The sequence below is a fragment of the Streptomyces sp. NPDC018833 genome (assembly GCF_044390825.1).
Lineage (GTDB): Bacteria > Actinomycetota > Actinomycetes > Streptomycetales > Streptomycetaceae > Streptomyces.
Genome location: NZ_JBIRZM010000007.1, coordinates 249455 through 305727, shown reverse-complemented (window position 1 = coordinate 305727; position 56273 = coordinate 249455). Strand labels below are relative to the sequence as shown.

Here is a 56273-nt window from a genome sequence, read left to right as displayed (position 1 = left end):
GGGTAATCCCCACCGCCGGCCGCCACGGCGCGAGATGCGGTGAGTCCTTCAGCAGGTCGTCGGTCTTCACATAGAGTGCGGTGGCGAGGGAGTCCAACTCTGTCTTCACACACTGACGTTGGGCTCCCTCACCTCATGCGCGCAGCCGATCCCTTGGAATCGATCATCTAGGCCGGAGGAGGCTCCGGATGCGCGGCGCGGACCGGAGCGTTGAGGGCGTTGGCCAAGGCCTGGGCCTGGTCCGGAGTGATACCGAGGGCAAGCGGTACCTGGCGGGGACTGTACTGGGACGAGCACACGGCCACCGGGTTGTCGCCCTTCACAGTCCACCGCGGTCCGTCGAACGGGTCCTGCACACCCAGCAGGGACGCGGCCAAGTCGCTGGCCTCATCTGGGCGTATCCCACAGCAGGACAGCGCACGCGCGACGGTGTCACGGGCCTCGCCCGGCATGTCGGCATCGCCGAGCATCGGCAGCAGGAGCAGGAGGCGTTCGGATTCTTCGGACAAACCTTCGCTGCCGTCCCGCGCGCCGGCGGCGAGAGTGATGAGTTCCGTCCAGGACAGCCCGGGGCCGGCCTCGTCCACGCCGCACTGGCCGAGGTAGCCGAGTCGCCCCCACTCGGGGTGTCGGACGAAGAAGTCGACGTTGCTTGCGTCTTCGAAGTTGGCATACACGACATAGGCCGTGTGTCCGCCGTCGAAGCAGACCCGCAAGACAGGCCAAGGTCGGTCGGGATCACTGAGGCGATCCACCATGGCCTCGTAAGCCGAGGGGTCAATCCCGTATCGGTCCACCTGCTCGCTCGGATCACCCATCGTCAGCAGGACATGGGCAAGCCAGAAGGCGGGTTCTCGCGCGAGATCCTCGCCCGCAACCAGCTCGCAGTCCTCCAGGTACTCCGGGATGCGTACGGCGGCGCTCATGAGCCGAGATTATGGAACACCACCGGGAGGAGCCTTCGGACGGGTCGTGTTCCTGAAGGAGCAAGCAGCTGCCGACCTGCGCACGCACGGGGCCGCACGGTGAACGAGGTTAGAACTCAAGTCAGAGATTGAGCTTGAACCCGACGTGGGAAGGCTCGAAACCGAGGCGCTGGTAGAAGCGATGGGTATCGGTCCGGGTGGCGTCCGACGTGAGCTGCACCAGCCGGCAGCCCAGGCTGCGGGACTCCTCCACGGCCCACTCGATGAGCTGCGTGCCCAGCCCGCTGCCGCGCTCGTCGGCGTGGATCCGGACTGCCTCGATGATCGAGCGGGTGGTGCCGCGCCGGGAGAGGCCGGGGATGATCGTCAGCTGCAGTGTGCCGACGATCCGACCGTCGCGTACGGCGACGGTCGGGTACTGGTTGGGGTCGGCGGCCAGCCGCTCGAACGCCGCCGTGTACGGCGAGAGGTCGTCAGGTGATTCACGCTGGGCGCCGAGCGGGTCGTCGGCGAGCAGAGACACGATCGCCGGGATGTCGTCGGCGGCCGCGGGGCGTATGTGCAGATCGCTCATGATCCGCAGACTACTCGGGGACCCGCAGCTCTTCGACGGTCTTGACGAGAGGGACGAGCTGAGGGTTGCTGTGTCATTGGTGGGCCGGGCCTCGGTCAGCAGCGCCAGGCCGGCCTCCGTGACATCGGTGTAGATGCCTCGGCGATCGGTGTCGCACAGATAGCGGGTCAGCAGACCGCGGTCCTCAAGCCGCGTGACCAGCCGGGTCGTCGCGCTCTGGCTGAGGACGACCGCGTCGGCGACCTGCTTCATCTGCAGATGTCCGCCGGGACAAGCAGGCCGCCGCCGAGGCGACGGCCGACGACCGCGTGGCCCAGCTCGTCCACTGAGGACTGGTCCATCGAGGAGTCTCCCGGCCGCCTGCCGGTACCGCGGTGGACGGACGCGGAAAACCTCGCGGCCGGCTGGGGGATCGGGCCCTCAGCCCGCCGCGACTGTCAGCGGTGCGAATCGGCGGGTCCAGTCGCCCGGCAGCGCGGGGACGGCGTAGGTCATCACCGTGTTGAAGGCGATCGGTTCAAGGCCCTGTGACTTCACCCAGGCGAGCAGTTCCTCGTGGCGCACGTCGATGTCGGTGCGCAGCGGACGGTCCGTGTTCGACGCCAGGGAGGTGATCAGGGCCTTCGCCGTCTCGGTGTCCTTGGCGATGAGAGGGCCGACGACATGCGTGACCATGTTCGGCCAGGCGGCCGCGTACCCCGTCAGTACGCCGTCCTGTTCGGCCACCAGGAGCTGGTCGGCGAAGGCCGGCAGGCGAGTGATCATGTGGGTGCGGTCCACGCCGAAGACCTCGGCGTCCAGTCGCACCACCACGGCCATGTCCTCCGCCGTCGCCGGTCGGATCGCCACCCCGGTCGCCGGCTCCGTGGCGGTGAAGTGGCCCCGGACCATCTCCGCCCGGCCGGTGGCGGCGAAGCCCAGCTCTTCGTACAGCGGCTGCCCGTTGGGCGTGGCATGAAGGGTCAGGGGAGTGTCCCCGGCCTCTGCCAGGACATGCTTCATCAGCCGGCGCCCGACTCCCTGACGCGCGAACCGCTCAGCGACCAGCACCATGCCGATCGCCGCGAGCCTGGTGCCGTAAGACGTCAGGATGCAAGCGGCCACCAGTCCCTTGCCCGTCGGATCGTCGATCCCGTACCCCGTGCCGGCGGTCAGCAGCAGGCCCCATTTGTGATCCTCGCGTGGCCAGCCGCGGTCTTCCGAGAGATCGGCACAGGAGACGAGGTCGTCGATGGTCAGACGCCTGATGGGCAGCTCGGAGAGCGGAGTCGGCATGGGGTCAGGCTGTCTGACGAGCTGATCGCCCGTCCACCGATTTGGGTGAGGAGACCGCGACCCGCAGACGGCGGCCGCGCCGGGTGAGCCCCCATGGCTTGAGCACGGAGACCACGGTCATGAAGAGGTAGGCGGTCAGTGACACGGGGGGCCCATGACGAGATCCCGTAGGTCCACGACCACGGCGCCCGAAGCGACGCTGTCGGCGGCGCCGTTGACGCCCGGCCGCGGAGTGAAGACGGAAGCGGTGACGGTCGCCAGCGCCAGCCATAACTTGATGGCGATCCACCAGTGCCGTGTAAGGCCCCACTTCGTGCCGAGTGACAGAACGAGGCCGCTGAACAGCGTGAGGAAGGCGACGGGCAGAAGCAACCAGTCCGTAAAGACCTTCATGGAGCGGTAGGAGGCCTCGACCGCCGGGGCGGAGCCCGTGGTCCAGGCGGTGAGTGCAAGCGCGAGCAGACCGAGGGTGAGCCCGAGCCAGCCCGCGGATGCGGCGACATGGACGACGAGGATTCCCCGGCGGGCGGGGCGCTTGAGTGGTTTCACGTGAAACACGGTGCCGGGCAGAAGGGCGGCCGGTCGTCCGACAGTGGGAGTAAGTGTCGGTACTTGCGTCGGCGTACACGGGTGAACGGCAGGGATGCCGGACATTGCGACGGTGAAGATCACGGACCAGGTCTGTGCAGAGTTCGGGGTTGGCCTGGACGGGTGTCATGCATACGGTGGTTCCATGTCGGACGCGGAGGTCCTCAGCTGTGCCCACAGCGGTGATGGCGCATGCCGACCACCCTTTGCTCGAGCCGATCATGAGGCAGCTGTAGGCGCACCGTCTTCGCGAGGCCCGGGAAAGGCCCGAGCGCACGAGCAGTTCAGGAGCTCGGCACGATCCGGTGCGGGCACATGAAGCAAGGAAGCCTAATGCGAAAAGGGGTTGGGCTGCCCGGACTTTCGGCTCTTTGTGCCGATCCGGGGAATCGGCTGCCATGCTGCGACAGCGGGCGTTCGGGCAGAGTCTTCATCGGAGGTAAGTCGTCCTGATGCACAGCACGGCCGCGGCGGCGATGAGTCGGCGGCGATGCTGAGACAGCGCAGGTAAGTGCGGCACGTTCCGCGGGACGGACGTGCGTGAACCGACCGAGAGATGTTCGAGGCGAGGCACACCATGGAAGCTCGGGCCACCACGTCGTCCGACAACGGAGCGTCAGGCGAAGGCGGCGGAGGCGATTGGTTCACGCCTCGCCGGAAGCCGGCCCGGCCTGGCGGGACATCCGGGGCCGAAGGTTCGGACGATCGCTCGGAGACCGGCCAAGGTGGGCACGGGGGCCAGAGCGGCCGGACAGAGGGCAGCGAGCAAGGCCGCCCAGCGGCGATGCCGACGCGGTCCGTGTCGGCGATACGCCCGGTCGGTTCCGGCTCATCGCGCCGCAACCGACCGCAGCTGTCCGTCGTACGCGACATCCCGACGACATCCGGCCCCGACCCCGACCCCGAGGCGGCACAGGCGGAGCGGCCGACCGCTGCCGCAGAACGAGACGCCCCCGCCGAACCGGCCGCCCGGGAGGCGGTCGCGGACACGGCCGCCGGTCCCTCCGCCTCTGACCGCGACGCCCCGGCCGCTCCGAGCACTCCGGCCGCTCCGGGCGGCGCAGCTGAGGCCGCGTCGCCCGAGCACACCAAGCCTCTCCCGGGCCACGAGCCGACCGCACGGGCGCCCCACGCCCACGCCGAAACGGCTGGGCCCTCGGTGCCCCACCCGCGCGGCAGCAGCCCCCGGCCGAGGGAGACGGAGTTCCCCGGCCCGTCCCATGGCACCCCGGAACATGGTGAGAGCCCGTTCTCGGGCCGGCCGCAGAGCGCCCCCGAGGCATCGGGCCCGTCCCATGGCACTTCCGAACCCCGCGAGACCCCACCCTCCGAACCGAGCGGTGCCGCCGCGCCGTCCGCGTCTCCCGCATCCCCTGACGCGGTCCTGGTGCGGCGGACCATGGCCGAGATCGGACCCGTGGCCGACCGGGTCACCTCGTACTTCTACGCCCTGCTCTTCGTCCGTCACCCCGAGCTGCGATCCCTGTTCCCTGTCGCCATGGACTCCCAGCGCGACCGGCTGCTCAAGGCACTGCTGACCGCGGCCGAGCACATGGACAACGCGGCGGTGCTGACCGACTACCTGCGCCATCTCGGCCGGGGCCACCGCAAGTACGGCACGCAGCCCGCGCACTATCCGGCCGTCGGCGAGGCCCTGGTCGGGGCACTGACGAAGTACGCCACGACCACCTGGGACGCCGAGACCGAGGCCGCCTGGATCCGTACCTACACCACGATCTCGCAGATCATGATCGACGCGGCGGCCGAGGACGAGCAGCACGCGCCCGCGTGGTGGGACGCCGAAGTCGTCTCGCACGAACTGCGGACCCCGGACATCGCGATCGTCACGGTCCGCCCCGACCAGCCGTACAAGTTCCTCGCGGGGCAGTACGCGAGTCTGGAGACGCCCTGGTGGCCAAGGATCTGGCGGCACTACTCGTTCGCCGGTGCGCCCCGGGCCGACGGGCTGCTGTCCTTCCACATCAAGGCAGTGCCGGCAGGCTGGGTCTCCAACGCCCTGGTGCACCACGCCCGCCCCGGTGACGTCCTGCGGCTCGGTCCGCCCGCGGGGTCGATGACGGTCGACCACACCACCGACAACGGTCTCCTCTGCCTCGGCGGCGGCACCGGCATAGCGCCCATCAAGGCGCTCGTGGAGGATGTGGCCACCCACGGCGAGCGGCGCACGGTCGAGGTCTTCTACGGGGCGCGCTCCGACCACGACCTGTACGACATCGACACCATGCTCAGGCTGCAGCAGGCGCACCCCTGGCTGTCGGTCCGCCCGGTGGTCGACGACCAGGCGCAGTTCCCGTCGGCGGTGCGGGATCTCGGCCGGTACGGGCCGTGGCACGGGTTCGACGCCTACCTCTCGGGGCCGCCCGGCATGATCCGCAGCGGTGTGCACGCCCTGCGCGGGATCGGGATTCCGTTCGACCGGATCCGGCACGACGCCTTGGAGGAGCTCGTGGCGGCGGCCGACTAGGAGCCGCTCGGGTGCCCGCCGCCGGCGTCAGCCCAGGTCGGGGGCATGCATCGCGCGTACGCCTTCGATGTTGCCGTCCAGGTAGTGGCGCAGGGACAGCGGCACGAGATGGACGGCGGCGATCCCGACCCTGCTGAAGGGGACCCGCACGATCTCGTACTCCCCGCAGGGCTCGTCGATCTCCGGGCCGTGCCGCAGGGAGGGGTCCATGGATTCCAGGCGGCAGACGAAGAAGTGCTGCACCTTCACGCCGGTCACGCCACCGTCGGCGATGTGCTCGACCGTGTCGACGAAACAGGGCACCACATCGGTGATCTTGGCGCCGAGTTCCTCGTGGACCTCACGGTGGAGGGCGTCGACGACGGTGGCGTCCTCCGGCTCGACCCCGCCGCCGGGCGTGAGCCAGTAGGGGTCGACACCGGGCTTGGTGCGCTTGATCAGGACGAGGTCGTTCCCGTCGAGCAGAATGGCACGTGCGGTGCGCTTGACCACTGGTCGTTCGGTCATGGCAAGAGAGTGGCCCAAGTCGCGGCTTCTGAAACTCCCGGGGCCCTTCCTGTGTCCGCGTCTCACCAGCCTTCCGGGGCGCGCAGCAGCTCCTCGTGCGCCCGTGCCACATGGGGGAGGGCGAGGGTCCCGGTGCGGATGACGAGGAAGTACGCGCGCAGCGGCGGGACGGGCGGGTCGAGGAGAGCGACGACGCGGCCCTGTCGCAGCGCTTCCTCGCACAGGTAGCGCGGCAGCACGGCGAGTCCCGCGCCGGAGACCGTGGCTTCCAGGACGGCGCGCAGATCGGGTGTGAATAAGTCGATAGACCGCTGTCGCTACTGTGATTCGACACTGACTCAGAGTCAACTAGCCTTGCTCGCATGGCTCTTCGCGCGTAGGAGCCAGGACGGTCCGAGCCGCGAGGGGGAGGCTCGGACCGTTCGAAGGAGCTGCCCGGTCACCCGCGGCCCTTGTCGGTGCCCTCGTGCGGAGTGCCGTCAGCGCCGGCCCGCGGTCGGTGCCGGCTCGGCTGCCTCAGCGGCCTCGTCGAGGGCGCGCAGCACGTCGGCCACCAGGTCCTCCGCGTCCTCCGCGCCGGCGGAGAAGCGCACGAAGCCCTCGGGGACGGCGTCCCCGCCCCACCGCCCCCGCCGCTCGGCCGTGGAGCGCACGCCGCCGAAGCTGGTGGCATCGTCGACGAGCCGCAGCCCGTCCAGGAAGCGCTCCGCGTGCTCCCGGTCGGGCAGGACGAAGGAGACCACGCACCCGAAGCGCCGCATCTGCCGGGACGCGATCGGGTGCGAGGGGTCGGTGGGCAGTCCCGGGTAGCGCAGACCGGTCACCTCCGGCCGTTCGACCAGGGCCCGCGCGAGCGCCAGGGCGTTCGCGCACTGCCGGTCGGCCCGCAGCTGCAGGGTGGCGAGCGAGCGGTGCGCGAGCCACGCCTCCATCGGCCCGGGAATCGCGCCGACGATCTTCCGCCAGCGCCGCACGCCCGCCGCGAGTGCGGTGTCGCGGCAGGTCACATGACCGAGCAGGATGTCGCCGTGCCCCGTCATGCCCTTGGTGTCGCTGGCCACCGAGAAGTCGGCGCCGAGGTCCAGGGGCCGCTGTCCGAGCGGGGTGGCGAGCGTGTTGTCGACGGCGACGAGCGCGCCCGCCGCGTGCGCGGCCTCGGCCAGGCGTCGCACGTCGCACACGTCGAGACCCGGATTGGACGGCGTCTCGATCCACAGCAGCCGTGCCCCGTCGAGGACGGACAGCTGTGCGTCGCCGCCGGTCGGGGCGGTGCGCACCTCGATGCCGTAGGCCTCGAGCTGCTCGCGCACCAGAGGCAGTGCCTGGTAGCCGTCGTCGGGCAGGACAACCGCGTCACCGGACCGCAGCTGCGACATGAGCACGGCGGAGATCGCGGCCATCCCGGAGGAGAAGGAGACTGTCTCGACGGCCTCCCCCGGTGCCTCCAGCTCCCCGATCGCGCGCTCCAGATGCGTCCAGGTCGGGTTCTCGTCGCGGCCGTATGTGTAGGGGCCGGTGGGTTCACCGGGCAGATGGAAGTGGGCCGCGAAGACGGGACCGGGCAGGGTCGGTTCGTACTTCACCGGATCGGGCAGCCCCGCCCGTACCGCTCGCGTGCCGTCTCCTCGGGGAGTACCGGTCATACCGCTTGCTCCTCAACCATGTGTGCTGCGACATCGATCCTCACGCCGCGCTCAGTCCTTGTCGGGCAGGACGACGTTCAGCGCCCACGAGACGACGGAGATGATGAGACCGCCCAGCACGGCCGTCCAGAAGCCCTCGACGTGGAAGTTCAGATCCAGCGCGTCGGCGAGCCACGAGGTGAGCAGCAGCATCAGCGCGTTGACGACCAGGGTGATCAGGCCGAGCGTGAGGATGAACAACGGCAGCGTGAGCAGCTTCACCACCGGCTTGACCAGGAAGTTCACCAGGCCGAAGATCAGCGCCACCAGGATCAGTGTCCACGCCTTCTTGCCGGTGCTGTCACCGGTGAGGGTGATGTCCTGCAGGAGCCAGATGGCCACCAGTAGAGCTGCCGCATTGGCGATCGTCTTGACTAGGAAATTCATCATGTGTCTGATCGTGGCAGACGTGTCGGAACAAGGGCAGGGGCGGGCGGATGAAGGCATTCCGACTGGACGAGCTGGAAGCGGAACGCGCCGCGAACGACGGTGCGTATCTGCAGTTCCTGCGTGAGCGGAACATGTCGGTCGGCCTGTACGCGCTGGACGCCGGCCAGGTCGATCCGCAGCTGCCCCACAACCAGGACGAGGTGTACTTCGTGGTCAGCGGCCGGGCCTCGATCACGGTGGGCATGGAGACGACCCAGGTCGGGCGGGGCAGCGTCGTCTATGTGCCGGCGGAGGTGCCACACAAGTTCCACCACATCAGCGAGGATCTGCGGGTCATGGTGGTCTTCTCTCCCCCGGAGAGCTGAGCCGGCCACCGCGCGGTCCCTAGGGGTTCACTCAGGGGACTTCAAGGGCTCTCAGGTCCCCGCACACCATGGTCCGCCGCCTAGCATCGACAGCACGCAGTCGGAGAAACGAGGTAGGGACGATGGCCGTGCGGCAGATATTCGCGAGGATGCCGTGGTGGGTGAAGTGGATCGCGGTGCCTGTCATCGCCCTGGCCGTGTTCGGCGGTCTCATCACCAGCATCATCGGCTTCGTGATCGAAGTGCTCTTCAAGGTGCTGCTGTTCGTCGCGCTGGTCGGTGGACTGATCTTCCTCGTACGGAAGTTCATGACGTCCTCCAGCTCCTCGAGCAAGGACTGGTGAGCGGCGGCCGGAGGCCCGTTAGCCCGGCCGGGGGGACGGCCCGGACAGAGCCCGCCGCCGGCCGTGGCTGCCATGAGAGTGGCAGCCCTCTGCCGCCCCTCGGGAAATCCTGCGCACCGGTGCGTTGATCAGCGCTCCAAGATGTCCCGGGACTGATCGGCTGTTCAGGCCGGCTGTTCAGGCCCGGGGGTGCGGCGGCCGCGCGGGGGCGGCCCCCGCGGGCGGGCGCGCTGCCCGTCACCACGCCTGGGGGTGACCTTTGGCCGGGGCTACGAACGCCGCTGTCCCTACCCTGATCGGCTCGGTGCAGCGTGCGTTGAGGCTGCTGGAGGCGGCGGGTGCACACGAGGACGGAGCCCCCGCGAAGCAGCTCGCGCGTGAGACGGGCATTGCACTGCCCACCGTCTATCACCTGCTGCGCACACTGACGCACGAGGACTATCTCCGCCGCGACAAAGGCGTGTTCACGCTCGGGGACGCGGTCGGCCGTCTGGCCAGGCGTGGACGTGTGCACATTCGTCGCAGCACGATCGAGGACTCCCTGACGCACTGGCGGGACGCGATCGGCGCCGCCGTCTACTTCGCCGTCCACCGCGAGGGTGAAATCGAGCTCGTCGCCGTGGCGGGCACTCCGTACGCCCCGGCCGCTCAGGAATGGGCCGACTTCCGTGAGACGGGGCACGCCCACGCGATCGGGCAGTGCCTGCTCAGCCAGCTCGACGAGGAGGCCCGCCGCGACCACCTCGACCGCCACCCGGTGCAGCGGGTGACGCCCTACTCGGTCCGTGACCGGGACGCGCTGCTGGAGCGGCGGGGCTCCCTCGGGCGTGTGGAGCCGGTCGTCGAGCGTCAGGAGTACGCCGTCGGCACAGTCCGCGCGGCCATCCGATCACTGCGGGTGACATAGCTGCGACGATGGCCATTTCCCTCCCTGTGCACCAAGAGGTCAGGCTCGGCCCGGCAGTTGAACAACTGCGGGCCGGGGTAGGCAGCCTGTTGGCGGCGCTTGCGTTCTCCATCAGTATCTGAAATATCACTCCTTGTGATCTGCTGGCGCTTCCACCACGATGGCGTCCTGAAGGCCAAGAGAGCCGGCAGCGATCGTTCCTGGCCGTTTCCTTCATGTCGTCAGCACGGTTCATTCATTGCTTCATCTACTGCGAGGTACGTGATGCGCGAGTCGGTCCAGGCCGAGGTTCTGATGAGTTTCCTCGTCTCCCAAGAGCTCTCCTTCCGGATCCCGGTGGAGCTGCACTACGAGACTTCGGACCCTTATGCGGTGCGGATGACCTTCCACCTTCCCGGTGACGCGCCCGTGACCTGGGCTTTCGGCCGGGAACTGCTGCTCGACGGGATCAATGCGCCGAGTGGGGACGGTGATGTGCACATCGCGCCGACCCGGCCGGAGGCGCTGTCGGACGTTCACATCCGACTGCGCGTCGGGAGCGACTCCGCGCTGTTCCGTGTCGGTGCTCCGCCGCTCGTCGCCTTCCTGGACCGTACGGACAGGCTGGTTCCGCTCGGTCAGGAGCTCGCGCTCGGTGATTTCGAGGTCAGTCTGGAGGAGGCGCTCGGGCGTATCCTCGCCGAGGAGAACGCCGGTTGAGGGCACCGGTCCCCGCCGGCCCACACCTGGAGCTGTCGGGTTACTCCCGCGGCGTGTGCCCGGTGCCCGTCACTTCTTGCGGCGCCTGCCCCGGGTGCCGCGCGCGGAGGCGGCCGCCCCGGTGGCGGGACGGCCCGGCCGGTCCGCCGAGACGACCAGGGCGGCGAGCACGGTGGTCACCGGTACGGAGGCGACGAGGCCGATCGAGCCCACCAGGGTTCGTACGATCTCCTCCGCCACCAGCTCGCTGGTGGCCACGGTGCCCACGCTGGACTGGGCGATCGAGAAGAGCAGCAGCAGCGGCAGTGCCGCGCCCGCGTAGGCGAGCACGAGGGTGTTGACGACCGAGGCGATGTGGTCGCGGCCGATCCGGATGGCGGAGCGGTAGAGGGCGCGCGGCCCCATGTCCGGGTCGGCCTGGTGCAGTTCCCAGACCGCAGAGGTCTGCGTCACCGTGACGTCGTCGAGCACGCCGAGCGAGCCGATGATGACTCCGGCGAGCAGCAGGCCGCTCATGTCGATGTTCGGGTAGAGGCCCTTGATCAGGCCGGTGTTGTCGTCGGTGTTGCCGCTGAGGCTGGCCCAGCCGATGAACAGCGAGCCGAGCAGAGCGATGAGCAGCAGCGAGATCAGCGTGCCCAGCACGGCGACAGAGGTCCGCGCGGTGATGCCGTGGCACAAGTAGAGCGCGATGAGCATGATCGCGCTCGCCCCGACCACCGCGACGATCAGCGGATTCGAACCCTGCAGGATCGCGGGCAGGATGAACAGTGTCAGCACGGCGAACGAGACGGCGAGCGCGATCAGCGCCATCACGCCGCGCATCCGCCCCACCAGGACGACCACCAGGGCGAAGATGCCCGCCAGCAGGGCCATCGGGAACTCGCGGTCCACATCGGTCACCGAGTACTGCAGATCGCGAGGCGCGTCCGGGGCGTACGCCACCACGACGCCCTGACCCTCCCGCAGTTGCCGTGGCGCGTCGGGCTGGACGATCTCGACGAAGGTGCGGCCCTTGTCCTTGCCGGTGATGACCTCGATGGTGGCCTTTCCGCAGTCGCCCCGCTGCGCGTTGACCGCCTCACGTCCCTCGGGCGTTGAGGTGTCGCCGGTCGGCGGCACCTGGCCGGCGTTGACGTCCTTGCAGTCGACCTTCTCGACGCTCACCACCCTGCCCTGCTCGGTCTGGCGGTCGAAGCCCACGCCGGAGCGCTCATGACCGGGCGTCCCGCCCGGCCACATCACGGCAAGTCCGACGAGGACGGCCGTCGCGAAGGGGATCAGCACCGCCGCAATGACCTTGCGGAGGTGCTGTGAGACGGGCGCGGCGGGCCCATGACTGTGCACGTGAGCGGTGGCGGGGCCCTGCGGATCGGGACGTTGCGGTGATGAGGTCACCTCCAGATCATCGCAAGAACGAGAGGGGGCCTCTGTTCAGCACGCCAGACATGACGCTAGCGTGGTGGCACCTTTGCACACGCGGGAGCTCGGAGCACCGGGCTGAGAGGGCGCTGACCTCCGTACATCTGTATGGGACAGCTGCGCCGACCGCCGAACCTGTTACCGGGTAATGCCGGCGTAGGGAGTAGGTCTCATGACCGTATCGGACGCACGCACGCCTGCCTCGAACCAGAACGACGAGGCCGGGAAGTCCATCGGCTGGCACAAGGGATATGTCGAGGGCTCGCGCCCCGACCTCCGGGTGCCGGTGCGCAAGGTGCACCTCACCAACGGCAAGGACGTGACGTTGTACGACACGTCGGGGCCTTACACGGATCCCGGCGTCGAGACCGACGTACGGCGCGGCCTGCCACCGCTGCGGGAGAGCTGGATCATCGGGCGCGGCGACACCGAGGAGTATGCGGGCCGACCGGTCCGGCCCGAGGACGACGGGATCAAGCACACGTCGCCGCGCGGGGGACTGCGCAACCTCGACGCCGTCTTCCCCGGCCGCCCGCGCCAGCCGCGCCGGGGCCGGGACGGGCAGGCGGTGACGCAGCTGGCGTACGCCCGCCGGGGCGAGATCACGCCGGAGATGGAGTACGTCGCCATCCGCGAGAACGTCTCGCCCGAGGTGGTGCGGGAGGAGATCGCGGCGGGCCGGGCCGTCCTGCCGGCCAACGTCAACCACCCCGAGATCGAGCCGATGATCATCGGCAAGCGGTTCCTGGTGAAGGTCAACGCCAACATCGGCAACTCCGCGGTCACCTCCTCCATCGAGGAGGAGGTGGAGAAGATGACCTGGGCCACCCGCTGGGGCGCCGACACGGTCATGGACCTGTCGACGGGCCGCAACATCCACACCACCCGCGAGTGGGTCCTGCGCAACTCCCCCGTGCCGATCGGCACCGTGCCCCTCTACCAGGCGCTGGAGAAGGTCGACGGCAAGGCCGAGGAGCTGACCTGGGAGGTCTACAAGGACACGGTCATCGAGCAGGCCGAGCAGGGCGTCGACTACATGACGGTGCACGCCGGTGTGCTGCTGCGGTACGTCCCGCTGACCGCGCGCCGGAAGACGGGCATCGTCTCGCGCGGCGGCTCGATCATGGCGGCGTGGTGCCTGGCGCACCACAAGGAGTCGTTCCTGTACGAGAACTTCGAGGAGCTCTGCGAGATCCTCGCCGCGTACGACGTGACGTACTCGCTCGGGGACGGCCTGCGGCCCGGGTCGATCGCGGACGCCAACGACGAGGCGCAGTTCGCGGAGCTGCGCACGCTGGGTGAGCTCAACCGGATCGCCAAGCGGCACAACGTGCAGACCATGATCGAGGGCCCGGGCCATGTCCCGATGCACAAGATCAAGGAGAACATCGACCTCCAGCAGGAGATCTGCGAGGAGGCGCCGTTCTACACGCTCGGCCCGCTGACGACCGACGTGGCCCCGGCGTACGACCACATCACCTCGGGCATCGGCGCGGCGATGATCGCGTGGTGGGGCACGGCCATGCTCTGCTACGTGACGCCCAAGGAGCACCTGGGCCTGCCCAACCGCGACGATGTGAAGACCGGCGTGATCACCTACAAGATCGCGGCCCATGCGGCGGACCTGGCCAAGGGCCACCCGGGCGCCCAGGAGTGGGACGACGCGCTGTCCGACGCCCGCTTCGAGTTCCGGTGGGAGGACCAGTTCAACCTGGCGCTCGACCCGGACACGGCACGGGAGTTCCACGACGAGACGCTGCCGGCCGAGCCTGCGAAGACCGCCCACTTCTGCTCGATGTGCGGTCCGAAGTTCTGCTCGATGAAGATCTCCCAGGACATCCGCCGTCAGCACGGCGACAGTCAGGAGGACATCGAGGTGGGCATGGCGGAGAAGTCCAGGGAGTTCGCCGCGGCGGGCAACCGGGTCTATCTGCCGATCGCGGACTGATCGTCCGGCGTCTCAGTGTCCCCCGGCACACGCTCCGGGGGACGCCGGCGTTTCAGGGTGGTGTCGGTGAGCACGCGCGCCGCCGGTCAGTCCGGTTGGTGTTCGGGGCCGCCGAAGTCGGGGCTGGAGAAGTCCGGGCTGGTGAAGGTCGGACGCCGGCCCGAGACCCGTCCCTCGGCGGGGCTGGAGAAGTCCGGTCCGCTGTAGCCGATCTTCGGGATACGGCTCACGGGGTGCGGGGGATCGGCGGGTGACGCCGTGGTGGCCGGTTCAGTCAGAGCAGCGCGCAGGAAGGGGAGGATGCCCCGTTCCCGCAGGGCCTCGCACCAGGCATCCTTGGCGATCCGGACCTCGTCCGGGAGGTCGTCCGCCGGCCGGCCGTCCGCGACATGGCTGGCGCCGTTGCGCAGCGCGGTCAGCAGCAGGGCGACGGCCGCCATCAGGATGGCGGCGGCCGTGATCGCCCCGAAGACCCATCCGGTGCGGACCAGCGTGTCGGCGAAGGACGGGGTGGGGCTCACCATCTTGACGAGGTAGCCGACGATCAGGAAGATCGCCGCGGCCGTGCCCGCGAGGAGCGGCGCCAGGACGGTGACGACGGCCGCGAATCCGGCACCCGTCTCGGCCGCCTCGCCGACCGGGGGCGCGAGCACGGGGCCGCGCTCGGCAGCGGCGGGCGCGCGCATCTCCGCGCGGACCTTCACATAGTGCTCGTACTCGGCGGCGGCGGAAGTGGTGATCAGCGCCGTCGCGTTGAGGGCCATGGTGCGCAGCTGTTCCGTGCTCAGGCGACGCGCTTCCACGGCGGCCGGATCCAGACGGTCGCGGGCGTCGCGCAGTGCGTCGTCGAGGACTCGCTCGAACTCGGCGCGGTCCTCGTTCAGCAGGTGCGGAGCGCTGTTCATGTGCATCCCCCGATGCTCCGTAGGGCCGGATCGCCCGAGGATGCCGGGCAGTTGGGCGGAAACGGAGGAGAGCCTGCTACGGATAAGCCGATGGTAGAGCGGTTACGGCACGGCGTGACAGGGGATTTGAGTAAATCGCATGCCGCCGACCGGGTCAGCCCGGCAACGGGAGTCGCTGGACGAGAAGCTTTCCGGCCATGGTCACTCCACCGTCCATGGCGATGGCCAGGTTGTCCGCGTACACATGCGGGCCTTCGACGACCGGGCGTTCACCGTCCTCGCCGTCCTCGGTGCCGACCTCGCCGAGCAGGTACGGGATCGGGCTGTGGCCGTGCACCACGCGCTTGCCGCCGTATGCGGACAGCAGTTCCCGCACCGCCTGCGGGCCGCCCTCGTCGCGGAAGGCGAAGCGCTTGGTGAACTTGCGGAAGAGGTCCCAGCACTCGTCGGCGTCGTTACGGGTGAGGATCGCGTGTACGGCGTCGTTGACGTCCTCGATGGTCGAGCCGTATTCGAGGTAGGCGGTGGTGTCGGAGTGGAGCAGCAGATGGCTGTCCTCCTCCACGATCGCGTCCAGCCGGGCCATCCACTGCAGATGGACCTCCTGAAGGCGGTCCATGTCGTACTTCTGGCCGCCGTTGAGAAGCCATGCCGCCTGGAAGGTGGCGGTACCCGCCCCGGAGTTGACGGGGGTGTCCCCGAAGCGCTTGGCGCCGATCAGCAGCAGCTCGTGATTGCCCATGAGCGCCTTGCAGTAGCCGCCGGCGGCCGCGGCTTCGGCGGACAGCCGCATGACGAGGTCGATGACGCCGATGCCGTCGGGGCCGCGGTCGGTGAAGTCGCCGAGGAACCAGAGCCGGGCGTTGCCCGCGGACCAACGGCCCTCGGAGTCGATGAGGCCCTTCTCGGTGAGCGCGGCGAGGAGTTCGTCGAGGTAGCCGTGGACGTCGCCGACGACGTAGAGCGGACCGAGGCCGTCGGGTGCCGGGCGGTCGTCCACGGCGACCGTGACCTGCACGGTGTCGCCCGGTCCGCCGCGGGTGATCACGGGAAGGTCGCGTGCGGTGGGGGTGTAGCCCTCCGGCGGCTCGCCCTCGGGGAACGCGTTGCCGGGGTGGCCGGATCGGCCGGGGTCCACGGACTGCGACTGAACGGGAACCTGCGCGTACGGCGGAACGCGGAAATCGCGCAGCGTTGCCGTCCGCACCACGGGTCCTTGACCGGCCCCCTGAGTCATCGACCCCTCCACCACCGTCGCGCCGCCGTTCACCTCTCGGCCCAGCCTGGTCGGGGTGGTCCGCGGTGTCGTTCGCCCATCATAGGAATGAGCCCGGCGGTGTGTGACGCACCAGGGGTGGTGAATCCTTCCGCACCCCCGGTTCATCGGCCTTTTCGCCCCACAATGGGTTGGTCTAGTCCTTCGCCGGGGACCGTGGCGCGCTGACCGTGGTGCGCGGAGGGCGGCGCTGCGAGGACGTCCTGACGATCAGTTCGGTCGGTATCACCTGCTCGACCGGCCGGTCCTCGTCGATTCCCTCGATGGCGTCGATCAGGAGCTGGACCACGGCCGTGCCGATCCGGCGGGGTTTGAGCGAGAGGGTGGTGATCGGCGGTTCCGTGGTGGCGTACACGGTGGACTCGCTGCAGCACACGAGCAGCAGGTCGTCGGGGACACGCAGACCGTAGCGCCGTGCCGCGGCCAGCAGATCGGTGCCGTTGGGGTCGAAGAGGCCGTAGACGGCGTCGGGCCGGTCGGGCCGGGCAAGCAGGCGGTCGGCGGCGACGGCGCCCGCGCACGGGTCGTGTGCGGGGTAGGACTCGTAGACCGGATCCTGGCGGACGCGTTCGCACCAGTTGAGGTACGCGGTGGTCGACAGCCGGGTGTAGGTGTCGGTGGTGGTGCCCGTGAGCAGGCCGATCCGGCGGGCGCCGGCGGCGGCGAGATGGTCGAGCAGGTCCAGTACGGCGGCTTCGTGGTCGTTGTCGACCCAGGCGGTGACCGGGAGTGTGCCGGCGGGGCGTCCGTCGGACACGACGGGCAGGCCCTGGCGCACCAGCTCGGTCACGACGGGGTCGTGGTCGGAGGGGTCGATGACGACGGTGCCGTCGAGTGCGACGTTCGACCAGACGTCATGGCGGGAGGTGGAGGGGAGGATGACGAGGGCGTAGCCGCGGGCGAGCGCGGCGGAGGTCGCGGCTCTCGCCATCTCCGCGAAGTACGCGAATTCCGTGAAGGTGAAGGGTTCGTCCCCGTACGTCGTCACGGTCAGGCCGATTAAGCCCGATTTCCCGGTTCTCAGCGTGCGGGCCGCGGCGGAAGGGCGGTAGCCCAGCCGGTCGGCGACCTCGCGGACGTGCCGGCGGGTGGCGTCCGGAAGCCGGCCCTTCCCGTTGAGCGCGTCGGAGACAGTCGTGATGGAGACTCCGGCTGCGGCGGCGACGTCCCGGATGCCCGCTCTGCCTTGCCGACTGCCTCGGCGGGATGTGTCCGTCCGGCTCACCTGGTGCTTCCCTGCTGCTGTCATGGCGAGCCGATAGTAGGGCTCGCGCGGTGGGTCTGGCCGGTCGCATATGCAGGCGTTGACAGGCACGTTTCTGCATGATCATTAATGCTCAAACCTCATAGAAATCCAGGGAGTTGGGACTACTTGGCTCGATGTATCGGTTATCCGGCCGCATGGGCCTGTCGGGGGGCCCATGTTGCGAAGAGGTCTCAACTCACCATTACGAGGGACGCGCGCCACGGCGTGAGCCACCGGCGCGCGCCAGGTCGGAGCGCTCCCCCTTTCCTTGGCTGCGGCCATTCGCAGCAGCCGGGAATCCTCATAAGGTGAGGAGTATTGGTGCGGTACCCACATGGATGATCGAGGAGGACCTGCGGTGAGCGAGAAGAGCCCCAAGCTGCGCGCCGAGCTGGACGGCATTCCCACCTACAAGCCGGGTAAGCCCGCGGCGGCCGGCGGCCCGGTCGCCTTCAAGCTCTCCTCCAACGAGAATCCTTATCCGCCGCTGCCCGGTGTCATGGAGACCGCCGTGGCCGCGGCGCAGAATTTCAATCGCTACCCCGACATGGCCTGTACCGGCCTTGTCAATGAGCTGGCCGAGCGGTTCGGGGTGCCCGCGTCCCATGTGGCGACCGGCACCGGCTCGGTGGGCGTCGCCCAGTCGCTGCTCCAGTCCACCTCGGGCTCCGGCGACGAGGTGATCTACGCATGGCGCTCCTTCGAGGCGTACCCCATCATCACGCAGATCAGCGGGGCGAGGTCCGTGCAGGTGCCGCTGACCCCGGGTGATGTACACGATCTGGACGCGATGGCGGACGCCATCACCGACCGGACCCGGCTGATCTTCGTCTGCAACCCCAACAACCCGACCGGCACCGTGGTGCGCCGGGCGCAGCTGGAGCGCTTCCTGGACCGGGTGCCGTCGGATGTGCTGGTGGTGCTGGACGAGGCATACCGCGAGTTCATCCGCGACGCGGACGTCCCCGACGGCATCGAGATCTACCGCGACCGCCCCAATGTGGCGGTGTTGCGTACCTTCTCGAAGGCGTACGGCCTCGCCGGGCTGAGGGTGGGTTTCGCGATCGCCCATGAGCCGGTGGCCGCCGCCCTGCGCAAGACGGCGGTGCCGTTCGGCGTCTCGCAGCTCGCGCAGGATGCGGCGGTGGCCTCGCTGCGGGCGGAGGACGAGCTGCTGGGGCGGGTCGGGTCGCTGGTGTGCGAGCGCAACCGGATCCACGATGCCCTGGTCAAGCAAGGCTGGATCGTCCCGGAGACGCAGGCGAACTTCGTGTGGCTGCGCCTCGGTGAGCGCACGATCGACTTCGCGGCCGCCTGTGAGAAGGCGGGCGTCGTGGTGCGGCCGTTCGCAGGCGAGGGCGTGCGGGTGACCATCGGCGAGTGCGAGGCCAACGACCTGTTCCTGCACACAGCGGAGGCCTTCCGCGCGTCTCTCTGAAGCGGCTGCGTCCCTGTTGACCGGTTCGTCTGACCCTGCTCCTCTCTTCCGGACCGGCTTTCTTCCGGACCGGCTCCTTCCGGACCGGCTCCTTTCGGACGGGTGCTTCCGGACGGGTCCCCTCCCGACCGGCTTGGGACCTACCCGTGCCGGCGTCAGGCCCGGTCGGGGGTGACCAGCTCCACGCGGATCGGGTCTCCGGCGCGTACGGACGCGAGCCGGCGCGGGTCGCCGTCGATGCGTCCGAGGATGTTGCACGGGCTCGCGAGGCGGCACTCTCCCCCGAACACCGTTCGGGGGGACCCCAGCCGCGGGAGATCGGCGTCGGACCGTGGGGCAGGGCCAGGGCGTCGCCGTCGGTCCAGAAGGCGACCGTGCCCGGCTCCACGCCCTGGCGGGCGTCCGGTTCCGGGCCGCGGGAGACGGGTGTCTCGAAATAGACCTCTTCCCCCAGATCAGTGCCGTGGCGGAGAACGGCAGAACCCTCATGAGCGCCTTGCTCGTGGGGGTTTCGTCGATCGAGGCGGTCAGCTGACCGGTCGGCCATGAGATGCGTATCCGCATCCCCTGAATTCAACAATGTGTTGAAAATTTTGAGAAGAGGGCGCCTGGAGGGACCCCGGTGAGAGCTACGGATTTCGTTTCGGCCATAATGGCTTGTGAATGTGAACGCGTTCACAAGCTCGCCTGGTTTGGTCCTTCATGAGAGGGAATGGCGGGTGACCCGGTGACCACGCCGATGTAAGGAGAGACGACGTGGACCTGAACCTGGCGCTGGCGCCCGAGACCCTGGCGCGCTGGCAGTTCGGCATCACCACCGTCTACCACTTCCTCTTCGTGCCCCTCACGATCTCGCTCGCCGCGCTCACGGCCGGCCTGCAGACGGCCTGGGTCCGCACGGAGAAGGAGAAGTACCTCAGAGCCACCAAGTTTTGGGGCAAGCTGTTCCTGATCAACATAGCCATGGGCGTGGTGACCGGAATCGTGCAGGAGTTCCAGTTCGGCATGAACTGGTCCGACTACTCGCGCTTCGTCGGTGACATCTTCGGTGCGCCGCTCGCCTTCGAGGCACTGATCGCGTTCTTCTTCGAATCGACGTTCATCGGCCTGTGGATCTTCGGGTGGGACAAGCTGCCCAAGAAGATCCATCTGGCGTGCATCTGGATGGTCTCGATCGGCACGCTGCTGTCGGCGTACTTCATCCTCGCGGCCAACTCCTGGATGCAGCACCCCGTCGGCTACCGGATCAACGAGGAGAAGGGCCGCGCCGAGCTGACCGACTTCTGGGCGGTCCTGACCCAGAACACCACGCTCAACCAGGTCTTCCACAGCTTCTCGGCTGCCTTCCTGACAGGCGGGGCCTTCTTGGTCGGCATCGCCGCCTTCCACCTGATGCGCAAGAAGCACATCCCGGTGATGCGGACCTCGCTCCGGCTCGGCCTGGTCACCCTGGCGGTCGGCGGCGTGCTCACCGCGGTCAGCGGGGACACCCTCGGCAAGGTCATGTACGAGCAGCAGCCGATGAAGATGGCCGCCGCCGAGGCATTGTGGGACGGCGAGGAGCCGGCGCCCTTCTCCGTGTTCGCCTATGGGGACGTCGACAAGGGGCACAACAAGGTCGCCCTGGAGATACCCGGGCTGCTGTCCTTCCTCGCCCACAGCGACTTCGACTCGTACGTGCCCGGCATCAACGACACCAACAAGGCGCTGCAGGAGAAGTTCGGCCCTGGTGACTACAAGCCCATCGTCCCCGTCGCCTACTGGGGCTTCCGCTGGATGATCGGCTTCGGTATGGCCTCCTTCTCCCTCGGTCTGCTGGGGCTGTGGCTGACACGGAGGAAGTTCCTGCTGCCGGCCGCCCTGCGGACCGCGGAGGACGAGGTGCCGCACCTGGTACTCCTGCGAAAGCCGCTCGGGACAAGGCTCACCCGGCTGTACTGGCTCCTGGCGCTCTGGACGACGGGGTTCCCGCTGATCGCCAACTCCTGGGGCTGGATCTTCACCGAGATGGGCCGGCAGCCCTGGGTCGTCTATGGCGTGATGCAGACCCGGGACGCGGTCTCCCCCGGTGTGTCACAGGCGGAGGTCATCACCTCGATGTCCGTCTTCACCCTGCTCTACGCGGTGCTCGCCGTGATCGAGGTCAGGCTGCTCGTGAAGTACGTCAAGGCGGGGCCGCCCGAACTGACGGAGGCCGACCTCAACCCGCCCACCCGGATCGGCGGCGACGACCGCGACGCCGACCGGCCGATGGCCTTCTCGTACTGAGACCGCCCTCGTACTGAGACCGCTGAGGAGCTGTTGAGGCATGGAACTCCACAACGTCTGGTTCGTACTCATCGCCGTTCTGTGGATCGGCTACTTCTTCCTGGAGGGATTCGACTTCGGAGTCGGTGTCCTGACGAAATTGCTCGCCCGGGACCGGGCCGAGCGGCGAGTGCTGATCAACACCATCGGGCCCGTCTGGGACGGCAACGAGGTGTGGCTGCTGACCGCGGCCGGCGCGACCTTCGCCGCCTTCCCCGACTGGTACGCCACCCTGTTCTCCGGCTTCTATCTGCCGCTGCTTCTCATCCTGGTGTGCCTGATCGTGCGCGGCGTGGCCTTCGAGTACCGGCACAAGCGGGACGAGGAGCGCTGGCAGACCAACTGGGAACACGCGATCTTCTGGACGTCGTTGCTGCCTGCCGTGCTGTGGGGTGTGACGTTCGGCAACATCGTGCACGGGGTCGAGATCGACGAGCACAAGGAATACGTGGGCGGATTCCTCGATCTGCTCAATCCGTATGCCCTCCTGGGCGGGCTCGTGACGCTCGCACTGTTCACCTTCCACGGCACGGTCTTCGCCGCGCTGAAGACGGTGGGGGACATCCGGGTACGGGCCAGGGCCCTGGCGCTGAAGCTGGGACCGGTCACGGCCGCTCTGGCCCTGGGCTTCCTGGCGTGGACGCAGGCGTCGCGCGGTGACATGAGCAGTCTGATCACCATGGCGATCGCCGTGGCCGCGCTGGTCGGTGCGGTCGTCGCCATCAAGGCCGGGGGCGAGGGCTGGTCCTTCGCTCTGTCGGGAGTGACCGTCGCGGCGGCCGTGGCGATGCTGTTCCTGACGCTCTTCCCGAACGTCATGCCCTCCACGCTGGACGACGCCTGGAGCCTGACCGTCACGAACGCCTCGTCGAGCCCGTACACCTTGAAGATCATGACCTGGCTGGCGGCGGTCGCCACCCCGCTGGTGCTGCTCTACCAGGGCTGGACGTACTGGGTGTTCCGCAAACGGATCGGCACGCAGCACTTGGCCGACTCGCACTAGCGAGGGATGTTTCACGTGAAACCGATCGACCCGCGCCTCCTGCGGTACGCCCGCGCCACGCGCCTGTTCCTTGCCGTGGTGGTCTTCCTCGGCCTCGTCGGTGCGCTGCTCGTCATCACGCAGGCGATGCTCGTCGCCGAGGTGGTGGTCGGGGCCTTCCAGCGGGGGCTGACCGTGCCGGGGCTTTCGATGCCGCTGGTGCTGCTGGCGGCTGTGGCGGCCGGCCGGGCACTCGTCGCCTGGCTGACCGAACTGGCAGCCCACCGGGCGAGTGCGGCGGTCAAGTCCGAGCTGCGCGGCCGCCTGTTGGCGAGGGCGGCCGAACTGGGTCCCGGCCGGGTGGCAGGTGCCGTCCCGGCCGGGGCCGGCACCGGGGCTCTGGTGACGCTGGCGACACGCGGCATCGACGCGCTGGACGACTACTTCTCGCGTTACCTTCCGCAGTTGGGGCTCGCGGTCGTGGTCCCGGTGGCGGTGCTGGCCCGGATCGTGACCGAGGACTGGGTGTCCGCGGCGATCATCGTGGTGACGCTGCCGCTGATCCCGCTCTTCATGGTGCTCATCGGCTGGGCCACTCAGTCCCGGATGGACCGTCAGTGGCAGCTGCTGTCCCGGCTCTCCGGACACTTCCTGGACGTCGTGGCCGGCCTGCCGACGCTCAAGGTGTTCGGCCGGGCGAAGGCCCAGGCAGAGTCGATCCGGTCGATCACCACGCAGTACCGGCAGGCGACGGTCCGCACGCTGCGGATCGCGTTCCTGTCGTCCTTCGCGCTCGAATTGCTGTCGACGCTGTCAGTGGCGCTGGTGGCCGTCAGCATCGGCATGCGTCTGGTTCACGGTGAACTCGATCTGTACACGGGTCTGGTGATCTTGGTCCTCGCCCCCGAGGCCTATCTGCCGCTGCGCCAGGTCGGCGCGCAGTACCACGCGGCGGCCGAGGGGCTCGCGGCCGCCGAGGAGATCTTCGAGGTGCTGGGCACCGAGCCGAGGCGCACCGGCGGCGGGCGGGTCCCCGACGAGCTCCGGCTGGAGTTCGACCGGGTGACCGTACGCCGTCCGGGACGCGGCGAGGCCGCTCCCTCCTCGGCCTCACTGGTGGTGGAGCCCGGGGAGACGGTGGCCCTGGTCGGGGAGAGCGGCGCCGGGAAGTCGACGCTGCTCGATGTGCTGATGGGGTTCGTGGAACCGGCTGAAGGACAGGTGCGGATCGGCGGCACCGATCTCACTGCCATCGACTCGGGGCTCTGGCGGCAGCAGATCGCCTGGGTGCCGCAGCGCCCGTACCTCTTCGCCGGGACGATCGCGGACAACGTACGGCTGGCCCGACCGGACGCGGACGACGCTTCGGTGCGCGCCGCGCTGCGGGAGGCGGGGGCGTACGACTTCGTCGCCGCGCTTCCCCAAGGCGAGGAGACGGTGCTCGGTGAGGACGGCTCGGGGTTGTCCGCGGGGCAGCGGCAACGGCTCGCGCTCGCGCGGGCGTTCCTCGCCGACCGGCCGGTGCTGCTGCTCGACGAGCCGACCGCCGCGCTCGACGGCGCGACGGAGGAGGGCATCGTCGAGGCCGTGGGCCGGCTGGCACAGGGGCGCACGGTCCTGCTGGTCGTGCACCGCCCGGCACTGCTGGCCGTGGCGGACCGGGTGGTCACACTCACCCGCGCCGACTCCGCACCCGCTCGGACGCCCGGCCCCGCCGCCGCCCCGGTGCGGGCGGCCGCGGCGGTCCGGCCGGAGGAGTGCGTCGATGGGGAGCCGTCCGGTGCGCGGGCTTCCGCCTCCGGTGGCGTACGGTCCGAGCTGCTACGGGTCCGTGCGGCAGCGGACGGACTGCGCGGCCGGCTCGCCCTGGCGCTGCTGCTCGGCAGTCTCGCCCTCGGATCGGCGGTCGGACTGATGGCCGTCTCGGGATGGCTGATCTCCCGGGCGTCCGAACAACCGCCGGTGCTGTACCTGATGGTCGCCGTGACGGCGACCCGGGCCTTCGGCATCGGGCGGGCCGTCTTCCGCTACGCGGAGCGGCTCGTCTCCCACGACGCGGTGCTGCGCATGCTGGCCGAGACACGGGTCGCGGTCTACCGCAGGCTGGAGCGGATCGCGCCCGCAGGGCTGCGCCGGACCCGGCGCGGGGACCTGCTCTCGCGGCTGGTCGCCGATGTGGACGCACTCCAGGACTACTGGCTGCGCTGGATGCTCCCCGCGGGAGCGGCCGTCGTCGTCGGCGCGGCCTCCGTCGCCTTCACCGCCTGGCTGCTGCCCGAAGCGGGCGCCGTCCTCGCCGCCGGCCTGCTGGCCGCTGGTGTCGGCGTGCCGCTGCTCAGCGGATCCGTCGCCCGGCGGGCCGAGCGGCAGCTCGCGCCCGCACGTGGGGCACTCGCCACCACGGTGACCGACCTGCTGCGGGGAACGGCCGAACTGACCGTCGCCGGGGCACTGCCGCGGCGGCTGGAGACGGCACGTGACGCGGACCGGAAGCTGACCCGCATCGCCGCGCGGGGAGCGGCCGCCACGGCGCTCGGCGGCGGGCTCTCCTCGCTGATCTGCGGCCTGACGGTGGTGGGCGCCGCGCTCGTCGGCATCCAGGCGGTGCACGACGGCCGGCTCACCGGCGTCTGCCTGGCCGTCGTCGTCCTCACGCCGCTCGCCGCCTTCGAGACGGTCACCGGACTGCCGCTCGCCGTGCAGTACCGCCGACGGGTGGAGCGCAGTGCCGAGAGGGTGCACGAAGTGCTGGACGCGCCCGTGCCCGTCCACGAGCCGCGGCACCCGGCGGCGCCGCCCGCCACCGCCTTTCCGCTGGAACTGCACGGGATCGGTGCCCGGTACGGCGGCCAGGAGGCGGACGCCCTGAGCGGCGTCGACCTGACGCTCACGGCGGGCAGGCGGGTGGCCGTCGTCGGCGCGTCCGGGTCGGGGAAGACCACACTCGCCCAGGTGCTGCTCCGTTTCCTCGACGCGGGCTCGGGGACGTACACCCTCGGCGGTGTTCCCGCGGAGGCCCTGGACGGTGATGCGGTACGGCGTTTCGTGGGCCTCTGCGCGCAGGACGCCCATCTCTTCGACAGCTCACTGCGCGAGAACCTGCGCCTGGCACGGCCGGAGGCCACGGAGGACGACCTCAGGCGGGCGCTGGCCGGGGCGCGGCTGCTGGACTGGGCCGACGCGCTGCCCGAAGGGCTCGACACGCTCGTCGGCGAGCACGGTGCCCGGCTCTCCGGCGGTCAGCGGCAGCGGCTCGCCCTGGCGCGGGCTCTGCTCGCGGACTTCCCGGTGCTCGTCCTGGACGAGCCGGCCGAGCATCTCGACCTGGCGACCGCCGACGCGCTCACCGCCGACCTGCTGGCAGCGGCGGAGAAGCGGAGCGGTGCGGGCCCGGCGACCGTGCTGATCACCCATCGCCTGCGTGGTCTTGAAGCCGTCGACGAGGTCGTGGTGCTGGAGGAAGGGCGCGTCGTGCAGCGGGGCCGGTATGACGAACTCGCGCTGATCGAAGGGCCGCTGCGGTCGATGCTGGAGCGGGAGACGGCCACCGACGCCCACAGCGCCCGACTTTCCGCCTCAGGCATGGCTCATTAGCGTCAACTCATGCAGCGTCCTCGCCCGCAGGGCCGTTTGATCCCGCGGCCCGGCGACGCGCGGCCTCCAGGCCCTGTCACCGAACTCACCGCTCGTGTGCCGCAGCTCCTGGAGGCCGTGCGCTCGATCGGTGCGCCATCCCGACGGCCGGCGAGGCCTGTTCCGCGATCCCGTCCCCGTGCGGCCGGCCGCCCCGCCGTCCCTCCCGCGCAGGGACCGGACCGTCCCCGCGACGCTCCGGCGCGGACGTCCCCGGACGTCCCGATCCGGGGCAGGTCGTTGGATGCCGGATGCCGGTGCAGCCGGCGGCGTGATCTGGGCGGCAGGCCGAGTCGCCGGGCGGATCGAGCGGCAGCGGATCGGGCATCCGTCAGGACTGGCGCGGGCACGACCGGGGTTGGGGACGCGCGGCTGAAGGGCTCCTGGCGACGGCCGGGCACCCGCGCAGGCCCGTTCGGCGGGTGGTCGTAGCCCGAGCTGCGGTGACTGCTGGGCCAGGCGGGCGTACAAACCGCACCATTGCCCGGCTCGGTGGAGGAGCCGGGTAACGATGCGGAATGCGCTTGAGACACCGTGACCGGCTGTTGATCGTTCCGGTGGTGCTGTGCACGCTCCTCGGTGCGCCGGCATCCGCCGTGGCGTCCGAGGAGCCGGAGCCGCCGGCCATCCCGTCGGACGCGCCCGCCCCGTTCCCCGGGGCGGACGCGCCCTTCACGCCGTTCCCTGCGGCGGACCCGCCTTTCACGTTCCCTGCGGCGGACCCGTTCTTCACGCCGTTCCCCGCGGCCGACCCGCCCCTCACGCCGTTCCCCGCGGCGGAGCCGCCCCGCGCAGAGGCACCCCCGGCCGTCGGGGCCGACGAGCCCGCGCCGCCTGCGGTCGGGGCCGATGAGCCTGCGGCTCCCGCGCCAGGGGCGGACCAGCCCGAACCGCCCACCGCCGTCCAGGTGGCGCGGCTCTACGCGGATGCGGCCAAGGCCACCGAGGAGTACGAGCGGGGCAGGCGGGCGGCGGACGCCCAGCAGGTCACGGCCGAGCAGTTCCAGTTCAGGCTGAGCGAGCACAGGGCACGGCTCGGCGTGATCCACGACTCCATCGGCGGCGTTGCGCGCGAGCAGTACCGCACCGGCGGTTCGCTCGCCCACACGGCTCGGCTGCTGCTCGCCGACAGCCCCGACACCCTGCTGCGCGGCTACCTCGTCGCGGCACAGGCGGAACGGGCGGTGAAGCGGCTGCTTGAGCAGGTGCGGCGGGCCGAGGTGCAGCTGGTGCGGGCCGAGGAGAAGGCGCGGGCGGCCTGGCGGAACCTCGCCGCGCGCAAGGAACGGCTCGCGGTGGTCAAGCGCGGTATCGAGACGAAGCTGGAGACCGCGCAGTGGAAGTTGCAGAGCGAGGCGGACAGCAGCGTGGCGGCGGGCAAGTGCGCGGGCGCCGTACGACTGGAGCAGCCCGCCGAACCGGCGGGGCCTGAGTGGGTCACGCCCGTCGAGCGCTACAGCCTGTCCGCCGGGTTCAACAGCACCGGTGAGCGTTGGGCGCGACGGCACACCGGACAGGACTTCGCCGTGGACATCGGTGCGCCGGTCCGTTCCATCGGTGCGGGCCGGGTGGTCTCGGTGTCGTGCGGCGGCGGCTTCGGCATCGAGATCGTCGTCCAGCACCCCGGCGGCTACTACTCGCAGTACGCGCATCTCGCGGGCGTGAGCGTGGACCAGGGCGAGCAGGTGCGCACCGGGCAGTGGATCGGCCAGGCCGGCACGACGGGCAATTCGACCGGGCCGCACCTGCACTTCGAGGTGCGGCTCACGCCCTATCTGGGGTCGGGGGTCGATCCGGTGGCCTGGCTCCAGGAGCACGGCGTCCCGCTGTAGCCGGGCCCGGTGCCGTCCGCCGGATCAGCCCGCCTTGATGCGGCGGCTGAGGATCTCCTCGATGATCACCGCGACGCCGTCGTCGTTGTTGGCGACGGTCCGCCCGGATGCGGCGGCGACGACGTCCGGATGGGCGTTGCCCATCGCGTACGAGGTGCCGGCCCAGGTCAGCATCTCCACGTCGTTGGGCATGTCCCCGAAGGCCACGACCTCGTCGGAGGAGATGCCGCGCTCCGCGCAGCAGAGGGCGAGCGTGCTGGCCTTGCTCACTCCGAGGCCGCTGATCTCCAGCAGCGCGGTCGGGCTGGAACGGGTGACGGAGGCGAGGTCCGCGGTGATGGAGCGGGCGAGAGTCAGAAAGCCGTCGGGGGTGAGCTCGGGATGGTGCGCCAGCAGCTTGATCACGGGGGCGCCCTCCCCCGGCTGTGCCTCGTGGAGCAGCTTCTCGGCCGCGGCCACGGTCGCACCCGGGTCGAGGTGGAAGGGCGGGTAGTCCGGCTCGTAGTGGATGCCGGTGGCCATTTCGACGGCGAATGACGTGCCGGGGGCCGCGGCCCGCAGCGCGGTCACGACCTGGAGGGCGTTCGCCCGCGGCAGGTCACGGACCTTGAGCAACCGCCTGCCGGCGTGCAGGTCCACCACGGCCGCGCCGTTGGCGCAGATCGCCAGGCCATGGCCGTGGACGTGGTCGCTCACGACGTCCATCCAGCGGGCCGGGCGGCCGGTGACGAAGAAGACCTCGACCCCGGCCTCCTCGGCGGCGGCGAGTGCGGCGATCGTCCGCTCGGAGACGGACTTGTCGTCCCGCAGCAGGGTGCCGTCGAGGTCCGTGGCGATCAGCCGGGGCGCGGTGGGCAGGTGGCGGGGATCGGTAGCTGAGGTCACTGGGACATTCTCCCGTACCTGGTGCACGGGCGTGCGAGGGGGCGCACATCTGAGTGAGGGGCGGCACGCTGTCCGAATGGGAGCAGTACGGCGCCGGGGCTGAGAGGTACGGCGGGCCGGGGGATGAGCGGTACGGCGGCACGACGCCGGTCTGCGCCACGTACTCTCGACGACATGCGTCTGAGTACCGTGATCCTTCCTGTCCGACCCTGGCACGACGGCGGCCGCGACCAGTGGCTGCGCGCCGAGCAGCTCGGCTTCCACACCGCGTACACCTACGACCACCTGTCGTGGCGGACGTTCCGGGACGGGCCCTGGTACGGCGCCGTACCGACGCTGACCGCGGCCGCCGCCGCGACCGAGCGGCTGCGGCTGGGCACGCTCGTGACGTCGCCCAACTTCCGGCACCCGGTGACCCTGGCCAAGGAACTGATCTCGCTCGACGACATCTCCGGCGGGCGGATCACGCTCGGCATCGGCGCGGGCGGCATCGGCTTCGACGCCACCGCGCTCGGGCAGGAGGCATGGACCCCGCGGGAGCGGGCCGACCGGTTCGCCGAGTTCGTGCCACTGCTCGACAGGCTGCTGACGGAGGGAGGCGTCACGCACGAGGGGACCTTCTACTCGGCGGTCGAGGCGCGCAACATCCCCGGGTGCGTCCAGCGCCCGCGGCTGCCGTTCGCCATCGCGGCGACCGGGCCGCGTGGGCTGAAGCTGGCGGCCGGGTACGGGCAGGCGTGGGTGACGACCGGCGACCCGAAGGTGAACGAGACGGGCACGCCCGAGCAGTCGCGCGAGGCGATCCGAGTGCAGCTGGACAAGCTGTCCAAGGCCTGCGCGGACATCGGCCGGGACGAGGCGGACCTGGAGAAGATCCTGCTGACGGGGTTCACCCCCGACCGCGGGCGCCCGCTGGAGTCGCTGGACGCGTTCGTCGACTTCGCCGGGAGGCATTTCGCGCTCGGTTTCAGCGAGATCGTGGTCCACGCGCCGATCCCCGACTCGGACTTCGCCGCCGACCAGGCGGTCTTCGAGCAGATCGCGACGGAGGCGCCGGCGCAGCTGCGTCGCTGACGCGCGCGCCACAGGTACTGGTGAGCGGGTGCGGGCCGGTGCCCAGGGGCTGCCGTCGCCGCGCCGCGCGGGGGACGGCTGCTACGCCCCCGGGAAGCGGATGAACTCCGCGGGCACCGAGGCCGTCAGCCACACGCCGTTGGCGCTGACCCGGAAGACGTGGCCCGCGCGGTGCAGCGCGCCGGCGTGCACGGACAGCACCACGGGCCGCCCGCGGCGGGCGCCGACGCGGGTGGCGGTCTCCCGGTCGGGCGAGAGGTGGACGTCGTGGCGGGTCATCGGGCGCAGACCATCGGCGCGGATCGCGTCCAGACTGCGGGAGACGGTCCCGTGGTAGAGGTACTCGGGCGGTTCGGCGGGCGGGAGGTCGAGGTCCACGGCCACCGTGTGGCCCTGGTTGGCGCGTATACGGGCTCCGTCGATGGTGAAGCGCTTCTTGTCGTTGACGGCCACGACACGGTCGAGCTCGGCTCGGCTGAAGCGGAAGCCGTGCGCCGCCGCCGCATGCATCAGCTCGTCGATCGACACCCAGCCGTTCGCGTCGAGGGTGATGCCGATCCGGTCGGGCTGGTGCCGCAGATGCCTCGAGAGGTATTTCGACACCTTCACGGTGCGTCGGTCGTCCGGGGAGGCACCCGTTGGTCTTGCGTTCATCCCTCCAGCGTGCCCCGCGGATGTCGCTCACGCCACTGGAAAAATTTGGGCTCGGATGTTTGATCCACAACCAACTCGGCTTATCCCCAAGCCATTTGACGGTCCTGTGGACAACTCCTCTCGCATTTGTCCTATTTGAGCAAATCCCTCGCTCTCCCTGTGGTTTGCCAGAAGGTCATCCAACGTGCCTGCGTGCACCCTGCGTTCGGCGGCACCGGCGACGAATGCCGGCCACGTTCTCCTCGCCGACCCGCCTGCGGACAGCGTCCGTTGCCCACGGACAGCAGTACGGGGCGGTGCTCCTCTTCGGCAGGTGCCGCTGGAGGTGCCGGATGGCGAACGTACGTACCGCCCTTGCCGGTTCGGCGGCGACCGCCTGCTGTGCGAGCGGGGGCAGCCGCCGGATCGGCGCGGCCGCTGGTGCCGTATCGGTGTACGTCGGCGTCTCCTTTCCCAGATGGCTGGCGAAGACGTGCTCGGCCGTGAACTCCAGGAAGTGCGCGGCGATGTGCTCCACAGGACGGCCAAGGCTCCTGTGCGATTCTGGCGATTGCTGGCAGGGACACACCCACGGCGTGCAACTCGGGTGCTACCGATCGCTCTTGGGTGCTCGGCACCAGGAACCATCCTCGCGCCCGTGATCGGTACCAGCACACCGAGTTCCCCAGCCTCGGCGCACATTTCGTCCGCCCGGCACCCATCACTGACGGCAGCCGCACCCGCACCCGCAGCCGCACGCGCACCCGCGCTGGAACCCGTGCCCGACGGCACCGGCACAGATTGTCACCGGCACAGATCGTGACCGGCCCCGCGCGACGCAGCTGTCCCCCGACGGCAGGTCTTCCTCAGGTCGCATCGCCCCTACGGGTCCGTACCTCTCGAGTCGGATGCACATCGGGCCGCGAGGCTGACGCCGGGTGTGGTGGGCGCCACTACCGTCGAAGCGTGACTGTGATCGCGACCGAAAGCCTGAGCAAGCGGTTCCCCAGGGTGACCGCGCTTGACCGGCTCTCGTTGGACATCGGCCCCGGTGTGACCGGCCTGGTGGGCGCCAACGGAGCCGGCAAGTCCACGTTGATCAAGATCCTGCTGGGTCTGTCCCCCGCCACCGAGGGCCGGGCCGCCGTGCTCGGCCTCGACGTGGCCACGAGCGGAGCGCAGATCCGCGAGCGCGTCGGCTACATGCCCGAGCACGACTGCCTGCCGCCCGACGTCTCGGCCACCGAGTTCGTCGTGCACATGGCGCGCATGTCCGGTCTGCCGCCGACGGCCGCCCGCGAGCGCACCGCCGACACCCTGCGCCATGTCGGTCTGTACGAGGAGCGCTACCGCCCCATCGGTGGCTACTCGACCGGTATGAAGCAGCGCGTGAAGCTCGCGCAGGCCCTCGTCCACGATCCGCGGCTGGTCCTCCTCGACGAGCCGACCAACGGACTGGACCCGGTCGGACGCGACGAGATGCTCGGCCTGATCCGCCGGGTCCACACCGACTTCGGCATCTCGGTCCTCGTCACCTCCCACCTGCTCGGTGAACTGGAGCGCACCTGCGACCACGTCGTCGTCATCGACGGCGGCACCCTGCTGCGCTCCAGCTCCACCAAGGACTTCACCCAGACCACGGCCACGCTCGCGGTCGAGGTCACCGACTCGGAGGCGCACCCGGACGGCACCGCCGCACTCCGGAAGGCGCTCGCCGCGGCCGGTGTCGCACTGCACGAGGGGACGGAGGAGGGCCTGCCCGGTGCGGGCCACATCCTGCTGCTGGAGACGGCCGGCGAGGAGACGTACGACATCGTCCGGGACACGGTCGCCGACCTCGGCCTCGGTCTCGTCCGGATGGAACAGCGCCGTCACCACATCGCGGAGGTCTTCCGCCCGGAGGCGGCCGCAGGGACCGAGGAGGTGCAGGCCCGGTGAGCACGCAGACCCCCGGGGCCGCGGAGACCACGCGGATCCACAACATCGGGTACCGCCCCTACGACGGCCCCCGTCTCGGCCGCGCCTACGCGCGCCGCTCGCTCTACTCGCAGTCGCTGCGCGGCGCCTACGGTCTCGGCCGCTCGGCCAAGTCCAAGGTGCTGCCGATGATCCTGCTGGGCATCATGTGCGCCGTCGCGGCGATCATGGTGGCGGTGGCGATCTCGGTGCCCACGATGAAGGACCTGCCGGTGGAGTACACCCGGTACGCGATCATCATGCAGGCGCTGATCGCCCTGTTCCTGGCGGCGCAGGCACCGCAGTCCGTCTCGCGCGATCTGCGCTTCAAATCGGTCCCGTTGTACTTCTCGCGTCCGATCGAGCGCGTCGACTACGTGCTCGCCAAATTCGCGGCGATGGCCTCGGCGCTCTTCGTCCTCACGGGCGCGCCGCTGGTCATCCTCTATCTGGGGGCGTTGCTGGCGAAGTTCGACTTCGCCGACCAGACGAAGGGCTTCGCGCAGGGCATGGTCTCCGTCGCTCTCCTCTCCGTCCTCTTCGGCGGCATCGGCCTGGTGCTCGCCGCCTTCACACCGCGCCGCGGCTTCGGCGTCGCCGCCGTGATCGCCACGCTCACCATCACCTACGGGGCCGTGTCCACGGTCCAGGCCATCGCCTGGGAGACCGGTTCGCCCGGGGCTGTCCAGTGGCTGGGTCTGTTCTCGCCGGTCACGCTCATCGACGGGGTACAGACCGCGTTCCTCGGTGCCACGTCCGCCTTCCCGGGCGGCCAGGGCCCGGGTGCGGGTGCCGGTGTCGCCTATCTCCTCGTCGTCCTCGCGCTCGTCGCCGGCTGCTACGCCGTGCTGATGCGCCGCTACCGGAAGGTCGGCCTGTGACCGCCCACCCTCCCCCGGCCACCGCTCGGTGGTACCCCCAGCCCACCACCACCCTTCCAAGGAATGGGCCGCGCCCATGAGCACTCTTCACATCGAGCACGCATCGCGCTGGTTCGGCAACGTGGTGGCCGTCAACGACGTCACCATGGAGATCGGCCCAGGTGTCACGGGTCTCCTCGGCCCCAACGGCGCGGGGAAGTCCACCCTCATCAACATGATGGGCGGCTTCCTCGCCCCCTCCACCGGTTCCGTCACGCTCGACGGCCGTCAGATCTGGCGGAACGAGGAGGTCTACCGGCAGATCGGCGTCGTTCCCGAACGGGAGGCGATGTACGACTTCCTCACCGGCCGCGAGTTCGTCGTCGCCAACGCCGAACTGCACGGGCTGGGTGACCGGGAGGCCGCACGCGCGCTCGCCACGGTCGAGATGGCGTACGCCCAGGACCGCAAGATCGCGACGTACAGCAAGGGGATGCGGCAGCGGGTGAAGATGGCCTCCGCGCTGGTCCACGACCCGTCCGTGCTGCTGCTCGACGAGCCGTTCAACGGCATGGACCCGCGCCAGCGCATGCAGCTGATGGACCTGCTGCGGCACATGGGCGCGGAAGGCCGCACGGTGCTGTTCTCCTCGCACATCCTGGAGGAGGTCGAGCAACTGGCCTCCCACATCGAGGTGATCGTCGCCGGCCGGCACGCGGCCGGCGGCGACTTCCGCCGGATCCGTCGCCTGATGACGGACCGTCCGCACCGCTACCTCGTGCGCTCCAGCGACGACCGGGCGCTCGCCGCTGCCCTGATCGCCGACCCGTCCACCTCCGGCATCGAGGTCGACCTCGCCGAGGGGGCGCTGCGCATCCAGGCCGTCGACTTCGGCCGGTTCACCGAGCTGCTGCCGAAGGTCGCCCGCGAGCACTCCATCCGGCTGCTCACGGTCTCTCCGTCCGACGAGTCCCTCGAATCCGTCTTCTCCTACCTCGTAGCGGCCTGAAAGGAGCTGTGACGTCCATGTACAACCCCACAGTCGCCCGGCTCACCTATCGGGCCGTGCTCGGCAGGCGCCGCGCCGCCATCCTGTTCGTCCTGCCCGGTCTGCTGCTGCTGATCGCCGTCGCCGTACGGGCCTTCAACGGCGTGGACGACCAGGTGGCCGCCGACGTGCTGAGCGGGTTCGCCCTCGCCACGATGGTGCCGCTGATCGGAGTGATCGCGGGTACGGGCGCGATCGGGCCCGAGATCGACGACGGTTCGATCGTCTACCTGCTCGCCAAGCCGGTGAAGCGGCCCACGATCATCTTCACCAAGCTGATCGTGGCGATCGCCGTGACGATGGCCTTCTCGGCCGTGCCCACGTTCGTCGCCGGCTTCATCCTGAACGGCAACGGACAGCAGATCGCCATCGCCTGCACCGTCGCCGCACTGGTCTCCTCCATCGCGTACAGCGCGCTGTTCCTGCTCCTCGGTACGGTCAGCCGGCACGCGGTCGTCATCGGCCTTGTCTACGCCCTGGTCTGGGAGACGCTGTTCGGCAGCCTGGTGCCAGGAGCGCGGACGCTCAGTGTCCAGCAGTGGTCGCTGTCGCTCGCCGAGAGGATCGGCGGCGAGGGCATGATCGGTTCGGACGTCGGTCTGCCCGCCGCGGTGGCGCTGCTGGTGGGGGTGACCGTGGCGGCGACGTGGTACGCGGGCCAGAGGCTGCGCGTGCTCAAGCTCGTCGGGGAGGAGTGACGGGCGGCGCATGGCGGCCCCTGCCTTTCGGGCGGGGGCCGACCCATTTCGCGTAACTGTACGTTTATCGGCTCGTTGTGCCCTGTGCGTGGAGGCAACTGGAGTGAGTGACGTCGAGCGTTCGTGAAGTCGGGGATTGCCGGTGCCGGGGCGAGGGATCTCGGTCGGGCCGGTCATTGAGTGGGTTGCACCGTGAGCCGACCTCCGCCCCTGTGCCCGGGGAGAGGGCCGTCCATGGCCGGTTCCGGAACGGAAGGCATGCCCATGCCCAAAGAAGTCGCCCTGCTCGAATCGCGCGCGATGCGCGACAGCGTCAAGGGGCACGTCGAAGTGCTTGACAAGTTGAAGGCGCTCCGGCTGCTGCCGGACAACATGCATGTGTCCACAGACGGCGTCGCGGGGTACTTCGAAGTATCCACAGCTGTCATCAGGCAGATGGCGTCACGGCACCGCGAAGAGCTCACCGAGAACGGGATGCAGGTGTTGCGTGGCTCTGACCTGCGCGAATATCAGAGTGACAACTTGTCACTCTCATCCGAGGGTGGCGCGAGTCATCCACAGCGCCGCTCCAGCCTCACCCTCTTCACCCGCCGTGCCGTGCTCAACGTCGCCATGCTCCTGCGTGACAGCGACATCGCCCGGCGCGTCCGCACCTACCTCCTCGACGCGGAGGAGGGGTGGCGCGAGGGCTACGCATCGCTCGACCGCCGAGTCACCGACGTCGAGCACTGCCTCGCCGGTGTGGGCACCGCCCTGCAGGAGCTCGGCCCGGTTCTGAACCGGATGTCGCAGCGGCTCGACAGTCTCAGCGACTGGAGGCCACCAACCGTGTGGTCGGTGCGATGAGCAACCGGTTGTGCGAACTGTCCGACGACATGATCCGGATGGACGCGAGGATGGACGACTTCGCCCGCCAGCTCAGAGATCTCCGTCGCCGCAGGCGTCGCTGACCGCGGCTGGCCGGCCGCGTCCCGGCTCGACCTCGGCGCCATCCCACGGCCCGGGGCCAGGAGCACTTCGCGCTGCTGTTCGTGGGTGTGGCCACCGCGCTCGGCGCACACGTCTTCAACGTGGCGGTGCTGCGGGGTCGCGACGGGAAATCCGTTGGCGCCGAACGCGCGTACCGGGCAGAGTGGTTGAAGCCGGTACCGCACGTCAGTGCGAGACGCCGGTGCCACCGACCGGGAGAGGAGTGCGGCGATGACCGAGAGTTCGAGCCTTGGTCCGTTGTGCTCCCGTCGGGGCGACGCCAGGCAGGCCGCGGAGTAGTCATCACCCTCCGCACGGCCGCCCGGAGCGGCTGCCCAGGGGGCGGCCGCTTCGAGCGCGCATCCGCGCGGGCCGCCCCCCTCCCGGAGGATTGGCCGAGTGGTAAGGCAGCGGCTTGCTAAGCCGTCGTCAGGGCTCCGACCCTGCGCGCGTTCGATCCGCGCATCCTCCGCCGTCAGCCCTGGAGCAGGTGCTCCAGGACCACCGCGATGCCGTCGTGCTCGTTCGACGCCGTGATCTCGTGGGCCACGGCCTTCAGTTCGTCGTGTGCGTTCGCCATCGCCACGCCGTGGGCGGCCCACCCGAACATCGGGATGTCGTTCGGCATGTCGCCGAACGCGATCGTGTCCGACGCCCGCAGACCCAGCCGCCGCGCGGCCAGCGACAGGCCGGTGGCCTTGCTCAGGCCCAGCGGCAGGATCTCGACGACTCCGGCGCCGGCCATCACCACGTCCACGAGGCTGCCGACCATCGTTCTCGCGATCGTGGCCAGTTCGTCGTCGCCCAGCGTCGGATGCTGGATGTAGACCTTGTTCAGCGGAGCGGCCCACAGATCGGCCGGGTCCTTCATCGGCACGTACGGCAGCGGGCCTTCCAGCACCCGGTAGCCCTCGCCGATCAGCACGTCGCCGTCGAGCCCGTCCCGGCTCGCCGCCAGCAGCAGCGGTCCGACCTCCGCCTCGATCTTGGCGAGCGCGAGTCCGGCCAGCTGCCGGTCCAGGGTGAGGGACGTCAACAGCCGGTGCTCCCCGGCGTGGTAGACCTGCGCCCCCTGCCCGCACACGGCCAGCCCGTCGTAGCCGAGGTCGTCCAGGATGTGCCGCGTCCACGGCACCGCACGCCCGGTCACGATGATGTGCGCGGCACCCGCCGCGGTGGCCGCGGCGAGTGCGTCACGGGTGCGCTCCGAGACGGTGTCGTCGTCACGCAGCAGCGTGCCGTCGAGGTCCGTCGCGACGAGCTTGTACGGGAAGGGGACGGGGCTCACTTGGAAATCGGCTCCAGCACCTCGCGGCCGCCGAGGTAGGGACGCAGGACCTCGGGGACGCGGACCGAACCGTCGGCCAGCTGGTGGTTCTCGAGGATCGCCACAATGGTGCGCGGAACGGCGCACAGCGTGCCGTTCAGCGTCGCCAGCGGCTGCACCTTCTTGCCGTCGCGCATCCGGACGGACAGGCGGCGGGCCTGGAAGCCGTCGCAGTTCGACGCCGAGGTGAGCTCGCGGTACTTGCCCTGGGTCGGGATCCACGCCTCGCAGTCGTACTTGCGCGAGGCCGACGACCCCAGGTCACCGGTGGCGACGTCGATCACCTGGAACGGCAGCTCAAGGGCGGTCAGCCACTGCTTCTCCCAGTCCAGCAGCCGCTTGTGCTCGGCCTCGGCGTCCTCCGGGGCGACGTACGAGAACATCTCGACCTTGTCGAACTGGTGGACCCGGAAGATGCCGCGGGTGTCCTTGCCGTACGTGCCGGCCTCGCGGCGGAAGCAGGGCGAGAAGCCCGCGTACCGCAGCGGCAGCTTGTCACCGTCGATGATCTCGTCCATGTGGTACGCGGCGAGTGGGACCTCGGAGGTGCCGACGAGGTAGTAGTCGTCCTTCTCCAGGTGGTACACGTTCTCCGCGGCCTGGCCGAGGAAGCCGGTGCCCTCCATGGCGCGCGGGCGGACCAGCGCGGGGGTGAGCATCGGGATGAAGCCGGCCTCGGTCGCCTGGGCGATCGCGGCGTTGACGAGGGCGAGCTCCAGAAGGGCGCCCACACCGGTCAGGTAGTAGAAGCGCGAGCCGGAGACCTTGGCGCCGCGCTCGACGTCGATGGCGCCGAGCGCCTCGCCGAGCTCCAGGTGGTCCTTGGGCTCGAAGCCCTCGGCGGCGAAGTCACGGATCGTGCCGTGCGTCTCCAGGACGACGAAGTCCTCCTCGCCGCCGACCGGAACGTCCGGGTGGACGATGTTGCCGAGCTGGAGCAGGAGCCGCCTGGTCTCCTCGTCGGCGTCGTTCTGCGCGGCCTCGGCGGCCTTGACATCGGCCTTGAGCTGCTCGGCCTTCTTCAGGAGCTCGGCGCGCTCCTCGGGAGAGGCCTTGGGGATGAGCTTGCCGAGCGACTTCTGCTCGGAGCGCAGCTCGTCGAAGCGGAGGCCCGAGGACCTTCGCCGCTCGTCGGCGGAGAGGAGGGCGTCGACAAGGTCGACATCCTCTCCACGGGCGCGCTGGGAGGCGCGAACACGGTCGGGGTCCTCACGGAGCAGGCGAAGGTCAATCACCCCACCAGGCTACCGGTGCCGACTCGGGCCACCCCACCCGATATAGCCTTGCGTGTCACTTTGCCCGAATTGCCGGAATTCGGAAAGGTGGGGGCAATTCCATGCCGTGGGCGTCAATTGCGTCAGCGCTTTACGCCGAGAAGGGGCAGTCGGGCGGGAGGCGGCTTGACTGCGCCGCCCCGGCCCTGTCCGGATTCTGGGCCGCTTGTCCACAGGTAAGCATGATCAATCCCGGTTATCCACAGGGTGTGTGAACAGTCTGTGGACTATGTAATTGATCATTACGAAAGGCGTGTGCGGCCCGAGAATTCCCCACTCAAACCGCCCTGACGCACTCATTCGGGTGGGAATTCCTCGTTCCAAAGAGTTGATCAAGGGAATTGAGGTGACAGAGTCCGACGTGTCGCCCTGTGGAGGGAACTGGGAGTCCTGGGTTGATTTGTCGATGATGCGGCCTTGCGTTGTCGACTTGTCCCCAGGGCGAGAAGCGCGCCTGTGGATAACTTCTGTGGACAACTAAAATCTGCAGGTAGGACCGGGGCCGGAGCAAGGCCGGAGCAAGGCCGGAGCGCGGCCGCACCGGAAGCGCTGCCGTGGACGCGGGCTCAGTCCTGGATGCGGCCGTCCTGGCAGCGCGCCAGCCAGTCGGACGCGGCGGTGAACTCGGCGTCCGACGTCCCCGCACGCAGCACCCGTACCTCTTCCGGTGCCACCCCCGCCCGGGGATACGAGCCGAGGAACCGCACCTGCTGGCAGATCCGCTTCAGGCCCATGAGCGCCTCGCCCACCCGGGGCTCCGAGACATGGCCCTCGGCGTCGACGGCGAAGCAGTAGTTCCCGATCCCCGCGCCCGTGGGCCGGGACTGGAGCAGCATGAGGTTGACGCCGCGTACGGCGAATTCCTGGAGCAGCTCCATCAGGGCACCCGGGTGGTCCTCGCGCTGCCAGATGACCACGGATGTCTTGTCCGCGCCGGTCGGGGCCGCGGGCCTGGCGGGCCGGCCCACCAGCACGAACCGCGTCTCGGCGTTCTGGGCGTCGTGGATCTCGGTGACCAGCGCCTCCAGTCCGTACGTCGCCGCCGCGAACTCGCCCGCGAAGGCGGCGTCGAACCGACCCTCCTGCACGAGCCGCGCCCCGTCCGCGTTCGACGCCGCCGACTCCCACACCGCGTCCGGCAGGTGCGCGCGCAGCCAGTTGCGCACCTGCGGCTGGGCCACCGGGTGGCCGGTCACCGTCTTGATCTCAGAGAGCTTCGTCCCCGGGCGCACCAGCAGCGCGAAGGCGATGGGCAGGACGACCTCGCGGTAGATCATCAGCGGCTCGCCCGACGCCAGTTCGTCGAGGGTGGCCGTGACACCGCCCTCCACGGAGTTCTCGATCGGCACGAGTGCCGCCGCGGCCTCACCGGCCCGTACGGCGTCGAGAGCGGCGGGTACCGAGACCATCGGGACGAGTTCCCTGGTCGCGGCTTCCGGGAGGGTGCGCAGGGCGGCCTCCGTGAAGGTGCCCTGCGGACCGAGATACGTGTAGCGCGTGGCCGACATACCGTCACCCTAATGCGCCGCTGAGCACGGCGGGCCGGTCTGCCGTGCCGTCCCCCGGTCCGGGCGGCCCGGCCCGGGCCCCCGCGACGGCAGCCCCGCGGCTCAGCCCTCCAGCAGCCGCTGCCCCACGTACTCGCCCTTCGCCGGACCGCCCGGCACCGCGAACAGTCCGCTCGCCTCGTGCCGGATGAACGCCGACAGCGCGTCGCCCCGGTCGAGCTTGCGCTGCACCGGCACGAAGCCGCGCAGCGGGTCGGCCTGCCAGCAGACGAAGAGCAGCCCCGCGTCGGGCGTCCCGTCGGTGTCGATCCCGTCGTGGAAGGAGAAGGGCCGCCGCAGCATCGCGGCGCCGCCGTTCTGCTCGGGCGCGGAGATCCGCGCGTGCGCGTTCTCGGGGATCACGAGCCTGCCGTCAGGACCGGTCTTGTCGAGGGCGGGCTCGGCCGTCTCCGTGCCGCCCGTCAGCGGGGCGCCGTCGGACTTGCGGCGCCCGATGACCTGCTCCTGCTTCCTCAGCGGAAGCTTCTCCCAGTCGTCGAGCAGCATCCGGATGCGGCGCACCACGGCGTACGAACCACCCGCCATCCAGGCGTGCTTCGTCGTCGGAGGCACGAAGACGCGCTGCTGGAAGTCCGGTTCGGACGGCTTCGGGTTGCCGGTGCCGTCGACCTGGCCCATCAGGTTGCGCGCGGTCATCGGTGCGGCGGTCGAGCCCGGGGAACGGTTGAAGCCGTTCATCTGCCAGCGCACGCGGGCCGCTTCGCCCGCAGCCTTCTGGAGCGCGCGCAGCGCGTGGAAGGCGACGAGCCCGTCGTCCGCGCCGATCTGCACCCACAGATCACCGCCGGAGCGCCGGGGATCGAGTCGGTCGGAGGAGAAGGCAGGCAACGGGTCCAGCTCGGCGGGGCGCTCGGCGACCAGGGACGTACGGTCGAAGAAGGTGTGGCCGAACCCGAAGGTGACCGTCAGCGACGACGGCCCGGCATCGAGCGCGATGCCCGTGTCACCGTCTCCCGCCGGCCGCCCTGCCATCAGGTCAGCCGCCAGGGCCGACCAGCGCCTCATCAGCGCGGCCGCCTCCTTGCGCCCCGCGCCGGGCGCCAGGTCGAAGGCGACCAGATGCCCGTGGGCCTGCTGCGGATCGGTGATCCCCGCCTGATGCGTGCCGTGGAAGGCGATACCGGTGGCGCCGACCGCGGTCAGCGGCGTCGGGGCGTCGGAGGCGGCGGCGTACGCGGCCGCGCCGCCGGCGGCGCCGAGCACCAGCCCGGTCGCGCCCGCGGCGCCGGCGGTGCCGAGCAGCCGGCGCCTGGAGATCTCGTTGTCGCTCACGGAGTGTTCAGCCGATCTCGATGGTCTTGTCGACGGTGGTCTGGTCGATGTCGGATGTCCGCACGGTCACCTTGACCCGCCAGCTGCCCGGCATGGGGATCTGGACCGCACTCGCGCTCCAGTGTCCGGCCGCCACACGGTCGGGAGTGATCGGCAGCGGACCGATCTCCTTCGCCTCCAGCGTGAAGGACACCTTCAGCTCAGGGGCGTCCAGCGGCTTGCCGTCCGGCGTCTCGGTCCACACATGCATCTCGTTCGCACCGGGCCGCGCGGGGTCGAGGCTGAGCCGTACGGTGCCCTGGCCCTGCTCGCCACCGGTGTCGAAGGGGACCTCGATCTCGACGGGCCCGGTGGCCTGGGGAGCGGACGACCGCTCGCCGCCGCGCGCGGCCGCCTCCTGCGTACGCCCCGGTTCGGTCGAGGTGAGCACGGTCGTCACGCCCAGCAGCACGACCGCGACGGCCGCCTCGGCCAGGACGGTACGGCGCAGTCCGGAGCGTTCCGCGTCGGCGTCCCTCGTGCGTCGGCGCTCGGCGGTGGCCACGGCTGCCTTCTGACGGGCGAGTTGAGCGGCGCGGACCGGGTCGGCCGGGGCTTCACCGTCCGCGTCCTGGACGGACTTCGTGCCCTCCTGCTCCGCCTCTGCGGCAGCCTTCGTGACCTCCGACAGGCGCGCGGTCCAGCGCCGCGAGATCCATGCGACGGCGACCAGCACCGCCACGAGGCCGATCTTGAGCAGCAGCAGCCCGCCGTACCGCGTCCCGGTGAGCGCCGACCACGAGCCGACCTGCCGCCACGACTGGTAGAGCCCGGTCACGGCCAGCACGACCACGCTGAAGAACGCGGCCCGGGAGAACCGCTGCACGGCCGCGCGTTCCACGGCCGGCGCGCGGTACAGCGCGGTCAGCAGGGTGGCCAGGCCGCCGAGCCAGACCGCGACGGCCAGCAGGTGCAGGACGTCCACGGGCATGGCGAGCCCGGGTTGGAGGCCGGTGGACGCGTGCTCCGACAGCGCCCACGTCGCGGCGATCCCGGCCGCGACGACGGTGCCGCCCATGGCGAGCCCGAAGGTGAGGTCCTTGCGTTTGTCCTCTTCCTCCTTCGACTCCTCGGCCTCACGCAAGGTGCCGTCGGGTCGGCCGGCCGTGGGCAACGAGCGGGCGTACGCGCCGAACAGCACGGCGACGAAGAGCGCGGCGGCGCCGAGCAGCAGCAGCCGGGAGACGAGCGCGGCTCCGGTCTTGGTCTCCAGCACGTCGCCCAGCCGGCCGAGGTCGAGCACGTCCGCGAGTGCGCCCGACCCCGTGTAGGGGGACCGCAGCAGCAGCATCGCCAGGGTGGCCGCGGTGAGTGTCACCCAGCCGTGTGCGACGAGCCGCTGCACGGGTCGTACGGACGCGCCGCGCCGCCAGCACAGGAGCACGAAGGCCGCGCCGCCGGTGAGAAGGATGAAGCCCGCGTACGAGGCGTAGCGCGCGATTCCGTACAGCACGCCGACGGCTCCGCCGCCGGCCTCCTGGTCGGGCAGTGCGACCGTGGTCTTCGACGGTGCGCCGATGGAGAAGGTGAAGGCCCCGGCGACGGGGTGGCTGTCCGCCGAGACCGCCTGCCAGGCCACGGTGTACGTGCCGTCGGGCAGGCCCGCGTGCAGGGCGACGCCGTAGCGGACGGTGCCGCCGGAGCCCAGGTCTCGGATCTTGGCGGTGTCGGCGCGCTTTCCGCTGGGTTCGAGCACACGGATCGAGTCGTCGCCCATGGCGATCTGCTCGGAGAAGGTGAGCGTGACCTCCCTGGGCGCGGTGGGAACCACCGCCCCGTCCTTAGGGTCGCTCGCGACCAGCGCGGCATGCGCCGCGGCCGGGCCCGCCGCGGCGAGCAGTGCGCCGACGAGCGTGCCGACGAGCACGGCCGCCGTGAGCAGCAGCCGCAGTCGGGACGGGCCGAAGCGCGGGGCGGTGGCTGTCATCATGCGATCAGTCCCTCACTGCTCAGTGCTTCTGCGGGCGGTGGGCGGTCTCCTTGACGGGGATCTCCACCGTGATCGGGTCCGACTTCTCGAAGTGCAGCTCGACCGCGACCTTGTCGCCCTGCTTCGGCCGCTGCTTGAGTGCCGTGAACATGATGTGGCTGCCGCCGCGTTCGAGCGCGAGCGTGCCGTCGGCGGGGATGTCGAACGACGTCACCTGCCGCATCCTCTGGTTCTTCGACTCGTGGATGGTGATGTCGTCCGCGATGTCGCTGGTGACCGAGGTGAGCTTGTCCGCCGTGCCGCCGCTGTTCTCGACGGTGAGGAACCCGGCCGCCATGTCGCCGACGGGCTGCGGCATGAAGGCGCCGCTGACCGTCAACTCCGGGCCGTCGTCCGCCGAGCAGCCCGCGAGCGCCAGGCAGACCCCCATGGCGACGGCGCCGGCGAACGACGTACGCCGGCGGATCACGGGGTCTCCCCCTTGATCAACTTCGGCAGGTCCTTGGCCCAGTCGTCGGCCGTGGTGTCCTCGCCGTACAGGACGTATCCCTTGTCGGTCTTCGGTGAGAACGCGATGACCTGGGCGCCGTGCATGGAGACGACGGTGCCGTCCTTCTCCTTCTTCGGCGGGTCGATGCCGATGCCGATCGCGCGCGCGCCCGCCTGGATGGCGGGGAAGTCGCCGGTCAGTCCGATGAAGGACGGATCACCCGCGCTCGGCAGCCACTTGGCGAGTTCGGCGGAGGTGTCCCGCTCCGGGTCGGTGGTGACGAACACGACCTGGAGCCTGTCCTGGTCGGCCTTGGGCAGCTGCTTCCTGGCGATGGCGATGTTGCTCATCGTCAGGGGGCAGACGTCGGGACAGTGGGTGTAGCCGAAGAAGATCAGCGTCGGCTTGCCCTTGGTGCGGTCCCGCAGGTCGAACTTCTCGCCGCGCGTGTCGGTCAGGACGAGGTCCGGCTTGGTCTTCGGCTCTTCGAGCACCGTCGCGGCCTCGGTCTTCTTCTGCACCGAGATGTCGAAGTCGGGCTTGGCCGCGGCTTGTTCGTCAGCGGCGGCGCAGGCGGACAGGGAGAGCCCGGCGGCCACGACGAGCGCGGCCGCGAGCAGGGTCTTCTTACGCATGGTGTTCGGTTTCCAGACGTGGTGGATCGGGGGCTCAGGAGCTGCGGCGGCGGCCGGCCAGGACCCCGAAGGCCACGCCCGCGGCGCCGGCGACGATGCCGACGACCCCCAGGACACGGGCCGTGGAGTCACCGCTGCCGGAAGAGGAGGCCGCGGCCTCGGTGTGCGAGGCCGCCTTGTCGTGACCGCCGTTCCCGCCGTCCTCGGCGGCGCCGGCCGCGCCCCCGCCGTGGTGGTCGTCGGCCGCGGCGGAGAGCTTCAGCACGGGAGCGGGGGACTCGGGCTCCTCGCCGCCCTCCTTCGGCTCCTCGATCCAGCGCACGACCTCCTTGTTGTCGTATGTCTGGATCGCCTTGAAGACCATACGGTCGGTGTCCTCGGGCAGCCGGCCGAGGGAGAGGGGGAACTGCTGGAACTGGCCGGGGCCGATCTCCGAGCCGTCGGCGGTCCAGGTGACCTTCGAGACGGCCTCGGTGATCCGCTTGCCGTGCACCTCCAGCGGCTTGTCGAGCTCGGCCCTGGTGACCTCGACCTTCCAGCCGGGCACCGGCTGCGGCATCACGGACGCCAGGGGGTGCTCGGAGGGCATGGCGACCTCGACCTTGACGGTCGAGGCGTTGTCGCGCTCGTTGGGGACCTTGACGTTGACGGTGGCGTAGCCGCCCTTGGCGGCCTCGCCCAGCGGCTGTACGCCGACGTGCGCGAAGGCGGCGCCCGAGAGGGCGACGACGGACGTGGCGGCGACGACGGCAGCAGCGGCAGCGCGGTAGACGTTCATGCTGGCAAAGACTCCACGGTGAAGGAGAGACGAGGGTGCCCCGGCGCACCGGCGTGCGCGGACACGGCGGCTCCGCTCCCGTCGAGCGAGCCGCGATCAGGCGCTGAGCACGAATACGCGCGGTGGCCCGCGCCTGATCACCGTGTGCTGGAGAACTTCGCCGGCCGTCGGCGGAGGCGGCCCGGTCGTGTGCGCCGGCGGGCAGGGCGGGCGCGTCGGCGTGCCGGGCAGACCGGCGTGCAGGGCCCGTACGAGCACGACCGCCGCCCGCAGTGCGCGCAGCCGCGCCGTCTCGGCGACCTCGTGCGCGGACTCGGTGGACAGCAGCATCAGCCGCAGCAGTGCCGCGTCCCCACGCCGCAGCAGCAGCCCGGTCGCGATCCCGGCCAGCAGGTGGCCGAGCACCATGGCCGGCGAGGGCACCTCGGGGCCCGCCGTCGCCGCCGCGGCGACATGCGCGTGAGCGGTCTGCGCGGCGGGGTCGATGCCGGCCATGGTGAGGATGCGCCGCGCGTCGGTGGGGCTGAGCGAGGCGGCACCCGCGCCGCAGACCAGCTTGGCGGCCGTCCTGATCAGCGCGTCGTCGGCGGTCTGCGCCAGGTGCAGCCGGCTCTGTCCGATGCCGAACAGCGAGTGCAGCCCGAGCTGCCCGGCGGTCAGTACGGCCGCGATGGCCGGCAGCGAACGCTGCCGTCCCGTGAACGGCACGACCAGCGCGAAGATCCCGGCGCTCCCGAGCGCGAGCGTCCACAACGGAACGCCCTTGCAGGCGGCCAGCACATGTCCGGTCCCGGACAGCACGACGCAGACCGCGGTGAACACCGCGGCCCTCAGCAGCCGCAGACCGGCTCCGGCGCGTGCGTGATGCGTGGACGACATGGCCGGGTCATCATCGCACTGCGCCGTTCCCGCCCGTACGGCAGGTCCGGAAGATCCCCTTTTCGGCCCGGGCCGCCGACATACACCGGGAAACGTGCCTCCGCATCCGCCGAACGAGGGCCGCCGCAGTGACCGAGTGCTTACGGAGGGTGCTCGCGGGCAATACGTATCGGTATGTCGAGCCGCGGCCAGGAGGCTGGAGCATGAGCATCTGGTGGTCCCTCCATCTGCGGCGTGAGGCTGCGAGCGTGCCGCTCGCCCGCCGTCTGCTGATGGGCACCATGGAGACCGCGGGCGTCGACCCGGACATCTCCTACGATCTCTCGTTGGCCCTCACCGAGGCGTGTGCGAACGCGGTGGAGCACGGTGGCGGCGCGGACACACGCGGCGCGTCGGGGGGATACCGGGTGACGGCGTACCTGGACGGCGAGAAGTGCCGTATCGAGGTGGCGGATTCGGGGCCCGGTTTCGTCCCGCAGCGCGGTTCCCTGTGCGGGCACACCGCACCGTTGTCCGCGGAGAGCGGCCGGGGGCTCTGTCTGATCGAGCAGCTCGCCGACCACGTCCATGTGCGCAGCCGACCAGGGCGGGGCGCGGTGGTCAGCTTCGACAAGATCCTCAAATGGCGCGAGGGCGCGCTGCTCGGAGTCTCCTGAGCGGCGCGCCCTCGTCGTCGGTGCCGGTTCAGCCCTGGCGCAGGGCGGCCATCCAGGCCTCGACCTCGTCGGCCTGGCGCGGCAGCGCGGCGGAGAGGTTCCGGTTGCCGTCCTCGGTGACGAGGATGTCGTCCTCGATGCGGACGCCGATGCCCCGGTACTCCTCGGGCACGGTCAGGTCGTCGGCCTGGAAGTACAGTCCGGGCTCGACGGTCAGGCACATGCCCGGCTCCAGCGTGCCGTCGACGTAGGTCTCGGTGCGGGCGGCGGCGCAGTCGTGGACGTCCATGCCGAGCATGTGGCCGGTGCCGTGGAGGGTCCAGCGGCGTTGGAGGCCGAGCTCGAGGACGCGCTCGACGGGGCCTTCGACGAGCCCCCATTCGACGAGCCTCTCGGCGAGGACGCGCTGGGCGGCGTCGTGGAAGTCGCGGTACTTGGCACCCGGCTTCACGGCGGCGATGCCGGCTTCCTGGGCCTCGTAGACCGCGTCGTAGATCTTGCGCTGGAGGTCGGTGTAGCGGCCGCTGATGGGCAGGGTGCGGGTGACGTCGGCGGTGTAGAGGGTGGTGGTCTCCACGCCGGCGTCGAGAAGGAGCAGGTCGCCCGAGCGGACGGGGCCGTCGTTGCGGACCCAGTGGAGGGTGGTGGCGTGGGGACCGGCGGCGCAGATGGAGCCGTATCCGACGTCGTTGCCCTCGACGCGGGCGCGCAGGAAGAACGTGCCCTCGATGTAGCGCTCGCTGGTCGCCTCGGCCTTGTCCAGGACCTTGACGACGTCCTCGAAGCCGCGGGTGGTCGCGTCGCACGCCTTCTGCAGCTCGGCGATCTCGAAGTCGTCCTTGACGACACGTGCCTCGGAGAGGTGGACGCGCAGTTCCTCGTCGCGCTCGGCGGTCACCTTGTCGGTGAGGGCGGCTTCGATGCCGGCGTCGTGACCGCGGACGACCCGGACGGGACCGGTTGCCTCACGCAGCTTCTCGGGCAGCTCCCGCACGTCCGCGGCGGGGATGCCGAGCAGCTGCTCGGCCTCGGCCGGCGAATGGCGGCGGCCGACCCACAGCTCGCCCTGTCCGGACAGCCAGAACTCGCCGTTCTCCCGGTTGGAGCGCGGCAGCACGTACACGGTGGCGACGTGTCCGTCGCCCCTGGGCTCCAGGACGAGGACGCCGTCCTCCGTCTGGTCGCCGGTCAGGTATGCGTACTCGGTGGAGGCGCGGAAGCTGTACTCGGTGTCGTTCGAGCGGGTCTTGAGGTTGCCCGCGGGGATCACCAGCCGCTCGCCGGGGAAGCGCGCCGAGAGCGCCGCACGGCGGGCGGCGGTCTGCGCGACCTGCGCGATGGGCTCCAGATCACGCAGCTCGGTGTCGGCCCACCCGGTCGTCATGTTCTCGGCCAGCTCGTCGGACACACCCGGGTACAGACCGTTCTTGCGCTGCTTGACCGGCTGCTCGTCCTCTTCCGGGGTCTCCGGGGTGAGTTCCTCCGCCACGTCTGCCTCCTGGGCCTGTCGGCCTTCGCGATACGACATTGGGCCCCGGCCGCCGTTCGGGCGGGAGGGGCGTCTCCATCGTATGTGCGAGAGGAAGACCGGCGGAGCGGTCCTGTGAGAAGTGGTGAATCAGTCGAAACGGGCAGCCAGCAGGACGACGTCCTCGCCGTCGTCCGCCTGGTCCAGTCCCTGCGGCAGCATCGTGTGCAGGACATGGTCGGCGATCGCCGCGGGATCCATCCTGGCCGCTTTCGGCACGCTCGCCGCGGCCGAGTGCAGCCGTGCGAACGCCCGGTCCATGGGGTCGCCCGTGCGCCGGAGCAGCCCGTCGGTGTACAGCAGCACCGTTTCTCCAGGCTGTGGTGACAGCTCCACACTGGGCGCCTCCCAGCAGGCGAGCATGCCCAGCGGGGCCGACAGCGAGGTCTCGACGAACTCCGTGCGGCGGTCCCCGACCACCAACGGCGGGGTGTGTCCCGCCCCGGCCAGGACGATCTTGCGGGAGGCCGGTTCGGCGTATGCGAACAGGGCCGTCGCGGTGCGCGCGGGCTCGGTCAGGCGCAGCAGCAGCTCCAGGTCGGAGAGGACCGCGACCGGGTCCTCGCCCTCCATCACGGCGTACGCCCGCAGGGACGCGCGCAGCCGGCCCATCGCGGCGAGAGCGCTCGGGCCCGACCCGCTGACCGATCCGACCGCCAGCCCGAGCGCGCCCTCGGGCAGCGGCAGCGCGTCGAACCAGTCGCCGCCGCCGCGCGGTCCGCTCCGGTGCCGCGCCGCGAGCTGCACACCGGGCACCCGGGGCAGCCGGCTGGGCAGCAGTTCCTCGGCAACGGTCAGCGCGGTGGCGCGGGCGCGCTCCAGCTCCAGCAGGCGGGCGAGGTGCTCGGTCGCGTAGCGCATGTAGAGGCCGGCGAGATGGGTCTGGCGCTCGACGGGGGAGGCCGGTTCGTCGTAGTACCAGACGGCCGCGCCGAGCGTGCCCGACTCCTCGGTGGACAGCGGCGACGTGTAACTCGCGGCGTAGCCGAGGCGGACGGCGACCTCGCGGTGCAGCGGGTGCAGGGAGTCGTCGGCGAGCAGATCGGGGTGGGCGACGGGTCCTGGAACGGCGGCGGGGGGACCGAGGCAGGCGCCGTGGTGACGACCGTCCAGGATCGAGCCGTACGCCGTGACCTCGCGCGGCACGGTCTCGATGTGGCCGAGGTCGGCGTGGCTGAGGCCGAGGCCCCTGGTGCGCGCCGGACCGCTTCCGGCGCTGAACGCACCGTCTCGCGCGGGGTCGCGGGGCGGTTCGAGGACGACCATCCCGCGGCGGGCGCCGACCAGTGCGGCACCCGCGCTCAGCAGTTCGTCGAGCGCGTCGTCGAGCGTGGAGGTCCTGATCAGACGTTCGGTGAGTTCATGGAGGGTGGTGAGGTCGGAGACCCAGCCGGCCAGCCGGTCCTGGATCACCGCGCCCGGAGCGGGCGGTGCGGCATGGACGGGTGGCAGCGGAGCAGAATTATGCGTCGGCGCGGGGACCGTTGAATCGATTCCAGCCACTTTCGGCAGGTGCGGGGCGGTCATGGCTGCCAGCTTTCCGGCAGGTGCGTTTTGCTCAATAGCATCGCAAACCCCCATGTCCATCTGCGCCGCTACCCATGCATCCACATCTACACGCACACGTAAGGTGATGTCCAGCATTGTCCCGGTGGGATTGATGGTGTCTGCGGGGCGGTTAACTTGGCTGAAAAAAGCACCTGATGGCCGATGTCTGCGGTCGACTGAGGGCGTTCGGCAGGGGGCCCCGGGGTGCAAGCTCCAGGGGGAGCGTCATTGCAAGCGTGCTGGGTACGTGTACGTAGACGGTGATGGCCAGGGGCAGTTGGACCGCCCCCGGAACCTGGCGGCGGGCCCGGGCGTCTCAAAGCCAAAGGGCGGCGCCCCATCCTCGAGTGGCGGGGAAGTATCAGAGCGGGACAGTAAGCGCCAGGCGCGCGCCACCCCTCGCCATGCGTTTAATGGACTACAGCCGACGTTCGGCCCCCGGGCGGCGATCTTGCCGCAGGCACCGAGGGGGCGCCCATGCCAGTGGCATGGGCGGTGACGCGCCGACCAGTACGCATTTGTACGCACAGTGAAGACATGCACACGTGTTGTGATGTGGACCCCGGCGTTCAACGGAAAGGAACGAGCGCTCATGCGCGAGATCCTCGGAAGGCGACGCAGGCTTCGGTACCGGCGCAAGAAGGGGCCGCTCCCACTCGCAGCGGCCCTCACGTGCGCCGCCGAGTGGGGATGGCCCGTGCTTCCCGGTGTGGGGACGAAGACCGCGGTGGGCGGCTCCCCGAAAGCCTCCGGAAGAAGCCGCGGTGACCGCGGGCGCGACTGCGCCTGCCCCGACCCCGAGTGCGTCGTCCCCGGCGCGCACCCCTTCGACCCAGGACTCCTGGCGGCCACCACCGACGAGCGGATGATCCGCTGGTGGTGGACCAACCGGCCCACCGCACCCGTCGTGCTGGCCACCGGCGGCCGTGCGCCCTGCGCACTGAGCCTGCCCGCCGTCGCTGCGGCCCGGGCGCTGGCCGTGCTCGACGGCATGGACATGCGCCTCGGCCCCGTCGTCGCCACCCCCACCCGGTGGTCGCTGCTGGTCGCCCCGTACAGCCTGGAGCAGCTCGGCGAGCTGCTCTTCGTCAAGGACTGCGTGCCCAGTTCGCTGCGGTTCCACGGCGAGGGCGGCTATCTGGTGCTGCCGCCCTCGGAGACGGGGACCGGGCAGGCCCGCTGGGAGCGGGCGCCGCTGCCGGGGTCGGCCGCGCCTTGGCTTCCGGACGTCGAGGCAGTGGTGGACGCACTGGTCGAGGCGAGTGCCAGCAGCGCACCCGACAGCGGGCTGTACCCGCCGGAGGCGGGCGAGGACAGCCGGCTCGCCTACTGACGTCCGGACGTCGCACGAGGCCTTCGTCGCGGGCGGGCCCGCGTGCAGGACGTGAACTGTGCCGGTGTGTGGCGCGGCCCGCGTGCCGGCGTGAACTGTCCCGATGCTCGGCGCGGCCCGCTGCGTCACTCGTACGGGTAGGAGCCGGGCCGACTTGTCACGGAATTGGGCGCGCGCCGCTCCGGGCGCGCGCATTTCGTGGATACCTTCGCCGCAACCGTCAGTAATTCACGCGCAGTCGGCAGGTGGCCCATGAATCTCCGCATGATCGGGCTCGCCGCTGTAGTGGCCGTCGTCACGCTGTTCCCGCTCGCCGCGTCGGCCGGAACCGCCGGCGTCCCAGGCGCCGGATCACGGTCGCCCGGCGGGGAGGGCGGCGGGACCGACGGAGCCGGGGAGGGGGCCGGGGACGGGGCCGCCGGATCCGCGGCGGAACTGCTCTCGGGGCTCGGCGCAGCCGACGGGGCGGCCGGGCACGAAGGGGCGCATGGTACTGGAGCCGGCGAGCAGGTCCCACCACACGCCTCCGAGCGATGTGGGCCGGAACTCGCCTCCCCGGACAGGGTCGTGGCGCAGACGTGCGTCCTGAGCGGGGGCGGGGAGACCTGGGCACGTACGTATTACCGCAATGCGACGGGTGAGGAATTGACGTCCGTGTTGACCTTGATGGGCCCCGGCGGGCGCACCTGGCAGACGAACTGCCGGGTCGACGAGGGCGACGAGCCGGGCACGTGCGAAACCCCTCGGGAAGGTTCGCTGGGTGCGCCGTCGCACTACTTCGCCATCGCGGAGTTCGCCGCCGCATGGGCCGACATCGACGCACCGCTGCTGCTGCGGTCCGGCAGTAACTCCCGTACCCCGATGGGTCGTTGAGGAATCGAACGCTCCGGAAAAATGGAAGCGCCCGGTCGCTGGCGACGGGGGATGCACCAGCGACCGGGCTTCTAGAACGGTAACAAGAGATCTGCGGTTCGCAAATTCGATCTCTGGTATTCGGACAGGGATTTAGCTCTCGATAGAGCGAGTTGTGACTGGAGTCACCCGAAGTTCCGGAGTATTCGTCACTCTCAGCTGAGAGTGACCTGCCGGTTGGTGAGACCGCCGCGGGCCCGGCGCTCCTCCGGAGTCAGCGGAGTGTCGATCTCCAGGGCGGACGCGAGGCGCTCCGCGAACTCGGCGGCGGGCTTCTCGCAGTCCTCGGCGCCCATGGATCGCGGCAGGTCCCAGACCGGGACCATCAGCCCGTGGGCACGGAAGGACCCGACGAGACGGGTGCCCTCGCCGAGCGAGGAGACGCCTGCGGCGTGCAGCCGGGCCAGGGCGTCGAGCAGCCGCTCCTCAGGGTGCGGCATGACCCAGCGCAGGTGGTTCTTCTCGGGTGTCTCGCACCAGTAGGCGGCGTCGACTCCGGACAGCTTCGCGGTCGGGATCGCCGCGGCGTTCGCACGCTCGAGGGAGGCGGCCACATCAGGGGAGGCATTCTCGGCCGAACCCGGAACCCAGAATTCGAAGCCGGAGTGGACGGTCGGCTCGAAGACGGCGTCCGGGTCGAGTAGATCCTGCAGCCGTACGTCGGACGCCTGGTCGCTCGCGGTGACGGGCGTGCCGGGCTCGGCGGCGAATGCCCGCCGCAGGGTGCCGGCGAGGTCGCGGCTGAGGTCGCCGGACGGCGTGTCGTTCTGAAGGCCGAGCAGTACGGAGCCGTCGTCGCGGCGCAGCGCGGGCCAGGCCATCGGCAGGACGGTCGCGAGCGTCACGGACGGCACGCCCTCCGGAAGCCCGCCCTTCAGGGACAGCTCGACGGTGGCGGCGGGCACCAGCTCGCGCAGGGCCACCCAGTCGCACTCGCCCGGCAGGCCCTCGAAGGGGCGCTGGACGAGTTCGGTCACGGCGTGCGCGGCGGCCCGGCCGTGACAGGCCTTGTAGCGGCGGCCCGAGCCACAGGGGCAGGGCTCACGCGCGCCCACGACCGGCACGGGCTCGTCGACGCCTGTGGCCCCGGCCTTGGTCCGAGGGTTCGTCGCCTTGGTCTGGGGGCGCTTCTTGGCCATGGTGCGGCTTTCTCCCGATGAGCGGCGGTGCTGTGTCGGGCGCGAGCCTAGCCGTCTGCCGGGGCTGTGGGGGAGCGGTGCCGCGCCTGGGGCCGACGGCGTGGCGGACGGAGAGGTGACGGATCGCCGATACGGGGCTGGGGGCGGGGCCCGGACGCGTGGCGTCAGGTCGGTGGGAGCGCGGCGCCGGGCGGGTTGGGACGTGCGGTTCCGGGTCGTTTGGGACGTGCGGCCCAAGTGGGCGGCGTCGGTCCGTGGACGTGTGGCGTCGGGTCGGTCCGGACGTGAGCCCTGACGTGCGGCGTCGGGTCGGTCCGGATGGATCACCGAAGGTGCCGGATCAGTCCAACTCCTCGAAGACGTCGGCGAAATCGAAGGACGGGCCCGCGATGCGCGTGGCGAAGTCCTCGCGGCGGTGGCCTTTGGTGACGATCACCCACACGGTGACCTCACCGCCCACGCCGTCCCTCACGCCCCATTCCTGGGCCAGCGCCGTGATGATGTTCAGCCCACGGCCGCCGCGTGCGGTGACCGAGGGCGTGGCAGGAACCGGGCGGGTCGGACCGCCCCCGTCCGTCACCTCGACCGTGAGCCCGCCCTCATCGTCCACGCGCCAGGCGGCGCGGACGTCGCCGTCACCTACATCGGCGCTGCCCAGGGGCCTGCCGTGGCGACACGCATTGCTGAGAAGTTCGGAAAGGATCAGAACTGCATCGTCGACGACTGCTTCGGATACGCCGCTGCGGTTCAGCTGCTCACGCATCCTGTGTCGAGCCTCGCCCACGCCCGCAGGGCCATGGGGTACGGCCATGCTCGACGACGTGGGCACCTCCTGTGCCACCACAAACGCCACCCCCGAGACCTCCTTTGCCCCACGCCACGGTGTGAATGCCCCAATGGACTGGACCGGAAACCGGCCAACCATGGACGAGTGACGCACTCGACACATCGAATACGCACCGAACGCGCCGGAGCACTCCCTGTGACCGCGGTCATGGGCGGCCCAGTTGGGACAGAACTTGTTTGGGACGGTTGGTGATGATCGCGTCCACCCCCAGGCGGATGCAGAGTTCGACATCCGCGGGTTCGTTAACGGTCCACACGTGGACACCGTGGCCCGCCTCCTGGAGCCGGGCGACATAGCCGGGATGGCTGCGCACGAGCCGGATGCCTGGGCCCGCGATCCGCGCACCGCCGGGCAGCCGTCCGTCCCGCAGCCGCGGCGTCATGAACTGCGTCAGATACACGGTGGGAAGGGAGGGCGCGCCCGCGGCGATCCGGTGCAGGGAGCGGGCCGAGAAGCTCATGATCCGCACTTGGGACTCCTCGGCCGACGGCGGCGAGTCAAGACCGAAGCGCCCGAGCAGCTTCAGCAGCCGCTCCTCGACCTGGCCGGCCCAGCGGGTGGGGTGCTTGGTCTCGATGGCGAGCTCGACGGGGCGTCCCGAGTCGGCGACCAGTTCCAGCAGCCGTTCCAGGGTCAGGACCGAGGTCAGGGACGGGTCCCTCCAGTCCGGGCTCTCCGGTGCGTCCTTCCAGGAGCCGAAGTCGAGGGCGGCTAGATCGGCCAGCTCCAGGGCGGAGACAGCGCCGCGGCCGTTGGACGTTCGGTTGACGCGCCGATCGTGTACGCAGACGAGATGTCCGTCGGCGGTGAGCCGCACATCGCACTCGAGGGCGTCCGCGCCGTCCTCGATCGCCTTGCGGTAGGCGGCCAGCGTGTGCTCGGGGGCGTCCTCGGAGGCACCTCGGTGGGCGACGACCTGGATGTGTTGCTGCCGTGCTTGGGTCACCGCGTCATGGTGTCATCGGGAGGGGGCACACGGATGCAGGAGGGCGGCGGAACCTATCGTTCCCGGTCGCCTTCGGCTGTTCCGGACGTCCGGAGCCGGCAGCGCCGGCACAACTGGTCGGACGCCCCGGGGGTGCGTCCGTTTCGCCGGAAGTAAAGGATTGCCGGAATACGCACAGCTCCTGCTTACAGTGGCCTGACGTGCTGTGGGAAAAGCTGTCTGCGGACGGATCGTGCCGACGAAGCAGAACGAACCGACACCGACATGGAATCTGAGGAGACAGAGCTGTGAGCACCGAGAACGAGGGCAACGCGGTTCCGGCCGCCCCGTCCGTACCTCCTCGGCCGGGCACCGCTCCCGAGGGTCCTCCGCCCGGACCGGGCCCCTCCCCTGCCGACGGATCACCCTCTTCTCCCGCGGAGTCCCCTGCATCTGAGGCCGCCGAGGCGGCTGGATCTCCGGAGCCCTCCGACGAATCCCGGGAGCCGACGACGACGGCGGCCGCGGCCGATCGACCCTGGCACTCCTCCCAGCCGGATCCGGCCGCACCGCAGCACCCCGGCGCCGGGTGGCCGCCCCCGCCCGCCGCCCCCACCTACGGAAGTCCCGCATGGGGAGCACCGGTCCCGTCGGCCCCGTCCCGGCGCAAGCGGACGGGCGGACTCCTCGCGGCCGTGCTTGTCGCGGCGCTGGTGGCGGGCGGTGTCGGAGGTGGCATCGGCTACTGGGCCGCGGAACGCAACGACGACGCCGCCGGCTCCACCACGGTCTCCGCCGTCTCACCGCAGGACCTCAAGCGCGACCCCGGCACGGTGGCGGCGGTCGCGGGCAAGGCACTGCCGAGCGTGGTGACCATCGAAGCCAAGGCGGGCAGCGGCGGCATGGACAGCCCCGACGGCGGAGGCGAGGCCGGTACGGGCACGGGCTTCGTCTACGACAAGGAAGGCCACATCCTCACCAACAACCACGTCGTGGCCTCCGCGGCCGACGGTGGCGCGCTGTCGGTGATGTTCTCCAACGGCAAGAAGTACGACGCCGAGGTCGTCGGCCGGGCCCAGGGCTACGACGTCGCCGTCCTGAAGCTGAAGAACGCCCCTGCCGGTCTGGCCCCGCTGCCCCTCGGCGACTCGGACAAGGTCGTGGTCGGCGACTCGACCATCGCGATCGGCGCCCCCTTCGGCCTGTCCAACACGGTCACCACGGGCATCATCAGCGCCAAGAACCGCCCGGTCGCGTCCGGCGACGGCTCAAGCGGCAAGAACTCCTACATGAGCGCCTTGCAGACCGACGCCTCGATCAACCCGGGCAATTCGGGCGG

General features: G+C 70.3%; 46 protein-coding genes, 1 tRNA gene, 7 pseudogenes and 1 riboswitch (1 of these 55 cut by a window edge). Of the genes and pseudogenes, 22 read left to right on the top strand and 32 right to left on the bottom strand.

The window, feature by feature from the left end:
- The 6 genes and pseudogenes from ACH5AF_RS17660 to ACH5AF_RS17635 all read right to left on the bottom strand — a co-directional run.
- Window positions 1-109 (bottom strand): annotated as a pseudogene (locus ACH5AF_RS17660) (IS982 family transposase); the annotation flags it as partial.
- Window positions 110-167: 58 nt separating this feature from the next.
- Window positions 168-926, bottom strand: a complete 759-nt coding sequence (locus ACH5AF_RS17655; RefSeq protein WP_398902534.1) for a hypothetical protein — start codon at window positions 924-926, stop codon at window positions 168-170.
- Window positions 927-1047: 121 nt separating this feature from the next.
- The gene (locus ACH5AF_RS17650; protein WP_398902557.1) at window positions 1048-1500 is read right to left on the bottom strand and encodes a GNAT family N-acetyltransferase; all 453 of its coding nucleotides are present in this window, start codon (window positions 1498-1500) and stop codon (window positions 1048-1050) included.
- A gap of 192 nt (window positions 1501-1692) precedes the next feature.
- A pseudogene (locus tag ACH5AF_RS17645) lies at window positions 1693-1752 on the bottom strand (MarR family transcriptional regulator); the annotation flags it as partial.
- A 168-nt stretch (window positions 1753-1920) separates the two neighbouring features.
- Window positions 1921-2775, bottom strand: a complete 855-nt coding sequence (locus ACH5AF_RS17640; protein WP_398902533.1) for a GNAT family N-acetyltransferase — start codon at window positions 2773-2775, stop codon at window positions 1921-1923.
- A gap of 4 nt (window positions 2776-2779) precedes the next feature.
- Window positions 2780-3324: pseudogene (locus ACH5AF_RS17635) on the bottom strand (DUF2269 domain-containing protein).
- Window positions 3325-4216: 892 nt separating this feature from the next.
- Here ACH5AF_RS17635 and ACH5AF_RS17630 point away from each other — a divergent pair.
- Window positions 4217-5848, top strand: a complete 1632-nt coding sequence (locus ACH5AF_RS17630; protein ID WP_398902556.1) for a globin domain-containing protein — start codon at window positions 4217-4219, stop codon at window positions 5846-5848.
- 27 nt (window positions 5849-5875) lie between these two features.
- Here ACH5AF_RS17630 and ACH5AF_RS17625 read toward each other — a convergent pair whose 3' ends face one another.
- The 4 genes and pseudogenes from ACH5AF_RS17625 to ACH5AF_RS17610 all read right to left on the bottom strand — a co-directional run bounded on the left by ACH5AF_RS17625 (window position 5876) and on the right by ACH5AF_RS17610 (window position 8427).
- A complete protein-coding gene (locus ACH5AF_RS17625; RefSeq protein WP_215182333.1) occupies window positions 5876-6355 on the bottom strand; it encodes an NUDIX domain-containing protein in 480 nt (159 codons plus the stop codon).
- A 62-nt stretch (window positions 6356-6417) separates the two neighbouring features.
- A pseudogene (locus ACH5AF_RS17620) lies at window positions 6418-6654 on the bottom strand (LysR substrate-binding domain-containing protein); the annotation flags it as partial.
- A 180-nt stretch (window positions 6655-6834) separates the two neighbouring features.
- Entirely contained in the window at window positions 6835-7998 is a 1164-nt protein-coding gene (locus ACH5AF_RS17615) for a cystathionine gamma-lyase (protein WP_398902532.1), read from the bottom strand.
- Between the two features lie 51 nt (window positions 7999-8049).
- The gene (locus tag ACH5AF_RS17610) at window positions 8050-8427 is read right to left on the bottom strand and encodes a phage holin family protein (protein ID WP_398902531.1); all 378 of its coding nucleotides are present in this window, start codon (window positions 8425-8427) and stop codon (window positions 8050-8052) included.
- A 47-nt stretch (window positions 8428-8474) separates the two neighbouring features.
- Between ACH5AF_RS17610 and ACH5AF_RS17605 the strand changes: the two genes are divergently transcribed.
- From ACH5AF_RS17605 to ACH5AF_RS17590, 4 genes and pseudogenes are all read left to right on the top strand, one after another.
- Window positions 8475-8792 (top strand): cupin domain-containing protein, encoded by a 318-nt coding sequence (locus ACH5AF_RS17605; RefSeq protein ID WP_398902530.1) that lies wholly within the window; start codon window positions 8475-8477, stop codon window positions 8790-8792.
- Window positions 8793-8920: 128 nt separating this feature from the next.
- Entirely contained in the window at window positions 8921-9136 is a 216-nt protein-coding gene (locus tag ACH5AF_RS17600) for a DUF5326 family protein (RefSeq protein WP_398902529.1), read from the top strand.
- Window positions 9137-9395: 259 nt separating this feature from the next.
- Window positions 9396-10165, top strand: a pseudogene (locus tag ACH5AF_RS17595) (IclR family transcriptional regulator).
- Window positions 10166-10307: 142 nt separating this feature from the next.
- Window positions 10308-10742 carry an SsgA family sporulation/cell division regulator gene (locus tag ACH5AF_RS17590; protein WP_398902528.1) on the top strand — a complete coding sequence of 145 codons (435 nt, stop codon included), beginning with the start codon at window positions 10308-10310 and terminating at the stop codon, window positions 10740-10742.
- Between the two features lie 69 nt (window positions 10743-10811).
- Here the strand turns inward: ACH5AF_RS17590 and ACH5AF_RS17585 are convergent, their stop codons facing one another.
- Complete coding sequence (locus ACH5AF_RS17585; RefSeq protein ID WP_398902527.1) at window positions 10812-12140, bottom strand: YibE/F family protein; 1329 nt, start codon at window positions 12138-12140, stop codon at window positions 10812-10814.
- A 71-nt stretch (window positions 12141-12211) separates the two neighbouring features.
- Window positions 12212-12344: riboswitch (TPP riboswitch) on the top strand.
- On the opposite strand from ACH5AF_RS17585, the gene thiC reads away from it, so the two are divergent.
- Window positions 12337-14112 carry a phosphomethylpyrimidine synthase ThiC gene (thiC, locus tag ACH5AF_RS17580; protein WP_398902526.1) on the top strand — a complete coding sequence of 592 codons (1776 nt, stop codon included), beginning with the start codon at window positions 12337-12339 and terminating at the stop codon, window positions 14110-14112. Its footprint overlaps the riboswitch before it by 8 nt.
- Window positions 14113-14198: 86 nt before the next feature.
- Here the strand turns inward: thiC and ACH5AF_RS17575 are convergent, their stop codons facing one another.
- From ACH5AF_RS17575 to ACH5AF_RS17565, 3 genes are all read right to left on the bottom strand, one after another.
- Window positions 14199-15023 (bottom strand): hypothetical protein, encoded by an 825-nt coding sequence (locus ACH5AF_RS17575; RefSeq protein ID WP_398902525.1) that lies wholly within the window; start codon window positions 15021-15023, stop codon window positions 14199-14201.
- A 148-nt stretch (window positions 15024-15171) separates the two neighbouring features.
- Window positions 15172-16269, bottom strand: a complete 1098-nt coding sequence (locus ACH5AF_RS17570) for a metallophosphoesterase (protein WP_398902555.1) — start codon at window positions 16267-16269, stop codon at window positions 15172-15174.
- Window positions 16270-16429: 160 nt separating this feature from the next.
- The gene (locus tag ACH5AF_RS17565) at window positions 16430-17542 is read right to left on the bottom strand and encodes a LacI family DNA-binding transcriptional regulator (RefSeq protein WP_398902524.1); all 1113 of its coding nucleotides are present in this window, start codon (window positions 17540-17542) and stop codon (window positions 16430-16432) included.
- A 355-nt stretch (window positions 17543-17897) separates the two neighbouring features.
- Between ACH5AF_RS17565 and hisC the strand changes: the two genes are divergently transcribed.
- Entirely contained in the window at window positions 17898-18977 is a 1080-nt protein-coding gene (gene hisC / locus ACH5AF_RS17560; protein ID WP_398902523.1) for a histidinol-phosphate transaminase, read from the top strand.
- A gap of 155 nt (window positions 18978-19132) precedes the next feature.
- Here hisC and ACH5AF_RS17555 read toward each other — a convergent pair.
- A pseudogene (locus tag ACH5AF_RS17555) lies at window positions 19133-19541 on the bottom strand (cyclophilin-like family protein).
- Between the two features lie 198 nt (window positions 19542-19739).
- Here ACH5AF_RS17555 and ACH5AF_RS17550 point away from each other — a divergent pair.
- The 4 genes from ACH5AF_RS17550 (at window position 19740) to ACH5AF_RS17535 (ending at window position 27731) form a co-directional block, all read left to right on the top strand.
- Complete coding sequence (locus ACH5AF_RS17550) at window positions 19740-21245, top strand: cytochrome ubiquinol oxidase subunit I (protein WP_398902554.1); 1506 nt, start codon at window positions 19740-19742, stop codon at window positions 21243-21245.
- 40 nt (window positions 21246-21285) lie between these two features.
- The gene (gene cydB, locus ACH5AF_RS17545; protein WP_398902522.1) at window positions 21286-22287 is read left to right on the top strand and encodes a cytochrome d ubiquinol oxidase subunit II; all 1002 of its coding nucleotides are present in this window, start codon (window positions 21286-21288) and stop codon (window positions 22285-22287) included.
- 15 nt (window positions 22288-22302) lie between these two features.
- The gene (gene cydD, locus ACH5AF_RS17540; protein ID WP_398902521.1) at window positions 22303-25860 is read left to right on the top strand and encodes a thiol reductant ABC exporter subunit CydD; all 3558 of its coding nucleotides are present in this window, start codon (window positions 22303-22305) and stop codon (window positions 25858-25860) included.
- Between the two features lie 563 nt (window positions 25861-26423).
- Window positions 26424-27731, top strand: coding sequence for a peptidoglycan DD-metalloendopeptidase family protein (locus ACH5AF_RS17535; protein ID WP_398902520.1), 1308 nt, complete (start codon window positions 26424-26426; stop codon window positions 27729-27731).
- A 24-nt stretch (window positions 27732-27755) separates the two neighbouring features.
- Here the strand turns inward: ACH5AF_RS17535 and ACH5AF_RS17530 are convergent, their stop codons facing one another.
- A complete protein-coding gene (locus ACH5AF_RS17530) occupies window positions 27756-28616 on the bottom strand; it encodes an HAD hydrolase family protein (protein WP_398902519.1) in 861 nt (286 codons plus the stop codon).
- 174 nt (window positions 28617-28790) lie between these two features.
- On the opposite strand from ACH5AF_RS17530, the gene ACH5AF_RS17525 reads away from it, so the two are divergent.
- The gene (locus ACH5AF_RS17525) at window positions 28791-29690 is read left to right on the top strand and encodes an LLM class flavin-dependent oxidoreductase (protein ID WP_398902518.1); all 900 of its coding nucleotides are present in this window, start codon (window positions 28791-28793) and stop codon (window positions 29688-29690) included.
- An 81-nt stretch (window positions 29691-29771) separates the two neighbouring features.
- On the opposite strand, the gene ACH5AF_RS17520 is transcribed toward ACH5AF_RS17525, so the two are convergent.
- Window positions 29772-30344, bottom strand: coding sequence for an RNA 2'-phosphotransferase (locus ACH5AF_RS17520; RefSeq protein ID WP_398902517.1), 573 nt, complete (start codon window positions 30342-30344; stop codon window positions 29772-29774).
- Window positions 30345-30519: 175 nt separating this feature from the next.
- Entirely contained in the window at window positions 30520-30861 is a 342-nt protein-coding gene (locus ACH5AF_RS17515; protein ID WP_398902516.1) for a hypothetical protein, read from the bottom strand.
- A gap of 434 nt (window positions 30862-31295) precedes the next feature.
- Here ACH5AF_RS17515 and ACH5AF_RS17510 point away from each other — a divergent pair, with 434 nt between their 5' ends.
- From ACH5AF_RS17510 to ACH5AF_RS17485, 6 genes and pseudogenes are all read left to right on the top strand, one after another.
- A complete protein-coding gene (locus tag ACH5AF_RS17510) occupies window positions 31296-32261 on the top strand; it encodes an ABC transporter ATP-binding protein (protein ID WP_398902553.1) in 966 nt (321 codons plus the stop codon).
- Window positions 32258-33160: an ABC transporter permease gene (locus ACH5AF_RS17505; protein ID WP_398902515.1), complete on the top strand. Its 903-nt coding sequence runs from the start codon at window positions 32258-32260 to the stop codon at window positions 33158-33160. The genes ACH5AF_RS17510 and ACH5AF_RS17505 overlap by 4 nt, the downstream gene beginning before the upstream one ends.
- A 76-nt stretch (window positions 33161-33236) precedes the next feature.
- Window positions 33237-34148 carry an ABC transporter ATP-binding protein gene (locus ACH5AF_RS17500; protein ID WP_398902514.1) on the top strand — a complete coding sequence of 304 codons (912 nt, stop codon included), beginning with the start codon at window positions 33237-33239 and terminating at the stop codon, window positions 34146-34148.
- A 17-nt stretch (window positions 34149-34165) separates the two neighbouring features.
- Window positions 34166-34885 (top strand): ABC transporter permease subunit, encoded by a 720-nt coding sequence (locus ACH5AF_RS17495; RefSeq protein ID WP_398902513.1) that lies wholly within the window; start codon window positions 34166-34168, stop codon window positions 34883-34885.
- Between the two features lie 264 nt (window positions 34886-35149).
- Window positions 35150-35835: pseudogene (locus tag ACH5AF_RS17490) on the top strand (hypothetical protein).
- A gap of 404 nt (window positions 35836-36239) precedes the next feature.
- Window positions 36240-36326: transfer RNA gene (locus tag ACH5AF_RS17485), tRNA-Ser, on the top strand.
- Window positions 36327-36329: 3 nt separating this feature from the next.
- On the opposite strand, the gene ACH5AF_RS17480 is transcribed toward ACH5AF_RS17485, so the two are convergent.
- The 9 genes from ACH5AF_RS17480 to ACH5AF_RS17440 all read right to left on the bottom strand — a co-directional run bounded on the left by ACH5AF_RS17480 (window position 36330) and on the right by ACH5AF_RS17440 (window position 46046).
- Window positions 36330-37142 (bottom strand): HAD family hydrolase, encoded by an 813-nt coding sequence (locus ACH5AF_RS17480; protein WP_398902512.1) that lies wholly within the window; start codon window positions 37140-37142, stop codon window positions 36330-36332.
- Window positions 37139-38416 (bottom strand): serine--tRNA ligase, encoded by a 1278-nt coding sequence (gene serS / locus ACH5AF_RS17475; protein WP_398902511.1) that lies wholly within the window; start codon window positions 38414-38416, stop codon window positions 37139-37141. Before serS ends, ACH5AF_RS17480 begins: the two co-directional genes overlap by 4 nt.
- A 605-nt stretch (window positions 38417-39021) precedes the next feature.
- The gene (gene pheA / locus ACH5AF_RS17470; RefSeq protein WP_398902510.1) at window positions 39022-39963 is read right to left on the bottom strand and encodes a prephenate dehydratase; all 942 of its coding nucleotides are present in this window, start codon (window positions 39961-39963) and stop codon (window positions 39022-39024) included.
- A 102-nt stretch (window positions 39964-40065) separates the two neighbouring features.
- Complete coding sequence (gene efeB / locus ACH5AF_RS17465; protein WP_398902509.1) at window positions 40066-41295, bottom strand: iron uptake transporter deferrochelatase/peroxidase subunit; 1230 nt, start codon at window positions 41293-41295, stop codon at window positions 40066-40068.
- A 7-nt stretch (window positions 41296-41302) separates the two neighbouring features.
- Window positions 41303-43261, bottom strand: a complete 1959-nt coding sequence (locus tag ACH5AF_RS17460) for a copper resistance protein CopC (RefSeq protein WP_398902552.1) — start codon at window positions 43259-43261, stop codon at window positions 41303-41305.
- Window positions 43262-43283: 22 nt separating this feature from the next.
- On the bottom strand, window positions 43284-43730 hold the full coding sequence (locus ACH5AF_RS17455) for a copper chaperone PCu(A)C (RefSeq protein WP_398902551.1): 447 nt from the start codon (window positions 43728-43730) through the stop codon (window positions 43284-43286).
- Window positions 43730-44389: an SCO family protein gene (locus ACH5AF_RS17450; RefSeq protein ID WP_398902508.1), complete on the bottom strand. Its 660-nt coding sequence runs from the start codon at window positions 44387-44389 to the stop codon at window positions 43730-43732. The genes ACH5AF_RS17455 and ACH5AF_RS17450 overlap by 1 nt, the downstream gene beginning before the upstream one ends.
- A 34-nt stretch (window positions 44390-44423) precedes the next feature.
- Entirely contained in the window at window positions 44424-45167 is a 744-nt protein-coding gene (locus ACH5AF_RS17445; RefSeq protein ID WP_398902507.1) for a YcnI family protein, read from the bottom strand.
- A gap of 96 nt (window positions 45168-45263) precedes the next feature.
- Window positions 45264-46046 carry a hypothetical protein gene (locus ACH5AF_RS17440; protein ID WP_398902506.1) on the bottom strand — a complete coding sequence of 261 codons (783 nt, stop codon included), beginning with the start codon at window positions 46044-46046 and terminating at the stop codon, window positions 45264-45266.
- 203 nt (window positions 46047-46249) lie between these two features.
- Between ACH5AF_RS17440 and ACH5AF_RS17435 the strand changes: the two genes are divergently transcribed.
- Window positions 46250-46702: an ATP-binding protein gene (locus ACH5AF_RS17435; RefSeq protein ID WP_398902505.1), complete on the top strand. Its 453-nt coding sequence runs from the start codon at window positions 46250-46252 to the stop codon at window positions 46700-46702.
- Between the two features lie 28 nt (window positions 46703-46730).
- Here the strand turns inward: ACH5AF_RS17435 and ACH5AF_RS17430 are convergent, their stop codons facing one another.
- Window positions 46731-48191: an aminopeptidase P family protein gene (locus ACH5AF_RS17430; RefSeq protein WP_398902504.1), complete on the bottom strand. Its 1461-nt coding sequence runs from the start codon at window positions 48189-48191 to the stop codon at window positions 46731-46733.
- 129 nt (window positions 48192-48320) lie between these two features.
- Window positions 48321-49874: a PP2C family protein-serine/threonine phosphatase gene (locus ACH5AF_RS17425; RefSeq protein ID WP_398902503.1), complete on the bottom strand. Its 1554-nt coding sequence runs from the start codon at window positions 49872-49874 to the stop codon at window positions 48321-48323.
- Window positions 49875-50370: 496 nt separating this feature from the next.
- On the opposite strand from ACH5AF_RS17425, the gene ACH5AF_RS17420 reads away from it, so the two are divergent.
- Window positions 50371-51111 carry a bifunctional DNA primase/polymerase gene (locus tag ACH5AF_RS17420; RefSeq protein WP_398902502.1) on the top strand — a complete coding sequence of 247 codons (741 nt, stop codon included), beginning with the start codon at window positions 50371-50373 and terminating at the stop codon, window positions 51109-51111.
- A 252-nt stretch (window positions 51112-51363) separates the two neighbouring features.
- Window positions 51364-51984, top strand: coding sequence for a hypothetical protein (locus ACH5AF_RS17415; RefSeq protein WP_398902501.1), 621 nt, complete (start codon window positions 51364-51366; stop codon window positions 51982-51984).
- A gap of 194 nt (window positions 51985-52178) precedes the next feature.
- On the opposite strand, the gene ACH5AF_RS17410 is transcribed toward ACH5AF_RS17415, so the two are convergent.
- The 3 genes from ACH5AF_RS17410 to ACH5AF_RS17400 form a co-directional block, all read right to left on the bottom strand.
- Window positions 52179-53162 carry a DUF5926 family protein gene (locus tag ACH5AF_RS17410; protein WP_398902500.1) on the bottom strand — a complete coding sequence of 328 codons (984 nt, stop codon included), beginning with the start codon at window positions 53160-53162 and terminating at the stop codon, window positions 52179-52181.
- Window positions 53163-53502: 340 nt separating this feature from the next.
- Window positions 53503-54111, bottom strand: a complete 609-nt coding sequence (locus ACH5AF_RS17405; RefSeq protein ID WP_398902550.1) for an ATP-binding protein — start codon at window positions 54109-54111, stop codon at window positions 53503-53505.
- Between the two features lie 43 nt (window positions 54112-54154).
- Window positions 54155-54955 carry a glycerophosphodiester phosphodiesterase gene (locus tag ACH5AF_RS17400; RefSeq protein WP_398902499.1) on the bottom strand — a complete coding sequence of 267 codons (801 nt, stop codon included), beginning with the start codon at window positions 54953-54955 and terminating at the stop codon, window positions 54155-54157.
- A 287-nt stretch (window positions 54956-55242) separates the two neighbouring features.
- Here ACH5AF_RS17400 and ACH5AF_RS17395 point away from each other — a divergent pair, with 287 nt between their 5' ends.
- Window positions 55243-56273 carry the 5' portion of a S1C family serine protease gene (locus tag ACH5AF_RS17395; protein ID WP_398902498.1) on the top strand. The gene runs 466 nt beyond the window's last position, so the window shows 1031 of its 1497 coding nt (coding positions 1-1031); its start codon is at window positions 55243-55245; its stop codon lies beyond the right edge, outside the window.

Excerpts from the sequence above, each read along its gene's own strand:
- ACH5AF_RS17435 (WP_398902505.1), top strand. The coding sequence starts at position 46,250 with ATGAGCATCTGGTGGTCCCTCCATCTGCGGCGTGAGGCTGCGAGCGTG.
- thiC (WP_398902526.1), top strand. The coding sequence starts at position 12,337 with ATGACCGTATCGGACGCACGCACGCCTGCCTCGAACCAGAACGACGAG.
- ACH5AF_RS17415 (WP_398902501.1), top strand. The coding sequence starts at position 51,364 with ATGAATCTCCGCATGATCGGGCTCGCCGCTGTAGTGGCCGTCGTCACG.
- ACH5AF_RS17495 (WP_398902513.1), top strand. The coding sequence starts at position 34,166 with ATGTACAACCCCACAGTCGCCCGGCTCACCTATCGGGCCGTGCTCGGC.
- ACH5AF_RS17420 (WP_398902502.1), top strand. The coding sequence starts at position 50,371 with ATGCGCGAGATCCTCGGAAGGCGACGCAGGCTTCGGTACCGGCGCAAG.
- ACH5AF_RS17605 (WP_398902530.1), top strand. The coding sequence starts at position 8,475 with ATGAAGGCATTCCGACTGGACGAGCTGGAAGCGGAACGCGCCGCGAAC.
- ACH5AF_RS17525 (WP_398902518.1), top strand. The coding sequence starts at position 28,791 with ATGCGTCTGAGTACCGTGATCCTTCCTGTCCGACCCTGGCACGACGGC.
- ACH5AF_RS17565 (WP_398902524.1), bottom strand. The coding sequence starts at position 17,542 with ATGACAGCAGCAGGGAAGCACCAGGTGAGCCGGACGGACACATCCCGC.
- cydB (WP_398902522.1), top strand. The coding sequence starts at position 21,286 with ATGGAACTCCACAACGTCTGGTTCGTACTCATCGCCGTTCTGTGGATC.
- ACH5AF_RS17425 (WP_398902503.1), bottom strand. The coding sequence starts at position 49,874 with ATGCTGGACATCACCTTACGTGTGCGTGTAGATGTGGATGCATGGGTA.
- ACH5AF_RS17460 (WP_398902552.1), bottom strand. The coding sequence starts at position 43,261 with ATGACAGCCACCGCCCCGCGCTTCGGCCCGTCCCGACTGCGGCTGCTG.
- ACH5AF_RS17500 (WP_398902514.1), top strand. The coding sequence starts at position 33,237 with ATGAGCACTCTTCACATCGAGCACGCATCGCGCTGGTTCGGCAACGTG.
- ACH5AF_RS17440 (WP_398902506.1), bottom strand. The coding sequence starts at position 46,046 with ATGTCGTCCACGCATCACGCACGCGCCGGAGCCGGTCTGCGGCTGCTG.
- ACH5AF_RS17625 (WP_215182333.1), bottom strand. The coding sequence starts at position 6,355 with ATGACCGAACGACCAGTGGTCAAGCGCACCGCACGTGCCATTCTGCTC.
- ACH5AF_RS17655 (WP_398902534.1), bottom strand. The coding sequence starts at position 926 with ATGAGCGCCGCCGTACGCATCCCGGAGTACCTGGAGGACTGCGAGCTG.
- ACH5AF_RS17520 (WP_398902517.1), bottom strand. The coding sequence starts at position 30,344 with ATGAACGCAAGACCAACGGGTGCCTCCCCGGACGACCGACGCACCGTG.
- ACH5AF_RS17590 (WP_398902528.1), top strand. The coding sequence starts at position 10,308 with ATGCGCGAGTCGGTCCAGGCCGAGGTTCTGATGAGTTTCCTCGTCTCC.
- ACH5AF_RS17650 (WP_398902557.1), bottom strand. The coding sequence starts at position 1,500 with ATGAGCGATCTGCACATACGCCCCGCGGCCGCCGACGACATCCCGGCG.
- ACH5AF_RS17575 (WP_398902525.1), bottom strand. The coding sequence starts at position 15,023 with ATGCACATGAACAGCGCTCCGCACCTGCTGAACGAGGACCGCGCCGAG.
- ACH5AF_RS17450 (WP_398902508.1), bottom strand. The coding sequence starts at position 44,389 with ATGCGTAAGAAGACCCTGCTCGCGGCCGCGCTCGTCGTGGCCGCCGGG.
- ACH5AF_RS17445 (WP_398902507.1), bottom strand. The coding sequence starts at position 45,167 with ATGAACGTCTACCGCGCTGCCGCTGCTGCCGTCGTCGCCGCCACGTCC.
- ACH5AF_RS17405 (WP_398902550.1), bottom strand. The coding sequence starts at position 54,111 with ATGTGTCGAGTGCGTCACTCGTCCATGGTTGGCCGGTTTCCGGTCCAG.
- ACH5AF_RS17640 (WP_398902533.1), bottom strand. The coding sequence starts at position 2,775 with ATGCCGACTCCGCTCTCCGAGCTGCCCATCAGGCGTCTGACCATCGAC.
- ACH5AF_RS17615 (WP_398902532.1), bottom strand. The coding sequence starts at position 7,998 with ATGACCGGTACTCCCCGAGGAGACGGCACGCGAGCGGTACGGGCGGGG.
- ACH5AF_RS17610 (WP_398902531.1), bottom strand. The coding sequence starts at position 8,427 with ATGATGAATTTCCTAGTCAAGACGATCGCCAATGCGGCAGCTCTACTG.
- ACH5AF_RS17410 (WP_398902500.1), bottom strand. The coding sequence starts at position 53,162 with ATGGCCAAGAAGCGCCCCCAGACCAAGGCGACGAACCCTCGGACCAAG.
- pheA (WP_398902510.1), bottom strand. The coding sequence starts at position 39,963 with ATGTCGGCCACGCGCTACACGTATCTCGGTCCGCAGGGCACCTTCACG.